Here is a 56,820-nt window from a genome sequence, read left to right as displayed (position 1 = left end):
ACCTGGGTTGCCCATGCCAGGCAAAACCCGGCGATCGCTTCTTGCTCAACTGAGCAGATGGGATTAGGCCGGGGTGATCGCGGACGACGGCTCTTTGGCTTCGTCAAGAGCAGCGTTACCTGAACTGGCTGGAACTTGACGTGGCCAAGGCGCTCACCTGGACGCCGAGGTTGCCGACCCTTTAGCCGCAATGGCTGCCGCCGCCTGGTGGACGACCGCCGTGATTTCGGGCGGGAGGTCACGGTGCCAGTCAAGGTAGTAGCTGGGGGTGTAAGGGTCGTATTCCCAGAGCTGCTCAGGTTTCAACGCCATCACGGGAATGTTGGCGACCGTCCAGCCCCAATCGACCAGCTCGCTCTAAGTGCCCCCCGCGGCAGGTCTCCTAAGTGTTCACTTCATCAAACAGGCTTCGTCCCCCCCGAAGCCATATCAATCCGGCAGGGATTAACCATCAGGACTGATGCCTACCGTTTTGCACCTTCGCTTGCGACTCTCCCGCTTTGCATTTTTCATTTTGCACCTTGCACTTTGCATTTTGCACTTTGCATTTTGCATTTCCCCCTCTGCATTTTCCGTTTTGGTAGAGAGTTTCCACGCGGTTGTTTGGCACCGTGAACGCAAATCGTTTTCCCCACCGCCGCGGGGGGGACGGTGCGATTGCGTTCAGCCTGCGTTCCATTCGCCACTCCAATTCCGCCAGTGGAGCATGGAGCAGCTCGTTATTACGGCGGGGGCTCCTGCCGTTGGGTTGCATTACGGGGGCACGGTTGGCAGGCTTTGCCCGGCGGTGTGAAAAGGGGCTTGCCAAGCGGCGAGGGGGAGGCATAGTTAAAGGGTTGTTGCGCCGGAGGGCGCCCGTGGACGACATACGTGGGGTCGTAGCTCAGTTGGTAGAGCGTCTCGTTCGCAATGAGAAGGTCAGGGGTTCGACTCCCCTCGGCTCCACCAGTCCCCAGGGCCGCCCGCCTGATTATGGAAGTTGTCAATCTCCACGCCCAGCCGGTATTCATCACCAAAGACGGCTCTGAGATTCGTGAGGCGCTCTCGCCGCGGAATTCATCGCTGCAAAACCAAAGCCTGGCGGAGGCGTGTTTGCCGGTGGGCGGCGCGACGGTGGAGCATTACCACGCCCGGACGGAGGAGATCTATTTGATTCTGGAGGGCGAGGGCCGGATGCGCATCGAGGGGGAGGAGCGGCGGGTGCAGGCCGGGGATGCAATTGCCATTCCGCCGGGGCGGCGGCACAAGTTGTGGAATACCGGCCGGGAGCGGCTGCGGTTGTTGTGTTGTTGCGCGCCCGCGTATGAGCACGCGGACACCTTTTTGACGGAGAGCTGAAGCCCATGCGTCCCCGCACGATTCGCTTGTTTATCAAACCATATTGTCCGTGGTGTCATCAGGCGGAGGCCTGGCTGAAGGCGCGGGGACTGCCGTACGAGGCGCTGGATGTGATTGGGCATCCCGAATACCGCGCCCAGATGTATGCGCTCAGCGGGCAGACGCTGGCGCCGGTGATTGAAGTGGATGGCCGGGTGCTGGCCGATTTTGACACCGGGCAACTGGAGCAGTGGTGGCGGCAGCAGGGATGGGATTAAGATTGGGCCTGCTTTCCGTCGGCCTCGCGTTCAGGCTCGCGGGTGATGCCGAAGACCCGCTCGAATTCATCGGAAAACCGCCGGATTTCCTGGCTGATTTGCGCGGGCCGCTCCTGCAGGTAACCGGCCACCCGGCCCGCGGACTCCGGCTTGATTTGCAAGATTTCGCCCGCGGCGGCAAACAACGCCAGATGATTGTTGATGCTGTGCCGCATGGCTGAAAGCTTCTGATTCAAATCCGCAATTTGTTCCGGAGTCAGTGTGACCGGATGTTGGGGTAGACCCATGGCCCTATGATGCTTCAGCCGGGCGGCTCCCGCAAGTGCAGACATGCGCATGAAGGCAAACCTGGCGGGGGCAGGCATCAGTTTGGCATCGCGCCGGGCGCGGGGCGGTTGCCGGAGGGGCAGCGAAGCCTTCCCAGGGGGCCGGTTGTCCGGCGGGGTGGAGGATTGGCCGGACTCACGCCGGAAGGGCCTGCTGCAGCCAGGCGGCCCATTCTTCGTGCCACGCGGCGGGTGCGGCCCCCGCGGCGCGGAGGGCGCGCAGGCTCAGGGCATCGTGCCGTTTGGCCAGACGCCGGCCTTGCGCGTCGGTCATGAGGGGGACATGGAAGAAGGCGGGCGGTGGCCAACCCAGCGCCCGGTACAAGAGGAGCTGGCGGGCGGTGGAGAGGAGGAGGTCGGCGCCGCGCACGACCTCGGTGATGCGCATGGCATGATCGTCTGCCACGACGGCAAGCTGGTAAGATGGCAGATCATCATGCCGCCACACGACAAAGTCCCCAAAATCGCGGCCGGCCACAAAGCTTTGCGGCCCGGCGGCGCCGTCCACAAAATCCAGGCGCTCGCCGTCCGGGACCCGGAAACGCCAGTTGACGCGGCGGCCCCGGGCGTCGCGGTGCCGGAGCTGGGCGGGGCGGGCGAGGAGGATCGGCTCGGGGCGGTTTTCCGGCCGGCAGGTGCCGGGGTACACGGGTTCTTCCTCGCCGGCATGGGGGGCGCCCAGGGCCTGCAGGACCTCCTTGCGCGAGCAGGTGCAGGGGTAGATCAGGCCGGTGGCGCGCAATTGTTCAAACACGGCGACGTAGGCGGTTTGGCGGCGGCTCTGGTCATAGGGCGCATGCGGCCCGCCGCAGTCGGGTCCTTCCTGCCAGTCCAGGCCCAGCCAGCGCAAGTCCTCGAGCATGGCGGTGACAAACGGGGGGCGGCAGCGATCGCGGTCCAAATCTTCGTTGCGCAAGACAAGGATCCCGCCGCGCTGGCGGGCGCGCCACCAGGCCACCCAAAAGGTGCGCGCATGGCCCAGGTGCAGGTAACCGGTGGGCGAGGGTGCCAGTCGTCCGCGATAAGGAAGCCCGCCGCTCATGCTGGCGTTGTGTTAGCGGTCTGGCCAGCCTTGGGTGGGGCGGCGAGCCGCCGGAATGCATGCCGCCAAGGATCAATGCGGCACACCGCGCTGCAGGGACAGTAATCACAAGCCGAGGTGTCTTTGATGACGCAGGGGTCCACCCGCATGTCCCCCTTCAAAATGCGGGAGCCAAAGTTGCGCAGGTGCTGCAGGTTTTGCTCCAACAAGGCCTGGAAAGCCAATGAGTCCATGACAGCCTTGCCGGAGGGGCCACCGTTTTTAAATTGGAAACGCACCGGCCCGGAGCATTGGCCGTTCTGCTCAGGCTTGGCGTTGAGGAGCCGCCAGTGAGCTGCATCGAAGCGGCCGTGGTGCGGAAAAGCCGGGCCCTCGGCCATCTTTTCTTTCAGGGCCTTGGCCCGATTGCTGGCGGGTTTCGGGCTGGCCAGCATGCTGACGTAAAAGGCGCCCAACGGTTGCAGCGCGTTCACGCCCGCCGCGCCGGCCATTTCGGGCATGAGATGCACCACGTTCAAGTAGGCGAGGAGCTGCAAATCGAGCCCGTGATGCAGCCGCAAATCTTCCATCTGTTTTTCGCGTGATTTGTAATCCAGCACCACTGCCAGAGGCGGCGAGCCATCGGACGGCTTATAAATATCCACGCGGTCAATGCGCCCCATCAAGCGCAGGGTTTTGTTGCCCTCGAGGGGCAGCTCCCAGGCGGGCAGAGCCGCCTTGTCTGAGGCGTCCTCGGGCATGCCGAAGGCCAGCTCCACCCGGAAGGGATTCAACTGATAAACGCTCATCCACCTGACCGCCTGGGCCACGTAGGCCTCCAGGCGCTCCACCAGGGAATCCCGCAGAAATTGATGGCGCACACCGGCCTGCATGAGGCCATAATTAAACTGATCCGCCACCTCCTGCGCCACCTTTCGCAGCAACTCCCCGGCTTCCGCGGGCGACAAATCGCGCCATTGTTTTTCCGCCTGACAAACGGCGTGGTGGAAATGGGCCAGGACTTCATGGAGGAAGGAGCCGCGCTGCATGTCGTCCATGGCAAACAGGGGCCGCTCGCCGGCCCGGAGGATGCGCTCCACGAAATAGCGGAAGGGGCAGGCGGCATAAGTTTCCAGCGCGCTGATGCTGGTGGTCAGCGTGTGGCCGAAAAGCTGCTCGAGCATGGCGGGGCCGAGCCATTCATCCGGGGCATAATGTTTGAGCTGTTCCAGCGGCGCCGGGATGATGTCCCGATGAGCCTCCGGCCAGTCCCGCCCGGCCAGGAGGGCGGGCAGCAATTCGGAGGCATGCAGACTGTGCCGGGGTTCCACCTCGCCGGTGAAGCGCTCTTCCTGGACTTGGGGAAACATCTGTTGAAGGCGCAGATAAAAGAGCGAGGGATTCAGCGGCTGGCCCTCGGCGCCGGCCTGGGCGCGGGTGACCACCAGACGGGACGCCGCCCGCGTGCAGGCGATGTAGGCCAGATACCGCTCGGCGCCCTGCCGGCCCAGGAGGCTCAGCCCCAGGGGCAGCTTCCCTTGCTGCTCCAGTTGGGTGCGCTCCTCCTCGGTGAGCAGGAGGGGCGGCTCCGGCGGCGCGGGAAAGAGGCCCTCATTGAGGCCCAGCAATATCAACGTTTTGATCTCCGGCTGGCGGGAGCGGTCCACCGCCCCCACCAACACCTGGTCCATGGCGGGCGGGATGATGCCCACGCTGAGCTGGCTGAGGCCGGATTCAAGGATGGGCAGCCATTCCGCCACCGGCAGCCGATGATCCCCCAAGGCCAGCTCCACGGTTTCCAGCCATTGCTCCACCATCTGCCAGACGGTGGCATGTGCGGCGGGAGGCAGGGCTGCCGGCCCGGGGGTGGTTTGTTCCGCCCATCGTTGCAGGGTTTCCGCCACTCCCAGCTCCTCGTAGAGCTGCCGCAGGCCGCGGGCGAGGTCGCCCCCCGTGACGCCGCCCGGATGGCGGCGAAGGGTCTCGCGCAGTTGGCGGAAGGGCGGCACCAGCCTGGCGCGCCAGGATTCATAATTGGCCGCCTCGGAAGGCTCATTCTGCCACGAGTTCAGCCAGCGTTCGCCGTCCAACCCCAACTCCAGGACGAGATTTTCCAGGGCGTCGAGTTGCTCGGGGGCGATGGGCGTCAAACCGGATTTGAGCGCGCCCAGCCAGTCGGCGTTTTTCCAGCCGAAGGCCACGACGCGGAGGGCATAACGGGTCAGCTCGGCCAGGGGGTGATGGGCCATCGGCTCGCGTTGATCCAGGAAAAAGGGGATTTCGTAGCGGCGGAAGATGCGCTTCAGGTACGCCGCATGCGAATCCAGCCGGCGGGTGAGCACGGCCAGCTCCCGGAAGCGGCCGCCGCGCCTGACGTGTTGCAGGATTTCGCGCGCGGCACAGATCACCTCGGCCTCCGGGTTGGCGCAGGCCACCAGGCGCAGGGCCGGGGTGGCCTCGGGAAAGGCCGGCGGCAGGGAGTCGGCCCAGTGGCGCTCGAGATGCGCCAGCGCCGGGGAGGCGGCAAAGCGGGTGAGGCCGGAGGCGCGGCCCAAGGTGGCGTAACTGGGGTGCGCGTTGACCAGCGCGCTCAGGGCCTCGGCGCAGCGTCGCACGGTGCGCATCACCACCGCCTGCGGATGCAGCGGCGGCAGGTCTTCTTCCGCCAGTTTGTCGGCACAAAAGGCCAGCGTCATCTGCGCGCAATGGGGCGCCAGCGCCGCCAAAAAATCCACCTCCTGCGGCGTGAGGTCCGCAAAGCCGTCCATCCACAAACCGGCGATGTGCAGGGGCGGCTGCTGGCGGTGCGCTTGGCGCAGCCTTGCGGCGGCCAGCGGCAGGAGTCCTTCGGCTTCCACCAGGGCGTGGTCCTGCAGCCATTGTTGGAAGGCCCGGAACAGGCGGGCGGTGTCGTTCAATTTGTCCGCCAGGGCCGGGCTTTGAGCCAGGGCTTGGGCGGCCTTTGCCAGACACTCCGGCGTCACCTGCTGTTGTTGCAGCTCGCGCAGCCAGCGGCTGAGTTCGGGCGCGAAACCGGCCCGGCGGACGCTGGATTTGAAAATCTTCAAGTCATCCTCGTGTTGTTGCAGCAAGGCCCGCAGCACCATCACCCGGCCTTCCTCGCTCAACATGCGGGGGCGGGCGCCGCCCAAAACCGCCAGCAAATAGTCGGCCAGGCGGGCAAAAGAGAGTATGGAAAGCCGGGTGTAGCCCGGGAGGGTTCCATCGGCGAGCAGGAGCCGTTCCAGTTGGAAGGTGGCCTGGCGCGGCGCCAGCAAAATCAGGGGCGGGCCAAGCGGGCGGCGGAGCAGCTCCTCCCGGATTTCCTTGACGCATTGCCAGGTTTTGCCGCTGCCTGCCGGGCCGAGGAGGAAACGGATGTTCATGGGAGCAGGGGGGCGGGGCCTCAGGCCGCCTCGGGTTCCAGGGTGGTGGAGGCCAGGGCCTGGCCGTCGCGGTTGTAGTGCGTGACGGTCAGGCGGCCGGAAGGGCCTTCGATGTCCACCACGCCAATAAACTGCTGGTCATTGAACGGCCCGGCCTCCGGCGCGCCCGGGGCGCGGGAGTTCCATTCCACGCGGGGCCCAAAGGTGTTGTCCAACTGCCCCGGCCCGTAGGTGCCGGCGTGCAGGGGGCCGCTGACAAATTCCCAAAACGGCTCGAAGTCTTTGAACACGGCGCGATCGGGATGGTAATGGTGGGTGATGGCGTGGTGCACATCGGCGGTGAGCCACACCACGTTGCGGAGGCGCTGCGCCTTGATGAAGGACAACAATTCGGCAAACTCCAGCTCCCGCCCCAGCGGGGGGCCGTTGCCGTTGGAGCAGTTTTCAAACGTGCCGCGCGTGTCGGGAATCAACATGCCGATGGGCATGTCATTGGCGATGATTTTCCACGTGGCGCGGCTGGCCTGCAGGGCGCGCTTGAGCCATTCCAGTTGGGCCTCGCCCAGGAAGGCGGTCTCCGGCCCGCGTTCAGTCTGGCGGTTGGGGCCGTTGGGGCCGCGGTAGGTGCGGCAGTCGAGGAGGAAAACATCGCACAAGGGGCCGCGGGGGATGTGCCGGTAAATCCGCAACTGCGGATCCGGCCGCAGGGGCACATATTCCCAAAACGCCCGCTGGGCGCGGCGGAAGAGCCGGTCCACATCCTTCTCGGTGTAGCGTTTATCATCAAGCACCTGGCCGGGATACCAGTTGTTGCGCACTTCATGATCATCCCACTGTCCCAGCGTGGCCACGGCGGCGTGAAAGGCGCGGTAGTGACGGTCCAGGAGATTGTAGCGGTAGTTGCCGCGGAATTCGTCCAGTGTTTCAGCCACCTTTTCCTTGCCCTCGGCCACGAGATTGCGCCAGACGCCCCCGCCGGGCAGCTTGCGTTGCGGCTCCAGGGGGTTGTCCGCGTAAATCCAGTCGCCGCTGTGGATGAACACGTCCGGGCGCAGATGCAACAGCGTGCGGTAGGCGAGAAAGCCGCCGCGCGTTTCATCAATGCCGTAGCCCTGGCCGCAGGTGTCGCCCGACCACGCCAGCCGGACCGAGCGCCGATCCTGCGGAGCGGTGACCAGCGTGCCGCGCAACGGCTCGCTGGCTGCCCCCTCCGGCGTGACGAACTGCACCTGGTAAAAAATCCGCTGGCCGGGCGGCAGGCCGGTCAGCAGGGTCTTGGCGGTGAAATCGGAATAGGCGAGCGCCAGCGGCCCCACCACCTTGCGGCTTTGGGCGAGGGATTCCACCGTGCTCCATTCCACGTACATGCGCGCGGGGCGGTCGGTGCGGCTCCAGATCACAGCGGTGTCGGCGGTCACATCGCCGCTGGCGATGCCGTGGGTGAGGACGGGGCGCCCCGGGGTGAGCACCGCCGGCCCGGCGGCGGCCCGCAAAAATCCCGGCCCCGCCAGCGCCAAGGCGCCGGTTTGCAGGACACGCGCAACAAACACGCGGCGGGAGGGGGGACCAGGCGGGCGGGCGGTGCTTTGCATGCGGCTAACTTGCGTTGGCCGGGCGGGAGCGTCAAGGGGCAATCAGTTGTCCGTCGCGGGTGACGCGCGCTTTTTGTCCGCGCCATTCGATGGTGTTGCCGGTGAAGGCCAGCAGCCACACGGCGGCCTGCATGAAGTCTTTGACCACGACCAGAAAATCGTAGAACAAATGCCCGCGCTGCCGGGTGAGCCGGTGTTGCAGCCACAGACTGGCGGCGGCGCGCACGGCAATCAGCAAACACCCCGCCCCCGTCCAGGGCAGACTCCAGCCGGCGAGCATCATCAGCGCGGGCCACAGCGTGCCGTTGCTCAAGAGGCTGAAAAAATAGGGCACGGGCTGGCAGGCGCGGATGGTGCGCGCCCAGCGCAGTTGATGCCGGAAGACCTGCGCCCATCCCTGCGGCGCCTCCCAGCAGCCCACCACCACCGGGCACAGCTCGATGCGCCAGCCGCGCCCGGCCACGCGGCGGCCGAGGTGGTAATCATCGGCCAGCAAATCTTTGAGCGCCTCAAAGCCCCCGGCCTCCTGCAAGGCGCGGCGGCGGACGGCCATGACGGCGCCCAGGGCAAACTGCATCGGGCGCAGCGAGTTGGCCTGCAACACCTGGCTCCAGAAGTCCCCATTCACCGCCACCGCCTCGCAGCGCATGGCCAGCGTGGTGGGATTGGCCAGCGCATAAAAACAGGTCACCAGCCCCGTTTCACGCATGTGAAAAGGCGCCACCACGTTGGCCAGAAAATCCCGCGGCACGCGCACATCGGCATCACTGATGATCCACAACTCATGCCGCGCGGCGGGGGCCAGTTGCAGAAGCGTGGATACTTTGGCGTTGGCGCCCCGGGATTCCGGGCAGATCATGAGCTGGGCGTCGCTCCGGGGATGGGCGGCCAGCAGCTCGCGCACCACGGCCACCACCGGATCCAGTTCGGACGCCACCCCAAACAACACCTGCACCGGGCCGCCGTAATCCTGGGTGAGCCAGCTCTCCAGACAGGCGCGCGTCTCGGCATCGCAACCTTTGAGCGGCTTGAACAGCGTGACCGCCGGGGCAAAGCCGGGCCGGGCAATGCGCTGATGCAGGGGAAACCGCCAGGCGGCGATCCATTGCCAGAGCAGCAGCCCCAGGCTCACGCCCGCCAGACCGGCAAATATCCACACCGCCAGCGTCATGCCCGTTTGACCTTTCCGCGCACCATGCGCTTCCGTCCCCCCACCGGAGCCGAGGCCGCCCGTCGCCCGGTCAAGCCTTGGCCTTGCGCGAGCGGCCCTGGCCGGCCAGGGCGTAGGCGGTCTCCGGCAGGGAAGGCCCCGCCTGCTTGCTAACGCCGCGCTCCGGGTTGGCCGCCAGGTGCTCGCAAATCTTGAACAGCGTTTCGATGTGCTCCTCCGCCTGCAAGTCGCGGGCCAGCGCGGCCAGTTTCTGCGGCCGGCCCGGCCGGCGCGCCAGGTGTTGCAGCACCTTTTCCTGCAGGGCCAGCACCTGCCCGGCCGCCTTTTTGCCGGCCTCCACCCCGGGTTGATGATAGGCGTTGAGATTGACCAGCGAGGCGTACAGGCCCACCGCCCGCTCAAACAAGGCAATCAGCACGCCCACGGTGAACGGCGAGACCTCCCGCAGCGTCAAGGTGATGGACTCGCGCCCGTTTTCCCACAACGCCTGGCGCGTGCCCAACAAAAAGCCCTGGAGAAAATCGCCCGTGGTGGCGGAGCCTTCCACGGCGATGCTCGCGCCCTGGCGGTCGCGCAGCACCTCAATGAACGTCACAAAAAAGTTGTTGAGGCCGTCGCGCAACTGCTGCACGTAGGCGTGCTGGTCGGTGGAGCCTTTGTTGCCGTACACCGTCAGCCCCTGGCAGACGAGCCGGCCCTGGCGATCCAGCTCCTTGCCCAGCGATTCCATGACGAGCTGCTGCAGATACTTGGAGAACAGCTCCAGGCGGTCCTTGTACGGCAGCACCACCATGTCGCGCGCCCCGCGCCCCTGGCCGGCATAGTACCACATGGCCGCCAGTTGCGCGGCGGGATTGCGGGACGTGTTGGGCTCGCGGGTCACTTCATCGCAGGCCTGCGCCCCGGCCAGCAGGGCGTCAATGTCCAGCCCCTGCAACGCCGCCGGCAGCAGCCCCACCGCCGAGGTGACACTGGTGCGGCCGCCCACCCAGTCCCACATGGGGAAGATGCGCAGCCATTTTTCCTCCTGGGCCAGCTTCTCCAACTGGCTGTTCAGGCCGCGCGCCGTGATGGCCACCGCATGTGCGCCAAAGCACAGCCCGGCCCGGGCATAGGCGGCGGCGGCCTCCACCATGCCGTTGCGGGTTTCCTTGGTGCCGCCGGATTTGGAGATCACCAGGCACAACGTCTGCCCCAGCTCCATGAGCAGCGGCGCCAGCACGCGGTCCATGCCGTCGGGATCGGTGTTGTCGAAGAAGTACAGATTCAGCTTGTCGGTCAGCGGATGCCCCAGCGCATGGGCGAGGAACTGCGGCCCCAGGGCCGAGCCGCCAATGCCGATGACCAGCAGATTTTTGAAGGGCCCGCGCGCACCGGCCACCCGGCCCTCGTGCACGTCGCGGGCAAAGGCCTTGATGTCGGCGATGGTCTGGGTGATTTCCCGCGCCAGCGCGCGGTGTTTTTTGGGGATTAGATGCGGGGCGCGCAGCCAGTAATGGCCCACCATGCGCTGCTCATCCGCATTGGCCAGGGCGCCCTGCTCGAGGGCCTGCATTTCCTGATAGGCCCGCTGCAGGGCGGGCTCCAGTTTCACCAGGAAATCCGGCGAAAACGCCATGCGGCTCAGGTCCACCGCCAGGCCCAGCTCCGGGTATTCCGTGTAATACTGCTGAAAACGCTGCCACAAACTTGCTTGTTTCCCATTCATAACCACCCCCCAGCCTGCCAGAAAAAAAGGCCCGCGAAAACAAAATATCTGCGCGACTCCGCCCGCCCGCCGGCGGGAAAAAACCCGCTGCGGCGGGGGCGCATCGCGTGGAGCGGCAGCCGGTGGGGCATAATCTGCCCGGCTTTTGCCCCCCGTTTTCTTTCGCGCTTGCCGGGACGTAATCTATTTTGTTAATCTGTTAAAGTTACTATGGCTGCCATAGGCCGATTCCAGAAGGGCGATGAGATTTTCTTCGCCAAAGTGGTGGATGGCGAACTGTTCCGCCTCCGCGGAGACGTTTTTGGCTCGCCGTCCTTTGACAAGAAGCCCATGCCCCAGAAGGGCGTGCGCACGCTGGTGCCGGTGGTGCCTTCCAAGATCATCGCGGTGGGCCTGAACTATGCCGATCACGCCCGGGAGTCCGGCAAGCCCTTGCCCAAGGAGCCGTTGTTCTGGTTCAAAGCGCCCACCTCCCTGCTGCCTGATGGCGGCAAAATTGAAATCCCCTTTCCGCACCATCGCACCGATTACGAGGCCGAGCTGGCCATCATCATCGGCCGCCGCGTGCGCAACGTCACCCCGGCCGCCGCGGCCCGCTACATCTTCGGCTACACCGCGGCGCAGGACATCAGCGATCGCACCATCCAAAACTCCGAAAGCCAGTGGTGCCGGTGCAAGTCCTTCGACACCTTCACCCCGCTGGGGCCGTTCATCGAAACCAAAATTGATCCGCATGATTTGAACATCCAATTGTTTCAGAACGGCCAGTTGCGGCAGAACTCCAACACCAGCCAGCTCATCTTCAACTGCTTTCACCTGGTCAGCTTCATCTCCACCAACATGACCCTCCTGCCGGGAGACGTGATTTTAACCGGCACCCCGGCGGGCGTCGGCCCCATCGCCTCCGGCGACCGCCTGGAGGTGCGCATCCAGGGCCTGGCGCCGCTGGTCAACTCGGTCAAATGAGCGGCGGCAGCGTGCCCTCCTCACGCCGCCCCGGCCCCGCGCCCGGGCGGTACCGCCGCCCCGCCCTCCTGGTTTCACGGAACATGATGCACTAGATTGCTTATGCGTTGGACTCAAACCTTCATCCCCACCCTCAAAGAAAGCCCGGCGGAAGCCGAAATCCCCTCCCATAAACTGCTGTTGCGCGCCGGCCTGGCCCGCAAACTGGCCGGCGGCCTGTACACCTTCCTGCCGCTGGGTCTGCGCGCCCTGCGCAAGGTCGAGCAGATCGTGCGCGAGGAAATGGACCGCGCCGGCGCCCTTGAGGTGCTCATGCCCGCCCTGCAGCCGCCCGACATCTGGAAACAAAGCGGGCGCTATGAAACCGCCCGCGAAGTGCTTTACAAGGTCAAAGATCGCGCCGACAAGGAATGGCTGCTCGGCCCCACCCATGAAGAGGTCATCACCTCGCTGGCCGCCGCGGAAATCCAGTCCCACCGCCAGTTGCCCAAAAATTTCTACCAGATTCAGGTCAAGTTCCGCGATGAAATCCGCCCGCGCTTCGGCCTGATGCGCGCGCGCGAGTTCATCATGAAGGACGCCTACAGCTTTGATGTGAGCGACGAGGCGGCGCAGCTCAGCTATCAGAAAATGTACCAGGCCTACGCCCGCATCTTTGCCCGCTGCGGCCTGCAGGCCTATCCCGTGGAGGCCGACACCGGCGTGATCGGCGGCAAGTTCAGCCATGAGTTCATGGTGCCGGCCGAGACCGGCGAGAACGAGGTGGTCTATTGCGAAACCGGCGCCTACGCCGCCAACATCGAAAAAGCCACCAGCCGCGGCCCGCTCACGCCCACCCCCGCGGTGTCCACCGGGGCGGCCCCGGAGAAATTCCCCACGCCGGGCGTGGTGACCATCGAGGCGCTGAGCCAGCCGCCCTACGGGGTGGCCGCCGAGCGCCAGATCAAAACCCTCGTGTATCTGGTGGCCAGCCAGATTGTCCTAATCCTGTTGCGGGGTGATGACCAGCTCAATGAGGCCAAGTTCACCGGGGTGGTGGGCACCAACGAATTCCGGCCCGCCACCCCCGAGGAGGTCTTTGCCGCCCTGGGGGCGCATCCCGGCAGCCTCGGCGGCGTGGGCGTCAGCCGGTTCCCCATCTACGCCGACCTGGCGCTGCGCGGCGCCAAAGGGATGACCACCGGCGCCAATGAAGACGGCTTCCACCTGCGCCATGTGGACCTCGAGCGGGACATCCCGGTCAAACACTGGGCCGATTTGCGCACCGTCAAGGCCGGCGAACTCTGCACCCTCTCCGGCCAGCCGCTCAAAATCCGCCGCGCCATCGAGGTGGGCCACGTCTTCAAGCTGGGCACCAAGTACAGCGAGCGCCTGGGCGCGTGTTACCTCGACGACGCCGGCCAGCGTCATCCCTGCATCATGGGCTGTTACGGCATCGGGGTCACGCGCACCCTGCAGGCCGTCATCGAGCAATGCTACGACGCCGACGGCATCCGCTGGCCTGTCTCCGTGGCGCCCTACCAGGTGTTGATCACCCCGCTGGCCGTGGCGCCGGACAGCCCCGTCATGCAAACCGCGGAAAAAATCTATGCCGCCCTCGCCGCCCGCGGCGTCGAAGTGCTGCTGGATGACCGCGACGAACGTCCCGGCGTGAAATTCAAAGATGCCGATCTCATCGGCATCCCCCTGCGCCTGAGCGTGGGCGAACGCTCGCTGGCCAAAGGGGAAATCGAGTTGAAACCGCGCGGCGGCGCCGTGCAGGCCCTGAAGGTGGAAGCCGCGGTGGAAGCCGTGTGCGCGCAGCTTCAGGCGGCCCAGGCCGCCCTCCAACAGGCCGCCGAAAAAGCCAGCGCCGGCTGAAGCGCCGAAGCGGCATGGCGGGGACAGCGGGCCGGACGAGGACCTGCCCCGCCACCCGCTCAAACCCGTAAATGATTCCGGCTGGCCAAGGCTCAGCAAAGCAGCCGGGCAGGCGAGTTGGTTAAAAAAAGCAGCGGCTCGTTCGCCCTACTGCCCATCTCCATGAGGCATGGATTTCGGGTACTCAGGGCACGCAGACGGCCTGGCGATGTTTCGCGGCCAAGATCGATTTCTTTCGGCCAACCGCTGCATCTTCTGCCCCACGGAGCGTGGCCATTTTGTTGAAGTGGGGGAGGGCTTGAAGGGATGACCAACGATGTGATTACTGCAAAAAAATGCTTGACGTGTCAACATAATAATATTTTTATCGTATACCGATCGGTAATCCGCATAGATCAGCAACCATGTTCGTTGCCAAAATAGGCCGATGAAGTTCATCAACGGAAAGGAGCATGCTATGAAAAAGTCTCTTCTTTTTGTGGCATGGATTTCTTTAGTAGGGGCCGCCGTCCCTTTTGGGTGGGGCGCAATTATCAACGGCAGTTTCGAATTAGGCCCTCCGATCGTGGGTGATGCAGTTTTCGTGGGCGGAGGGAGCACTGACATCAACGGTTGGATAGTGACGGGGCACTCGGTCGAGGTGTTGGGGCCCCCGTGGGACGCCTTTGACGGAAACCGATGCTTGGATTTGAGTGGTTATGATGCGGGAGGAGTCCAGCAAACTTTTTCCACCATTCCCGGAATGACTTATGCCGTGACCTTCAATCTGGCCGGCAATCCGGAGGGCCCACCCCAGTACAAACAAGTGCGCGTGTCCGTGGACTCCTTCCAGCATGATTATGAGGTGAACAGTGCGGGCCAAACGCGTTATAACTTGGACTGGATCCCCATCAGCTTCCAGTTTGTTGCCTCAGGCTCCAGCGCAACCCTGTGGTTCAAAAGCCAGCAAAACGATGCTTATGGACCCCTGCTTGATAATGTGGCCGTATTGCCTGTGCCTGAGCCGGACGGAGAGTTGTTGCTGGCGACCAGTCTATGCCTTCTGGCAGCAGTCTATAGTGTCAGACCGTCCCACCTGTTTGGGCAATAGTACGCGGAAACCCTGCTTAAGCCCATCCCCGCGGCGGCAGCCGGCGGGAGAAAAGGAGATGACCGCTTTTTCCTGGGGCTGCTTCCCATCAATTAACATCAGCGGGCAGCATGGAACTGGACGCCTTGCAAGGGCAAGCGCGAGGGCAGATTACCGGCCGCGGTGGGCGGAGGGATTGTGGCAGAAACAAGATGGCGGAGAGGGAGGGATTCGAACCCTCGGTACGGCTTTTGACCGTACAACGGTTTAGCAAACCGCCACCTTCGGCCACTCGGTCACCTCTCCACCGTTGGCGCCCGTGAAAGCGCAGGGCCGGAAAGGCCTTGCCCACGGGCACGCGAGAAGACTGGCACAGCTTGCGGCTGCGTCAAGCCTCAATTCAGTCGCGGTATTGAAATGGGTTGGGCGGCGTGTGCAACGAGCGGGGCCGGGGGTGGGCGGTTTTCCAGAAAAACACCACCAGGCCGGCGGCGAGCAGCAGATTGGCGCCCTGGCTGAGGCCATGCCAGAGGCGGAAGCTGCGGGCGGCCAGCTCCACCTGCTCCGGTTTGGCGCGGGGATCGTAACGGGCGGCATGCAATTTCTTGAGGATGGGATGCACCCCCCAGGCGCCGGCCAGGCACAACGCCAGCAGTCCCATGGCCAGCAGGTTGCGCGCCTGACGCCATGGCAGGCCCTGGTAGGCGGACTCGGCCAGGGCCTGCACCACGGCAATGGCGCCGCACACCTGCAGCCACACAAAATAGCGTTCCATCATATAAATGGCCGCCAGGCCGGCGCGGGCCCGGCTGAAGGGGGCGTTCACGCCCCCAAAAAGGTTGAGCATGGTGTCCTGAAAGAAAGCCGGGGCCACTGCGATGGTAAAAAACAGCACAGCGCCCAACCAGGCGGCCGCATTGAGCAGCCCCAACAATCTCAAAATGCCCAGCACAAGCGGGGAGTGTACGCCGTTTCCGCCCGCGGCTCAACCTTTACTGGTTTTTGCATTGCACGGGGGCGGCCCTTGGTTTATCTCACCCGCCATGCGGTTGCACTTTTGGAAGATGAACGGGGCGGGCAATGATTTCGTGCTGGCCGACAACCGGCGGCAGGAAATTCAGTTGACGCCCCAGCACGTCGCGCGCCTGTGCCATCGGCAGCGGGGGATTGGCGCCGACGGGGTGATTTTGCTGACGCCCTGCGCCTCCGGCCGCGCGGATTGGGCGTGGCAGTTTTGGAACAGTGACGGCAGCGTGGCGGAGATGTGCGGCAATGGCGCCCGCTGTTTCGCGCGATTTGTGCAACGCCTGACCGGCGCGCAGGGCACGCTCACGTTTGAAACGCTGGCGGGGATCATCACGGCCCGTTTCCGGGGCGAGCAGGTCACCATCGGCCTGACGTCGCCGCAGGGGCTGCAACTGCATCAGGCGCTGGACACGCCGGGGGGCCGGGTGGTGTGTCACTCGGTCAACACCGGCGTGCCGCATGCGGTGATCTTTGTGCCGGATGCGGATCAGGCGCGGGTGAGTGAGCTGGGGCGGCAAATCCGTTATCACCCCGCCTATGCGCCCCGGGGCACCAATGTCAATTTCGTGCAGACCCTTGGCCCGGGGCGCATCCGCGTGCGCACGTACGAGCGCGGCGTCGAGGGCGAGACCCTGGCCTGCGGCACGGGCGTCACGGCCTCGGCCCTGATTGCGGCGCGGCTGCATCATTTCCCCCCGCCCATCCAGGTGCGCGTGCAGGGCGGGGATGTGCTGGAGGTGGATTTTCGCGAGGAAAACGGCCAGTTCACCGACGTGACCCTGACCGGCCCGGCCGACTTTGTCTTTGAGGGCACAATAGAGCTTTAATCCGGCGGAGCGCCGGGGTATAGTGACTGAACGGACACATTATGTCGCTGCTCAAGCAATCTTATTACGGCACGTACACCGCGTTGGTAACCCCCTTCCGGAACGGCAAGGTGGACGAAGCCGCTTTTGCGCAACTCATCCGCCTGCAAATCAAGGCGGGGGGGGAGGGCATCGTGCCGGTGGGCACCACGGGGGAGTCGCCCACCCTGGATTATGAGGAGCATCTGAAGGTCATTGAGCTGGCCGTGCAGCACGCCCGCGGCAAGGTGAAGGTGGTGGCCGGCACGGGGGCCAATTCCACCAAGGAGGCCGTGTACCTGACCTGCGAGGCGGAAAAACGGGGCGCCGACGCTTCGTTGCAGGTGGCGCCCTATTACAACAAGCCCACGCAGGAGGGGTTGTACCAGCATTTCCGCAAAGTGGCCGAAGCCACCCGCCTGCCCATCATCCTGTACAGCATCCCCGGGCGTTGCGGGGTGGAAATCGGGGTGGAGACCGTCGCCCGTCTGGCCCAGGATTGCTCCAACATCATGGGCATCAAGGAGGCCGGCGGCAATGCGGACCGCGTCAGCCAGTTGCGCTCCGTGGTGCCCAAAGAATTCGTGATCCTGAGCGGGGACGATTCCCTCACGCTGCCCTTCATGGCGGTGGGGGCGGCGGGGGTGGTCAGTGTGGCCTCCAATCTCATCCCCAAACAGGTGGCGCAAATGGTGCGGGCCTTTCTCAACGGGGATTTGCTCAAAGCCCAGCTCCTCCACCAGCGCTATTATCCCTTGTTCAAGGATTTGTTCATCGAAACCAACCCGGTGCCGGTGAAAACGGCGCTGGCCATGCTGGGGCTGATCCAGGAGGAGGTGCGCCTGCCGCTGGTGGGCCTGAGCGCCAAAAACCGCGAAGTCCTCCGGCAAACCCTGGTGAAATGCGGCCTGCTGGCCCGGTAACCCCTCGTGCACTCCCCATGTTGAAAATCATCATCAACGGCGCCCGCGGGCGCATGGGCCAGGCCCTGCAGACGTGTGCCAGCCGCCTGCCGGAGCTGCAGGTGATTGCCGCCATTGATTTGGGCGATGATTTGGCGGCGGTGGTGGCGCAGGGGGACGTGGTCATCGAATTCAGCGCCCATCACGTGACCCCCGGCGTGGCCGCGCTCTGCGCGCAGCATCGCAAACCGCTGGTCATCGGCACCACCGGGCACACGGCCGAAGAACGCCAGGCCATCCGCCAGCACGCCCAAGTCATTCCGATGGTGTGGACGGCCAACTTTTCCACCGGCGTCAACACCCTGTTCTGGCTGACGCGCAAGGCGGCCGAAATCCTGGGGCCGGGCTATGATCTGGAAATCGTGGAGATGCACCACCGCCACAAAAAGGACGCCCCCAGCGGCACGGCCCGGGCGCTGGGCGAGATTTTGGCCCAGGTGCGGCAGCTTCAATATGAGGACGCCGTGCGCCACGGCCGGGCGGGGCTGGTGGGCGAGCGCGCCCCCGCGGAAATTGGCATGCACGCCGTGCGGGGCGGGGATGTGGTGGGGGATCATACCGTGATCTTTGCCACGCCGGGCGAGCGGCTGGAGCTGACCCACAAGGCCAGCAGCCGGGAAACCTTTGCCCAGGGCGCGTTGCGGGCGGCCCAGTGGCTCATCGGGCGCCCGCCGGGCGTGTATGACATGCAGGATGTGCTGGGGCTGAAGTAGCCCCGCCGCGCCGGGGTGTTCTCGCCATGTCTGCCGTTTCTCCCCCGTTGCCGCCCGGGCCGGAGCCGCCCCTGCGGGTGGTGGTGGCCCTGGGATCCAATCTGGGCGATTCCGAAGCCATCCTGCGCGCCGCCGCGCGCGAGTTGCAGGCCCTGGCCGCCGGCGGCTTCAAATTGTCCTCCTTTTACCGCACGGAGCCGGTGGATTGTCCGCCCGGTTCGCCCCCCTTTCTCAATGCTGTGGCCGTGTTTGAGCCGCTGCCGGGCGAAACCCCGGAAACCTTGCTGCCCAAACTGCAGGCGCTGGAGCGCCGCTTTGGCCGGCAGCCCAAAAAAATGCACAATGAACCCCGCCCGCTGGATTTGGATTTGATTGCCTTTGGCGGGGAAAAACGCCATACGCCGCAGTTGACGCTGCCCCACCCGCGCGCCCGGCAGCGGGCCTTTGTGCTGGAGCCTCTGCGGGAGATTGCGCCGGACTTTGTGTGGCCGGAGTGAGGCGCGACGGGCCGGGGGGGACGGCGAAACTATTTGGTTTTTCGGGGTTAACAGGTTAAATAAGCGGCGATGAGCATACGGCAGGCGCACATCCAACGGGTCACCCAGGAGACGCGCATCGAAGCGCGGCTGGTGGTGGACGGCACGGGGCGGGCGGATATTCGCACGGGGATACCCTTTTTTGACCACATGCTGACCCTGTTTGCGCGGCATGCGGTGGTGGATTTGAAGCTGCGTTGCCGGGGGGATCTGGCGGTGGACGCCCATCACACCGTGGAGGATTGCGGGCTGGTGCTGGGGCAGGCCTTTGTGCAGGCGCTCGGCGACAAGCAGGGCATCCGCCGGTACGGCACCGGGTTTGACCCGCGCAATCCCCTCTGGGGGGAGGCGTATGTGCCCATGGACGAGTGCCTGGCCCGGTGCGTGATTGATTTCAGCGGGCGGCCGTATCTGGTGTTTCGAGGGGTGAAGAATCTGGATTACAAGCAGGTCACCCGCCCCGAGCGGGAGCAGGACATGGCCTGTGCTTTCCGGTTTGGGCTGGCGCGGGAGTTTTTCCAGGCCTTTGCCAATGAGGGCCGGTGCAACCTGCACCTCGAGTTGCTGTATGGGCAGGAGCCGCATCACATTGTCGAGGCCCTGTTCAAGGCGTTTGCCCGGGCAGTGGATGCCGCCTGCCAGCGGGATCCGCGCATTGCGGGGCAAATCCCCTCGACGAAAGGCCGGTTATAAGGGAAGATGCCGCCCCAGCCGTCCCATGACCCGGAAAACGTTGGCAATTTTGCGCCCGGCGGCTGAATAGAGCGGCCGCGGCGGACGTCCAATTCATGAACAAGCGCACGGACTACAAGTTGCTCGACGACAACGCTTTAGTGAAGCGCGCCAAGAAGGGCGATCGCGAGGCGTTTGAGGAGCTGGTGGTCCGGCATGGGGAGAAGGTATATGCGCGGGCGTACAGCATGGTGCGCAATGAGGACGAGGCGCTGGATCTTTCTCAGGAAGCCTGGGTGCGGGGCTGGCAGCGGCTGGGGCAGTTTCAGGGGGACTCCAGTTTTGCGACGTGGATCACGCGGATTGTGATCAATCAATGCCTGGACCACCTGCGCAAACAAAAACGGCACCGCACCGAGAGCATTGAAGAATTGGATGAAGAAATCGGGGGCGTGGAGCGTCAAATCCCCGTGGTGACGCCCAATCCCACCGAGGGGTTGGAGCGGGCGGAACTGCGGGCCAGAATTGACCGGGCTTTGGCCCAGCTTTCCCCCGCCCACCGGGCAGTGCTGGTGTTGCATGAATTTGAAGAATTGGAATACAAAGAAATCGCCAAGCGGGTTGGCTGCTCGATTGGCACGGTAATGTCCCGCCTGTTCTACGCCCGGCGCAAGCTGGCGGCGCTGCTGGCGGGGCAAAAACTGGATGAGCTGCGATGAAAGACTACAACGCCCAACTCAAGGTGCAGGCCTACCTGGACGGCGAGCTTCCCGATACGGAGGCCCGTCAGGTGGAGGCCTGGCTGGCGCAGGACGCCGAGTTGCGGGGTCTCCTGAGCGAGCTGCGATGCACCCGGGATGCCCTGCGGGACAATGAACCGGAGGTCAAGCTGCCCGTGCCGCATGAGTTGTATTGGAGCGGCATCGCCCGGGCCATTGAACAGGCGGAGGCGGCGCAGCCGCGGCCGGTGGAAAGCCCGGCCCAGCGCTGGCTGGCCTGGCTGCAGCGTTATCTGGCGCCTGCGGCCGCGGTGGCGGCGGTGGCCCTGCTGGCCATCGGCGTGGGCCGGTTTCTGGCGGACAACCCGGCCCGGCATTACGTCGAGATCATCAATTACTCCACCGACATCCACGTCTCCTCTTTCCGCAGTCCCTCGGAGAAAATGTTTGTGGTGTGGTTAAGCCGCAATGCCCCTCCCGCCGCAGTGGCAGCGCCGGCGGTGGAGGAAAGCGACTGGGAGGAATTTTACCAATGAAAATGGCGGTACAGCTTATGGGGTGGGGCGCCTGGTGCCGCGGGTTGCTGGTGCTGGCTTTGCTGGGCAGCCTGTTGACGGTTCAGGCGGCGGAGCTGAAGCTGGAAATTGTCCTGATCTGGGGCTCCAACGAGGAGAAATCCCCCGATCCCACGCACAAGCCGCTGACCGGCGAAATGGCCAAGCGGTTGAGCAAGGTCTTCAAGTGGAAGCATTACTTTGAGGTCAACAAAATCAACGAAACCATCCCCAACCGCGGGACCAAAAAAATTCGCGTCAGCCCCAAATGCGACATTGAAATCACGGAGCTGGAGGGATCCTCGGTGGAGGTCAAACTTTACGGCGAAGGCAAGTTGATCAACAAATCCGTCAAGCAACTGGCCAAGGGCGAATATTTTGTGCTGGCGGGAGAGGACAAGAACGAGACGGCGTGGTTCATCATGATCACGCTGTTGGAGGAAAAACGCTGAGCCTGGGGCGGGGGGCCGCAGTTTCCCCGGGGCACGCCTGGCGGGCCAGCCGCCGGCCGTCACGTTTTTATTTTGATACCCTGCCGGCTTTGCCCCATAAATGAGCCATGGCCGGGCCAGCAACAACCTTCCGCAAAACGGGCATGACCACGCGCATCCCGGCGGGTTACCGCGCGGTGCCGGTGGATGAAGGAAGCGAGCAGGCGGTGGTGCGGTTGTGCGTGCTGACCTTGGCGCAACCCGCGCCGGGGCAGGAGCCCTTCGTCCTGCTCCGGGCGACGCTGGAGGCGCATTTTTACCTGGGTTGTCTGGTGGACCGCGCGGGCCGCTGGCTGGAATGGGTGGAGATTGCGGTGCAACACCATGAGGGCCTCTCCAACACCCCCACGGCCTTCCGGGAGATTCTCAATAATCACATCCTGGACGCCCGCTGGGCGCAGCGCTGCCAGGGACTGCGGGAGCTGCAACCGGATGAGGTGGTGGTGTGCGGGTATGAGCTGGAGCCGCCGCCGGCCTGGTATTACGACCCCGCCCAGGGGCGGATGGTCCCCTTGGGCAACGCCCAGGGCCCCTGGCAGCTTTGCCGGGATGACGCCGCGCTGGTGCAGGCGGGACTGCCGCCTTACAGCTCATCCCTGGCACGCTATCTACGGCAGCCGGAGGCGGCGGCCAACGGCTTCCTGCCGGCCACCAAAAACTCGGTGATCAATGAAAATACCGTGGAGCTGGCGGATGCCCTGCCTCCGGGGGCGCATCTGGTGCCGTTCAACCCGGCCTGCGGCTTGATGGAGGTGCGGCGGTTTCATCCCCTCGGCTATGAAGATTATGTGGACGTGTTGTCCGGCCACTCCTGGCGCGGCATCCGGCGGCAGGGGCAGTTGGTGGAGGTGAATGAATCCTGGCCGGCGCTGGCGGAACTGGCGGGGGCGCAACCGGCGGTGTTTCTGGCGGCCACGACGCTGGAGCAACGGCTGGCGGAGGTGTTTTACTTGAAGCTGCATCTTTTCTGCCAGGCGGTGCGCTGGGTGTGGCAGATCACGCGCCGCACGCAGTTGCCGCTGCTCAACCTGGGCGGCGAGAGTTTCCGGGTGCGTTTTGAATCACCCCACGGCGCGCTGCCGCTGGGCTGGTGTGCGCGCTGCAACCTGCTCCTGCCGGGCCAGGCGGTCGCCTTGCGCGCGCGCGACGCCGGCCAGCGGTTTTTCATGCGTCTGGGCGGGCCGGCGCAGAGCATCTACCTGCCGGCCAAGGTGGGCCAGATGGCCTCCGGCCTGGGCGAGGTGCGGCTGCGCGGGGTGGTGAAGGAGCAGGATAAAACGGTGGTGCGCGGCACCTTGGTGCTCCGGCAGCCGGTGAATGTTTCGGCCTCGGACATCCTCTGGCTGCGGCTCACCGTGGCGGGGGGATCCTTTGACTTTTTTGGGCATGTCTATCCCGAGGAGGCGCTGAGCCGGCTGGATTTGCCGTTCCGCACCTGGCCCCTGGCGTTGGAGGAGGAGGACGAGGAGCAGTTGCAGACGGCGGTGGGCCAGTTCAACCTGCCCCCCGCGCCGTTTGAGGTCATTCCCATGCTCAGCTCGGCGGTGGACATGCACAGTCTGGCCGTGCTGGCCGTGCGCACGTTTTTGACGCCCCGCGAGGTGGGATTCCAGGAGGCGGTGGATGACGTGTTGAGCCTGGCCCGCGCCGTGGCCATGCGCCATCAGGCCGGCCTGCCGGTCATGGCCAGGATTCAGTCCCTGCTGGCGGAAAGCAGCGTCTGGCTCAAGGCCTTCGGCCCGCACAATCTGGTCGCGGATTCCCTGACGCCGGACCAGGCGTTTGCGGCGGTGCCCCCCAATTTATGGTGGGAGCTGGTGGCGCTGATGGTGGAGATGCTGCCAGCCATGGGGCCGGACAGCTTGTGCCAGGATTATGGGGGCGTGCCGCCGGAGGGATTGGAAACCATTTACGAGGCCGTCCTCCGCCGGCTGGAGCCGTTGCTGCTGGCCGCCCGGGCGCGCGTCCTGCCGGGCGCGGCCGCAGCCCCGGGGGTGGCCGCATGAACTCAAGTGTTGTGACTCCTTTTCCCGTGTCCCTGCCGCCGCCGGCGGAGCCGGTGACCGTCTTGAGCCGTGAACTGTTGCAGGCGGCGGTGGCGGCCTCGCGCCAAAGCCCGCGGCGGCGCATGATTTTGCCCCTGCACAAGGATCACGGCGCGCCGTTGCAGCGCATGTTCAACGTGGTCCAGCCCCGCAGCTACCTGCGCCCGCACCGGCACGCCTCGCCGCCCAAGGCGGAAACGTTGCTGGTGTGGCAGGGGGCGATAGCCTTTTTTGAATTTGCGGCCGGGGGCGAGCCGCAGCGGTGCGAGATCCTGCGGGCGGGCGGCCCGCGTTTCGGGGTGGATATTGAGCCGGGGGTGATCCACACCTTTGTGGCCCTGGAGCCGGACACCATCCTGTTGGAGGCCAAGGCCGGCCCTTACGAACGGATCAGCGACAAGGACTTTGCCCCCTGGGCGCCGGCCGAGGGCGCGCCCGAGGTGGCGGCTTTTCTGGACGGCCTCTATCAGCGGGCGCAGGCGGCCGAGGCGGCCCGTTGAAGCCGGGCCCGCGGATGCGGGCTTGACCGGCGGCGGCGCAAAGAGGATAAAGACAGCAGCCAAAGTTCCCTGGAACGGACGCGCAAACCAGCTTTATGACGTCAACCTCATCTCAGACAACCAAGTGCACCCGGCGCGGTTTTTTGTCCAGCCTTGGCGCGCTGGCGGCGCCGTTGATCCTGCCCGGCTCGGTGCTGGGGCTTAACGGGGCCGTGGCGCCCAGCAACCGCATCGTCTTTGGCGGCATCGGCATGGGCAACCGGGCCATGTTCATTCTGCCCAACTTCCTGAACTTTCCCGATGTGCAGTTTGTGGCCGTATCCGACGCCCGCGCGGACCGGCGCAAGCTGGCCAAGACGCACATTGACCAGTTTTACGGCAACCAGGACTGCGCGGACCTGCCGGACTTCCGGGATTTGCTGGCGCGGCGGGACATTGACGCGGTGCTCATTGCCACCGGCAACCGCTGGCATGCCACGGCCTCGATGTTTGCCGCGCGGGCGGGCAAGGACATCTACTGCGAAAAACCCATCAGCCTCACCATCCGCGAAGGGCGCGAGCTGGTGACCATGTGCCGGCAGTATGGGACCATCTACCAGGCCGGCACGCAGCGGCGCTCCACCGAGTCGTATCAGTTTGCCCGCGAAATGGTGCGCCAGGGACGCATTGGCCGGGTGCACACGGTGGAGATGCAGGTGTGGACGGGGGGCACCGTGCCGCACGAGGAACCCAAGCCGGTGCCGCCGGGGTGGGACTATGATATGTGGCTGGGGCCGGTGCAGTGGCGGCCGTTTGTCCCGGGACGGGTGCATGGGTGGGCCTATTTCTGGGATACCGGCGAGGGCATGCACACCGACATGGGCACGCACTACACCGACCAGATGCAATGGGTGCTGGGCACCGATGACACCGGGCCGGTGGAGGTGGAGGCCACGGACCTGGTGTGGCCGGATCCCAAAAAGTTCATGAGCGAAACCGCCATTTCGGGGACGTTCAAGTTCAAGTACGCCAACGGCGTGCAGGGGATTTTGTACCAGCGCGGAGCGTTCAAGGACCGCTACATCCGCTACATCGGCGACGAGGGCTGGATTCAGGTGGACGACGAAACGGACGTGGTCACCGCGCATCCCGCCTCCATTCTGGAGGCCAAGACCTCCGGCTGGGTGAGCTGGGCCAACGCCGGGGCGCATGTGCGGAATTTTCTCGATTGCATCAAGAGCCGGCAGCAGCCGCTCTGCCATCCGGAGGTGGCGCACCGGGCGCAGACCATCTGCGAGGCCACAACCATCAGCGCGCGCCTGGGCCGGAAGCTGCGCTGGGACCCGGTGAAAGAGGTGTTCGATGACGAGGCCGCCAACCGCATGTTGTACCGGCAGCCGCGCGCCCCGTGGCGGGTGTGACGGGCGGGAACGAAATCCAACAATTTTAACACCAGCAGGTTTGGACGATTCACGATTTATGTGCGTTTCAGGGACAACTCCAGGAGGTCCGCGCGCGGCCGGCCAGGCGCTGCGCTGGGCCATCATTCCCCTCATGGGTCTCACGCTGGCGGCGGCGCCGGCGCCGGTGGCGGATTTGGATCGGGCCGTCGGCGAGGCCATGCAATATCAATCCGGCCGCAGCGCCGAGCCGTTGCGGCAGATTGAGGCCGCCGTGCGCGAGGCGGTGGCCAACCGCGCGCGCCGCGCGGCGGTGGAGCAGGCCCTGGTGCGCCTGCTGTCACCGCAGGCAACGTTTGAAGCGCGGCGCTTTGCCTGCACCCAACTGGCCATTCTGGGCGGTGATTCCGCCCTCGGCGCGCTGGGGGAAATGCTCCAACAACCGGAGACCGCCGGCATCGCCTGTCTGGCGCTGGCGTCCAACCCTTCGGCCAAAGTCACCGACCTGCTCCTCAAGGCGCTGGACACCGCCCCGCCCGAAGCCCGCGAGCAGATCGTGGTGACCCTGGGCGACCGCCGGGCGCCCGCGGCGGTGAAAGCCTTGCTGCCCCTGACCCGCGACACCTCGCCCGCCCTGCGCACGGCGGCCATGGTGGCGCTGGGCAAAATTGCCTCGCCGCCCGCGCTGGAAGCGCTGGCCGGGCTGCGGCGCAGCCCGGATGCGGGCACGGCGCGCGCCGCGGTGCAGGCCTCCCTGGCCGCCGCCGATGCCGTGGCGCGAGCGCGCAATGCCCGCGCGGCCGCCGCCATTTATGAGGAATTGCTGGATTCGGCCCAGCCGGTGTATGTGCGGCGGGCGGCCTTGGAGGGGTTGTTGCGCCTGGATGCCGACGGCGGCCAGCAGCGCGCCCTGGCGGTGTTGCGCGGCCCTGATTCTGCGTTGAAACCCTCCGCCCTCTACCATGTGCGCCACATCCCCGGCCGCGGGGTCTCCGCCGTGTTTGCCGCCGAGCTGCCCCGCCTGGCCACGGCCGAGCAGGTGTTGCTGCTGGACTCCCTGGCGGCGCGCAAGGATGCCGACGCCCTGCAGGCGCTCAAAGACGCCACCCAGGCGCCGGCGGCGGCGGTGCGGCAGGCGGCGGTGAAGGCGCTGGCGCAGGTCGGCGATGCCTCCGCGGTGCCGGTTTTGGTCAAGGCGCTGGTGTCCTACACCACGGCGGCGGAGCAGCAGACGGTGGAAATGGCCCTGGCCAGCCTCCCCGGCGGCGCGGCCGTGGATGAGGCCCTGGTGCAGGCGCTGCAAACCAGTCCCCCGGCGGCCCTGCCGGGGCTGATGAACGCCGCCGGCCGCCGTGGCGTCAAGGCCGCCGTGCCCGTGCTGCTGAAGGCCGCCTCCAGCGAGAATCTGGCCCTGGCCCGCGCCGCTTTCCGCGCGCTGGGCCGCCTGGCCACACCGGCGGATTTGCCGGCGCTGGTGGACGGCTTGACCCAGGTCCGCGCCGCGGCGGCCCGCGAGGACGCCGAGAGCACGGTGATCAAGATTTTGGAGCGCGAGCCGGATGCCGCCCGGCGGGTGGCGGTGGTGCGGGAGGCCCTGCAGCGCGCCCCGGCGGACGTGACGAGCCGGGTTTCGCTGCTGCGGCTGCTGCCGGCCTGCGGTGGCCGCGAAGCCCTGGCGCTCTTGCAGGCCGAGCGCCGCCAGGAGCAGCCGGCGCTGCGGGATGCCGCCCTGCGCGCCCTGGCCGAATGGCCCGAGGCCGCGGCGGTGGACGTGCTGCTCGCCGAAGCACAGCAGGCCGCGCAAAACACCGAGCGCGTGCTGGCCCTGCGCGGCGTGGCGCGGTTGTTGAGCCAGGGCGGCAGCCCGCCGGCCCAGGCGGCGGCCCAATTCGAAAAGGCCATGGCGCTGGCGCGGACTGACGCCGAAAAGAAACTCATCATCAGCGCCATGTCCGGTCTGCAACATGAAATGGCCTTGCGCCTGCTCGAGCCGCTGCTGGACAACCCGGCCGTGCGCAATGAAGCCGAGCAGGCCGCCCTGCGCCTGGCGCCCCGCCTGGCTGGCGCCTGGCCCGAAGCCGCCCGCCGCCTGCTCAACAAATTGGCGGCCTCTCCCGCCGCCGGGCCGGCGGCCCGGGGGCTGTTGGAAACGCTGGACCAGGCGGGAGGCTTCCTGCTGGGCTGGCAGGTGGCCGGCCCGTTCACCGCCGAAGGCAAGGACGGTCAGGCCCTGTTTGACACCGTGTTTCCGCCGGAGCAAAACCCCGTGCCTGCGGGAGTGGCCTGGCAACTGGCGCCGGTGGGCACGCTGAAAGAGCGGCCCTGGCAGGTGAATCTGGCCGGTCTTTTTGCGGGTGACCATCGCGTGGCCTACGCGCGGGTGTGGGTGCACAGTGACACCGCCCAGCCGGCACGGTTGGAACTGGGGGCGGACGACGGCCTGAAAGTCTGGTTCAACGGCCGGGTGGTGCTCGCCGCCAATCGCGGCGGCGATGTGCAACCGGGCGAATTCAAGGCGGAAGTTGCCCTGCAACCCGGGTGGAATCAGATTCTCCTGAAAGTCACGCAGTGGACCTCGGGCTGGGGCTTTTGTGCGCGGCTGGTGAAGCCGGATGGCACGCCCCTGGCGCCGGGACGTCTCTCCCCTTACCCTCCCGAAACGCCATGAGTGCGAGCGCCTATCCTCCCACCTCCCTGCGCGCCTTTTTGAACTACGCGCCGGTGCCGCTGCAGTTTGGCACCAGCGGCCGCCGGGGCCGGGTGGTGGATCTGACGCAGCTCGAAGTGTATTTGAATGTGTTTGCCGAGCTGCGCTATCTGCAAAACCTGCCCGCCGCCGAGGGCGGCATCCAGCGCGGGGACCAGTTTTATTTTGCCTATGATTTGCGGCCCAGCTCCACCCGCTTTGTGCCGGAGCTGGGGGGCCGCGGGGAAATCGCGCAGGCGGTGGTGCAGGCGGCGGAGGATGCGGGCATGACCCCCCTGAACCTGGGGGCCATCCCCACGCCCGCCCTGGCGGCCCACGCCCTGCATCATCACAAGGGCTGCATCATGGTCACCGGCAGCCACATCCCCTTTGACCGCAACGGCTACAAAACCTATTCCAGCCGGGGCGAGCTTCGGAAAAGTGATGAGGCGCCCATTCTGCAGCGCGTGGCGCATGAGCGGGAGCGCCTCTACACGCAGGTGTTTCATGAATCGCTGTTTGATGAAAACGGCATGTTCAAGCGCGGACACCGGGACTTGCCGCTGGAAAGCCCCGCCGGCCGCCGGGCCTACGCGCGCCGGTATGTCAATTTTTTCTCCGGCAGCAACCTCCAGGGCATGCGGCTGCTGGTCTATCAACATTCCGCCGTGGGCCGGGATTTGCTGGTGGAGGTCCTGCAGGCGCTGGGCGCCACCGTGGTGCCCGCCGGGCGCAGCGAGGAGTTTGTGGCGGTGGACACGGAAAATGTGCATCCCGGTCTGTTGCAGCAACTGCAAACCCTCCTGGATGAGGCCACCGTGCAGCACGGGCGCTTTGAGGCGGTGCTGTCCACCGATGGCGACAGTGACCGGCCACTGCTGCTGGGCGTGACGCCTGAAGGGCGGGTGCGCTTTTTTGGCGGGGACCTGCTGGGCATGGTCACCGCGGAGTATCTCCAGGCCGATGCCGTGGTGGTGCCGATCACCTGCAACGATGCGGTGGACCGCGGCCCGTTGCGGGAGTGCGTGCAACCCAGAACGCGCATCGGCTCGCCCCACGTCATCGCCGGTTTGCACCAGGCGCTGGCCCGGGGCAGGACGCGGGTGTGCGGCTGGGAGGCCAACGGCGGTTTCCTGACCGCCTCCGATCTGCGCCGGGGCCCGCAGGTGCTCACCGCGCTGCCCACGCGCGATGCCTTCCTGCCCTTGTTGTGTTGTCTGTTTGCCGCGCGGGAGCAGGGGATGTCGCTGTGTGAATTGTTTGCCCGCCTGCCGGCGCGTTACAGCCAGGCGGGACTGTTGCCCGAGGTGCCGCGGGCCGCCAGCCTGGCGGCGCTGCAGCCGCTGCAACCGGAGGACCCGCAGGTGGTGGAGGCGGACTGGAGCGACGGGCACCTGGTCACGCGCGATGCCGCTGGCGGGCGGTTGCCCGCTTCGCCCGGCCTGCAGGCCCACCTGGAACAGGCCCGCGCCCGGCTGGCCGGCATTTTCGCGCCGGAAGCCGGTTTTGGGGCGCTGGTGAAGATCAATTACCTGGACGGCTTGCGGCTCCATTTCGCCAATGGCGATGTGGCCCACGTGCGCCCCTCCGGCAACGCCGATGAGCTGCGCATCTACGCCGTGGCCGACACTCCGGAGCGCGCCGCGGCGATCGTGCGGGAGGGCGTGGCCGAGCCGGCCGGTTTTCTGCGGCGGCTGGTGGGGGGATGATTCAGGGGAAGCTGTGCACCACCAGGCCGGTGCGCTGCCGGATGGTCTGGGCGATGGCCTCCAGTTCGGCGGCGGTGAGGGCGGCGGCAAACGGCTCCGGCGTGGGGCGGGCCACGGTGTAGGCGTGGACCTCCTTGAGCTGCGCCCCCTGCCGCACCAGCTCGTTCAACCGCTCGCAATACGCCTCCAGCTCGGCCGGCGGCATCACCTGCCCGTGCACGCGCAGGAAAAGACTCTGAATCACGATGGGCCGCACGCGCGCCGTTTCGCCCAGGTTTTTGAGAATGCGCGCGAAGGCCACCGGCGAGCGGTTGATTAGCCGGTAATAGGCCTCGGTGCCGGCGTCGAGCTTGCCCCAGACTTCGCCCTGGTGCTGATCCATCAATGCCAGGCCGCGGCGCACGTCCGCCTTGTCGAGGCCGGCGGCATCGGTGATGAGCACGATCTTGGTGCGGGTGAGGCCCTCGGCCAGTTTCACCTCCACCACCGCCTGCACGCACTCCGAGAAATTGGGGATCATCGTTGGCTCGCCGTCACCGCTGAAGGCGATGTCCTTGATGTCCTGCGTGAGTTCGGGCGCCTCGGCAAACTTGCCCAGACCCGCCAGCTCGCCGCGTTTGACCCGGCCGATCAGGTCGCGCAATTCCGCGCGCATCCGGGGCACGTCCAGCACGGTGGTGCGCGGCGGGGTGCGGCGATCCACCTCGCAGTAAATGCAATCGAAATTGCAGCGCTTGTCCGGATTCAGATTGACGCCCAGGGAAAGCCCGCGCGAACGCCGGGAAATGACGGGATAGACGTAGAGATATTCCGCAAAGGCGCGATTGTGATCGCGCACGACCCGAAGCTGCGACAGGTTGGGCGCGTTTGCGTTCATGTGCCGGGCGCGGCGGTCTGCATGCCCATGATGCAATAGCCGCAATCCACGTAAATGACCTGGCCGGTGATGGCCGCCGCGCCGTCGCTGGCCAGAAACAGGCCGGTGGCGCCCAGCTCCTCCAGCGTCACATTGCGGCGCAGCGGGGCGTTGGCCTCGTAATGTTTCAGCATGTCGGTGAACCCGCCAATGCCGCGGGCGGCCAGGGTGTTGACCGGTCCGGCGCTGATGCAGTTGACCCGGATTTTCTGCGGGCCGAGGTCATACGCCAGGTAGCGCGTGCAGGCCTCCAGGGCGGCCTTGGCCACGCCCATGACGTTGTAGTGGGGCACCACCTTTTCCGCCCCGTAATAACTCAGCGCCACAATGCTCCCCCCCTCTTGCATCAGGGGCGCCGCGGCCCGCGCCAGCGCCACCAGCGAGTAGGCGCTCACCTCGTGGGCGATGCGGAAGGCCTCGCGCGAGGTGTTTACAAACTGCCCTTCGAGCGCGTCCTTGGGCGCATAGGCAATGGAGTGCAGCAGCAAATCCAGGCGGCCCCACTGTTTTTCCACGGCGGCAAACACCTGCTGGATTTCCTCATCGCGGGTCACATCGCACGGCAGCACCAGCGTCTCCGCGCCCAGCGAGCCGGCCAGCTCGGTCACGTTGTCCTTGAGCCGCTCCCCCTGATAGGTGAACGCCAGCCGCGCGCCGGCGCGATGCCACGCCTGGGCAATGGCCCAGGCGATGGAGCGTTTGTTGGCCACACCAAAGACGATCCCGGTTTTTCCCGATAATGATTCCATGTTCTAATAATCGTGATAATGCGGGGCAGCATACGCCAAGGGCCGCCGCTTGACCAGCGCGCTCCGGGCGCCTCCCCGGCCCCAACATACCGGCTTCCGCCATTCCCGCAAGCCCCGGTTCAGGCGGCGGGCTGGCGGCAGCGCTCGACAAAACGGCGGATGACGGCCATTTCCGCCTCCCCGGCGATGGTGTGGGCCTTGGCAAACTCATGCCATTCCACCTGCAGGCCCGCCGCCTTCATCTGCAGGGCCTGGGCCCGGGCCGCGGCAAAGGGCAGGAGCGGATCCAGCGTGCCGTGGGTGATCAAAAATCGCTGGGTGTGCGCCACGGGCGATTTTTCCCGCAGCAGGGCCTCCGGGTCGGGCAGAAAACCGCTGATGCCCACGCAGCCGGCCAGGCGATGGGGATATTTGACGCCGGTGACCCACGTCATGAGGCAGCCCTGGCTGAAGCCAAACAGGTACGTCTGGGCGGTGGGATAACCCGCCGCGCGTTGGGCGTCCAGCAGCCCGGCCAGCAGCCGGTAACTGCGACGCACGCCCGGCATGGGGTCCCCGGGAAAATCAAACCAGGAATAGCCGGTGAAATAGGGATCGGGCGCGTTGACCAGCAGGTAGTTCAACCAGGGCAGGCCCATTTCCTCGGGCAGCCAGCGGTAGCCTTCCAGGCTGTCGCCCAGCCCGTGCAGCACCACCATCAGCCAGCGCGAGTCGCGCTCGGCGGCGGGGACCCAATCGGTTGCCAGCGTCATGGCCCCGCGTTACACCATGCGCGGCGGCGGATGTCACGCGCAAAATCACCGGCCGGGCCGGCCAAAGGCCGGCGTTGCGTGTTGCCGGTTCAGCGCCTAGACTGGAGGCGTGAAAGCGGTGGGCACAGTTTATCTGGTGGGCGCAGGCCCCGGCGACGCCGGCCTGCTGACCCTGCGTGGCGCGGAGCTGCTGGGACGCGCGGAGGTGGTGGTTTATGATGCGCTGGTGAATCCGGAGCTGCTGCGGCTGGCCCCGCCCACGGCGGAGATCATCTATGGCGGCAAGCGGGCCAAGGCGCACGCCATCCCGCAGGACCAGCTCAACGCCCTGCTGGTGCAAAAAGCCCGCGAAGGCAAAACCGTCGTGCGCCTCAAGGGCGGCGACCCCTACCTTTTCGGCCGGGGCGGCGAGGAGGCCGAAGAGCTGGCGGCCGCCGGGATTCCCTTTGAAGTGGTCCCGGGCATTTCCTCCATCTACGCCGCGCCCAATTATGCCGGCATTCCGCTGACGCACCGGAGCTGCTGCTCGTCCTTCACCGTGTTCACCGGCCATGAGGATCCCACCAAGGGGGAGACGGCCCTGGATTACGCGCAACTGGCGCGCACGCCGGGCACCAAGGTCATTTTGATGGGCGTGGAGCGCATCAAGGAAATTGCGGGGGAGCTGATGCGGCATGGCCTGGACGGCGCCACGCCGGTGGGCATGGTGCGGTGGGGCACCACCGGGCGGCAGGAGTCCCTGGTGGGCACGCTGGCCACCATCGGCGAGCTGGCCGCCCAGCGGGGTTTCACCGCCCCGGCGGTCACGGTGATCGGGGAGGTGGTGAATCTGCGCGAGCGGTTGAACTGGTTTGAGCACCGGCCCCTGTTTGGCCAGCGGGTGGTGGTGACCCGCACCCGCGAGCAGGCCAGCCAGCTCTCGCGGCAACTGCTGGAATTGGGGGCCGATGTGCTGGAAATCCCCACCATCAAGATCGCGCCCCTGACGGATCGCCGCCAGCTCGAGGACTTGAAGGACGCCCTGGAGGGCATCGGTTGCTACGACTGGCTCGTCTTCACCAGCCCCAACGGGGTCACCGCCTTTTTTGATTATTTCTTCAAGGCCTTCGGCGACGTGCGCGCCCTGGGCAACGTGCGCCTGGCCGCCATCGGGCCGGCCACGGCGGCCAAACTGCAGGAACTCCATTTGCGCGTGGATGCCATGCCGCGCCAGTATCTGGCGGCCCAGGTGGCCAGCGCCATCCGCGAGCATGGCAGCGTGGAAAATCTCAAAATCCTCCTCCTCCGCGCCGAGACCGCCAACCCGGAGCTGCCCCGCCTGCTCACCGAAATGGGCGCGATTGTGGATGATGTGGCCTGCTACCGCACGGTGGCGGAAACGGAGGATGTCACCGGCGCCGCCGAGCGGTTCAAGGAGGAGGGGGCCGACTGGATCACCTTCACCAGCAGCTCCACCGTCGAGCATTTTCATGCGCGCTTTGATCTGCCGGCGCGCCTGGCGCAATTCCCCCGCCTCAAAACCGCCAGCATCGGGCCGGAGACTTCCAAGGCCCTGCAGCGGCTGAACGTCACCCCCACCATCGAGGCCCGGGAACATACCATTGAGGGCCTGGTGCAGGCCCTGCGCCGCTGGCGCCCAGCCCGTTGAAAAGGGGCGGGACGACGGCAAAAGTTAAAACTTTGGCAAAATCCGGCAAGTCAACCGCCCGCCGGGGGCCTAGGTTTTAATATCATGCCTCGCTGGCAAAGAGGGCGGTTGATCCCGCCGGTGTGGGTTTGGCGCCATTCCTGGTGGCTGGCCCTGTTGTGGCTCATCGGCCTGCTGGCCAGCGGCCTGACCGCCGCGCCGCGGCCCAACAAGGATTGTCTGGATTGTCACGAAGACAAGGAGCTTTCCAAGACCAATGCCCAGGGCCGCGCCATCTCCTTGTACGTGGATGCGGCGGTGCTGGCCCGCTCGGTGCACCGCACCAACTGGTGCGTGTCGTGCCACGGGGACATCACCGACAAACACCCTGATGACGGCGTGGCCGCCAAGCCCGCCCGCTGCGACACCTGCCACGCCGCCCAGACGGCCAGTTACGGCGCCAGCGTGCACGGGCTGGCCCTGCAACAGGGCAAGGACGCCGCCCCCACCTGCGCCGATTGCCACGGCCGGCATGACATTCTGCGCCCCACCGTGATTGATTCCCCCCTGCACTGGTCACGCCTCGGCCAGACCTGCGGCGAATGCCATCCCGAGGCCGCGGCGGAGGTCAAAGACAGTGTCCACGGGCAGGCCGTGGCGCGGGGCGTGCGCGAAGCCGCCACCTGCACCGACTGCCACAGCGAGCACCGCATCGAAACCCTCAAAGGCAGCGCCGGGCTGAAAGTCTCCGGCGATGTTTGCGGCAAGTGCCACGCCTCCGAGCGCATCAACGCCAAATTCCGCCTGCCGGCCAACCGGGTGAAAACCTTTTACGAGAGTTATCACGGGCTGGCGGTACAGGGCGGGTACGCGCGGGCCGCCAACTGTTCAAGCTGCCACGGCTACCACCGCATTCTGCCCTCCACCGATCCCCGCTCCACCATCCATCCCCTGCATCTGCCGGAAACCTGCGGCAAATGTCATCCCGGCGCCACGGCCAAATTTGCCGAGGGCAAAATCCACGTGGACGCGGGTGAAACTTCGGACCTGGCGGCCCGCATCAATTTCTGGGTGCGCCGCATTTATCTGGCGCTGATTTTCGGGATCGTGGGGGCCATGCTGCTGCACAATGCGCTGTTGTGGTGGCGTCATCTCCTGCACTGGCGCCAGCACGCCGGCCCCTTGGTTGAGCGCATGGACCGCCATCAACGCTGGCAGCACGGCCTGCTGCTCCTGAGCTTCATCGTGCTGGCCGTCAGCGGGTTTGCCCTCAAGTTTCCCGAGTCCCGCCTGGCCTGGTTGTTTGGGGCGGACGAGGAGATCCGGCGCTGGGTGCATCGCGTGGCCGGGGTGGTGCTCCTGGGGGTGGGGGTGTGGCATCTGGTTTATCTGGCCGCCACCCCCAAAGGCCGCCAGCTCTGGCGCGATCTGCTCTGGCGGGGCGGCGACTGGCGCGCCTGCTTGGCCGCCCTGCGCCATGCGCTAACCGGCCGCGGGGCCGGCCCCAAGGCCGGCCGCTTCAGTTACGTGGAAAAAATCGAATATTGGGCCGTCATTTGGGGGACGATCATCATGGGGGTGACCGGCCTGGCGATCTGGTTCAAAGTGGAAACGACCCATTGGGTGCCGCGCTGGGTGATTGAAGTGGCCACCACCATCCATTATTACGAGGCCATTCTGGCCTGCCTGGCCATCGTGGTCTGGCATTTTTATCACGTGATTTTTGATCCGGAGGTCTATCCCATGAATCTCGCCTGGTGGGATGGCCGGGTGCCCCGGCGCTGGCTGGAGAAACATCATCCCGACGATCCCGCCGTGCGCCCGGCGGGGGAGAACGAAAAGACGCCGCCGCCCAAAGGCGCGCCTTCCCCCAACGCCTGACCGGCGCAGCGTGGCGGGTATTCGGTGCGGGGGTTCATTTCTGCTGGCAAAGCGGGCGGGGTCTGGCAGACTGGGGCGGTGGAGGCGGGCCTGGCATCGCCCAAGATGACCCCGGCCCGCCGAGCAATCACACAACCTTATGAGCACGGATTTATTTTCACTAAAGGGCGAAGTGGCGGTGGCGATTGGCGCCGGCGGCGTGCTGGCGGGAGCCATCGCCGAGGGTTTTGCCCTGGCCGGGGCCAGGGTGGCGGTGCTGGATTTGCGGCTGGAGGCCGCGCAGGCGTGCGCGCAGCGCATTCAACAAAAGGGCGGCGTGGCCCAGGCCTTTGCCGCCAACGCCATGGAGAAGGAAAGCCTGGAGCAGGCCCGGCAGGCCCTCGAGGCGGCGCTCGGCCCGGCCACCATCCTGCTCAATGCCGCCGGGGGCAATGATCCCAAGGTGACAGTGACGCCGGACAATCCGTTTGAAAACATCCCGATTGAAAACTGGCGGCGCAATTTCGATTTGAACCTGGTGGCGGGCGCGCTCTTTCCCTGCCAAGTCTTTGGGCCGGGCATGGTGGCGCGGCGCAAGGGCAGCATCATCAACATCGCCTCGGTCTCGGCGCATATTCCCCTCTCCCGCGTGGTTTCCTACTCCGCCTCCAAGGCGGCGGTGTTGAATCTGACGCGGTTTCTGGCGCGCGAATGGGCGCCCTATGGGGTGCGGGTGAATTCCATCACGCCCGGGTTCTTCCCGGCGGATCAAAACCGGCGGCTGCTGTTCAACGAGGACAACACGCCCACCGAGCGCACCCGGCAGATTTGGAGCCACACGCCGATGAATCGCTTTGGTGAAGCCCACGAGCTGGTGGGGGCGGCCATCTTCCTGGCCAGTCCGGCGGCCAGCTCCTTTGTCACCGGCGCCGATCTCCGGGTGGACGGCGGCTTCCTGGCGCAGACGATCTGACGGGAGGGCTTGCGGACCACCCCGCCGCCACGTAAGGTTGAACGGCGGCAGGGCTGATCCACGCCCCGCTGGCAGCGCGGCACAACGGCAGGCGTTCACGCGGGCAGGGACCATGGCGACCGAGGCAACCATCGCGGCAGGCTCAGGCACCCGGACACGAATCCGGGTGGATGGCAAGTTTTTCCGCGCCGGAGAGGAGAAGTTCTACCTCAAGGGCGTGACTTATGGGCCGTTTGCGCCGGGACCCGACGGCAGCCATTTCCCCAGCCAGGTGCAGGCGGCGCGGGACTTTGAGCTGATCCGGACCCTGGGGGCCAACACCCTCCGCGTGTACCATCCGCCGCCGCGCTGGCTGGCGGATCTGGCGCAGGAGTTCGGGCTGCGCCTGCTGGTGGACATTCCCTGGAGCCATCATCTCTGTTTCCTGGATTCGCCCCAGCGCCTGCAGGAGGCCCGCGATGCCGTGCGCCAGACGGTGGCCGGCCTGGCGGGGCATCCGGCCATTCTGGCCTACAGTGTGGCCAATGAAATCCCGCCGGACATTGTGCGCTGGCTGGGGCAGCGGCGGGTGGCGGCGTTTTTGGAGGAGCTGGTGGACGTGGCCAAGGCGGCCGATCCCGGCTGCCTGTGCACCTTCACCAATTTCCCGCCCACGGAGTACCTGCGGCCGCGCAACCTGGATTTCCTTTGTTTCAATGTCTATCTGCATCAGCGCCGGGCGTTGGACAATTACCTGGCGCGGCTGCAGATGATGGCCGATCAAAAGCCGCTGGTGCTGGGCGAGTTTGGCGTGGACTCGCTGCGGGAAGGCGAGGAGCAAAAATGCGAAATGCTCACCTGGCAGATTGAAACAGCCTTCCGCAACGGCCTGGCCGGCGCGGTGGTGTTCAGTTTCACCGATGACTGGTGGCGGGCCGGGCAGCCGGTGGAGGATTGGGCGATGGGGTTGACCACCCGCGACCGCCAGCCCAAGCCTTCGTTTGCCGCGGTGCAGGCGGCCTTTCGCCAGGCGCCGTATTACCCCCTGCCGCAAACCCCCAAGGTCTCCGTGGTCGTGGCCAGTTACAACGGGGCGCGCACCCTCAAGGCCTGTCTGGATTCGCTCCAAACGCTGCACTATCCCAACTACGAAGTCATCCTGGTGGACGACGGCTCCACCGACACCACGCCCCATTTGGCGGCGCAATATCCCTCGGTGCTTTACATCCGGCAGAGCAATCAGGGCCTCAGCGCCGCCCGCAACACCGGCATTGCCGCCGCCACGGGGGAAATCGTGGCGTTCACCGACTCGGACTGCCGGGCGGATGAAGACTGGCTATATTATCTGGTGGGCGATTTGTTGCGCGGCCAGTACGCCGGCATCGGCGGCCACAACTTCCTGCCGCCGGAGGACTCGCTGGTGGCGGCGGCGGTCATGGTGTCGCCGGGCGGGCCGGCGCACGTGATGTTGACGGACCGGATTGCCGAGCATATCCCGGGCTGCAACATGGCCTTCTGGAAATGGGCGCTGGACGCGGTGGGGTGGTTTGATCCGGTGTTTCGCAAGGCGGGCGATGATGTGGACATCTGCTGGCGCCTGCAGCAGCAGGGGCTGTGGATCGGCTTCAGCCCGGCGGGCTTTGTGTGGCATTACCGGCGCTCCACCGTGGAGGCCTACTTGCGCCAGCAACAGGGTTACGGCGAGGCCGAGGCGCTGCTCATCCGCAAGCATCCGGAGTACTTCAACGCCCTGGGCGGAAGCCTCTGGGCCGGCCGCATCTACACGGCGGCCAAGCTGGGCGTGCTGGCCAAGCGCGAAATCGTGTATCACGGCATCTTTGGCACCGGCCAGTTTCAAACGCTGTACACGCCCCGGCCGGCGTTCACCCTGATGCTCATGACCAGTTTCGAGTACCACCTGGTGGTGACGCTGCCGCTGCTGCTGCTCTCAGTGCCTTTTGGTTTCCTGCTGCCCGTCGCCGCCACTTCCCTGCTGGCCACGCTGGGCATCTGCGTGGCCGCGGCGTGGCAGGCGGAGCTGCCGCCCAACCGGCAGGTGTGGTGGAGCCGCCCGCTGGTGGCCCTGTTGTATCTGCTGCAGCCGCTGGTGCGGGGCTGGGCGCGCTACCGGCAGCGGCTCACCTACCGTCCCACCCCCGTCAACGCCCTGGAAAAACTCGATTCCATGGCCTTGCGCGACAGCGGCGAGCCGCTGGATCTGGCGGCCTACTGGGCCGAGCGCTGGGTGGACCGCGTGGAGTTCCTCAAAGGCATTTTGCGCCGCCTGGAGGACGAAGGCTGGCAGCACAAGCCCGACAACGGCTGGAGCGAGTATGACGTGGAAATTTACGGCAGCCGCTGGAGCCGCGTCCAGCTCACCACCGTGGCCGAGCTGTTCCCCGGCGGGCGGCAACTCTTCCGCTGCCGCCTGCGCAGCATGTGGTCCCTGCCGGCGCGGGTGGCCTTTGGGGCGGCGGCCGCCTTTGAGATTCTGGTCATTGGATTCACCCGCCCCTATTTCCCCTGGATCTGGCTGTTGTTGCTCACCCTGCCCGCGCTGGGCTGGTTTTTTGCCCAGGAGCAGCGCAACCTCCAATGTCTGGTCCATGCCTTTTTGGATGAAGTGGCCCGGCAGTTTGGCATGATCAAGTTAAAGGCCACCACCGGCCAGCCGCTCCATCCGCCGGCCGCGCCCGCCGCCCCCGCCAACTCCCCTCCGGCCCCATGAAACAATACCTGGATTTGCTCCGACTGGTCCTGGAAAAGGGCAAATTCCGCCCCGACCGCACAGGTGTGGGCACCTACGCCGTGTTCGGCGCGCAGGCCCGCTTTGATTTGCGCGAGGGTTTTCCCCTGCTGACCACCAAAAAGCTCCACATCAAATCCATCATCTACGAGCTGCTGTGGTTTCTGCGGGGCGACACCAATGTGCGCTGGCTGCAGGAGCGGGGCGTGACGATCTGGGATGAATGGGCCGCGCCCGATGGCAGCCTGGGGCGTATTTACGGCGCCCAGTGGTGCGACTGGCGCCGCCCCGACGGCACCTCGGTGAATCAAATTGACCAGGTCATTGAAGAAATCCGCACCCGCCCCCACAGCCGCCGCCTCATCGTCTCGGCCTGGAATCCCGGCGAGCTGGACCAGATGGCCCTGCCGCCCTGCCACGCCCTGTTTCAATTCTTTGTGATGGACGGCGAACTAAGCTGCCAGATGTACCAGCGCAGCGCCGATCTCTTTCTGGGGGTGCCCTTTAACATCGCCTCCTACTCCCTCCTGACGCTCATGGTGGCGCAGGTCACCGGCCTGAAGCCGGGCGAGTTCATCCACACCTTCGGCGATCTGCACCTTTACGCCAATCACCTGGAGCAGGCCAAACTGCAGCTCACCCGCGAGCCCCGGCCCCTGCCGCGCATGCGCCTGAATCCCGCAGTCAAAAACATCCACGACTTCAAATACGAGGATTTCACCCTGGAGGGCTACGATCCGCATCCGCCCATCAAGGCGCCGATTGCCGTCTAAGGCGCCTTTACGGGAGGGGCGTGGCGCGAAACACCACGCGATACACCCGATGCGGATCAGCCTGCCGCGGGTTGGGGATTAAAATAAAATCATCCGCGATCTCCGGCTGCAAATCCGCGCCCTCCTCCACGCGCACATCCCGCACCCGCACCGGCAGAAACGCCACAATCGGCCGCCCGCCGCGCTGCGAGCCGTTGGTGTTGACGGGCGCAAACGAGCGCTCGCCGCGGTTCAACTTGAGCGTCAGCGTCCACCGGTCCTTCTTCACCTCCAGCGTCTGCTCGTAGGCCCGCGGCCCCTCCGCCATGCGCGCCACCCAGGCCGGGTCCCCGTAAAACGCCACCACGTCCCGGTCAAAAAACAACCCCCGCGCATCATTGGCGCTCAGCCCGGCCGCCTTGGCCTGCTCGGTCACCACCACGGGCGGGCTGTTGCTCCCGGCGGTGTCGGGGTCGAAGCGCTCGGTGCCGGGGAAATAGGTTTTCAAGCGGTGAATCAGCGCGTGCTGGTTGGCAAAAAAGGCCTCCGTGAACGTGTAACGCCCGGGCTGCTCCACAAAATAATCCAGACAGCCCCAGCCGGCATAGCCGTACCAGGTGGGCACGGTGTACCCGATCATTTGCATCACCCCGGCGCTGTTCATCCACGCCAGCGCCATGGCCTCGCGCGAATCAATATGCCCCATCAGACAGTTCCCAATCGGCAGATACACTTTGGGATTGGGTGAGTGGATGGGATGCTTTTGTTTCCGGGTATCCTCGCCGTACAACTGCCCCTGGGCGCACTTGAAAAAGCCGTTCTGATACCGGAAGCCGATCATCCAATCCCGCTCGGTGGCGTGGCCGGAGGTGACAAACAAATCAGGCTGGTACTCGTTGAGGCTTTTCACCAGCGCCTCGGTGGTGTCATCCGGCCCCTGCAACACCCGCACGGGGCCGCCCTTGTCCTTGCGCACATGCTTGTTCTTCACCAGCTCGTCGTACCAGAAACCTTCCTCGCATTGCTCCAGGGCAATCTCCGTGCCCGAGGCCACCTTGCGCACCGTCAGCGGCTTGCGATATTGGGCAATGCGGAGCGCGTTGGTGGCATCATAGCCCGTCAATATGCCCCAGAAGCCATCGGTGTAGGGATCCTCGTCCAACTGCCGCATCATCCGATGCACCTGCCCCACCAGCTTGCGCGTGGCCTCCTCCGGCCGCGCCACAAAACAGACATACCGCGAGTAGGGGCCGGCCCGCAATTTGAGCAGCGCCTCCGTCACCTCCCGTTCATAGGTGACGACACTGGCCTGGTGTTTGGCCTTGAGCGCCTCCACCACTTTTTTCCAGCCGGCGTCAGCCTGGGTGGATTGGGAAACCACGATGGTGTAGTGGGCCTTGGGGGTCGCGGGCCAGGCCGGGTGGGCCAGCAGGGCCAGGACCAGCGCCACCCCAATGCGGCAGGTAAGTGAAGATTTCATGCCCCTTAGACTAGCCCCGCCGCAACCATAATCAACCTCGGAATGCCCCCCGGCCTGCCGGCAGCAGGCTTTCCGGCGCCCTCCAGCCCCGCCGGCGGCAGTCAAATGTTCGCGTAAAGTCACCAAACTGTAACCTATCTGCCAACTCCCGCCGCCAAACTGCCTGCTGCGATGGCGGCAAAAGGGCATTTGTTGCTCCATCAGGCGGTGGTCGCTCCGGCCGACGAGTGGAATCATCCCCCGGCGCCCTGGGTGGTGCTGCGTTTGGAGCAAGGGCTGGCCTACTGGATCTCCCCCGCAGCTCCACTGGAACTGGCGCAGGGGGATGCCCTGGTGGTGAGCAACCGCACACCCGGGGTGCTCCGGGCCAGCCAAATCAATGAAGTGACCGTGGTCTATTACACGGTCAACCCCGATTTATTGGGCGGCTTGCTGACCCTCGCCGAGCGCCATCTGATTCAAGCCCGCCAAAACCAGGCGGCGGGGCTGCCGCTGCATCTGCCGGCCCGCCACAGCCTGGCGGTGGAATTGGGGCGCATCTGCGATACCGCCGCCAGCGTCACCCCGCTGGTTCAGCGTTGCCGCCTGCTGCACCTCTTTGCCGCCGCCTTGCAGCCGCATCTGGGCCCCCTGCCCGCCCTTGCCGCCAATGGCCAGGCGGAAAAACGCTTCCATGAGCTTATGGCCAGCCTCTCCGAACCGGAGCTGCTGCGTTACACCCCACGCGAGCTGGCCGCGCGTTGTGGCTGCAGCCCCCGCCATTTTGCCCGCCTCTTTCATGCGCATTTTGGCTGCTCGGTGCGGGAGAAACTGACCGAGCTGCGCCTCCGCAAAGCCCGGGAATTGCTGCTCCTCAGCCAGTCCACGGTGGCGGGAGTGGCGGTGGCCACGGGCTTCCGGCATCTGGGCCTTTTCAACGCCGTCTTCAAAAAGCACTTTGGCGAAACGCCCCGCCGCTGGCGCGAACAACACCGCCAGCAGGAGGGCGCTGTGTAAGCCCCCGCACCCGGCCCCTGTCCAGGCTCACGGCGCGCCCCCCCACCCCCTTTGACTTGGGGCGGGGTTTGGGGGTACTGTATAGCAGCGTACATCCATGACCGCTCCCTTTCACCAGGCCGAACCGGCCTTGCCGGACGAGCAGGAGCAAACCCTGGGCGGGCGGCTGGACCGCCTGACGGCCCCCGGCCGCCTGTATCTGAAGGAGGGGGACGTGGTGCGCTGCCTCGCCTGCGGCCATCGCTGCCGCATCCCCGCCGGACGCCGCGGCATTTGCAAGGTGCGCTTCAACCGGGGGGGCGAGCTGCGGGTGCCCTTTGGTTATGTGGCCGGCGTGGCGTGTGATCCCATTGAAAAAAAACCGTTCTTCCACGTCCTGCCCGGGGCTGATGCCCTCACCTTCGGCATGTTGGGCTGTGATCTCCACTGCAGCTACTGCCAAAACTGGCTCACCAGCCAGGCCCTGCGCGATCCGGCCGCCGGCGCGCCGGTGCAGGAGGTGACGCCCGCGCAGCTCGTCCACGCCGCCCGCCGCGAAGGCGCCCAGGTGGTGGTGTCCAGTTACAACGAGCCGCTCATCACCGCCGAATGGGCCGCCGCGGTGTTTGCCGCCGCCCGCCAGGCCGGCCTGCTCTGCGCCTTTGTCTCCAACGGCAACGCCACGCCGGAGGTGCTGGATTTCCTGCAACCCCATCTGGCGGCCTATAAGGTGGACCTCAAAGGCTTCAATGACCGCGCCTATCGCTCGCTGGGCTGCCCCTTGAAAAGTGTCCTCACGACACTTGAACAGTTGTGCCAGCGCGGCCTGTGGCTCGAGGTGGTCACGCTCCTGGTGCCGGGCTTCAATGATTCACCGCAGGAACTGCGCGAGCTGACGCGCTTCCTGGCCGGCCTCAGCCGCGACATCCCCTGGCATGTCACCGCCTTCCACCCCGATTACAAGATGACGGACCGACGCCGCACCGCCGCGGCGGATTTGCTCCGCGCCGCGGAAATCGGCGCCGAGGCCGGCCTGCGCTACGTGTACGCCGGCAACCTGCCCGGCCGCACCGGCGAATGGGAAAACACCCGCTGCCCGCATTGCAAGGCCACCGTCATCGCCCGCTGCGGCTTCACCGTCCTCGCCAACCGCCTCACCGCCGAGGGCGCCTGTCCCGAATGCCAGACCCGCCTCCCCGGCCTGTGGCGCGCCAACGGCGGGGCCGCCGCCCCTCAGCCCGGGGGCTGGCGCGTGCCACGCCCCATCCACCTGTCCGGCTCATGAAAAATCACCCCGCTTTCGACCCCCACGCCGTGCGCGAGCCCGCGGTGGCCGGCATGTTTTATCCCGCCCAACCCCGGGCCTTGGCCCAGGAGGTGCAACAACATGTGGACGCCGGCCTCGGCGACCCGACCCCGCCCCCCAAAGCCATCATCGCGCCCCATGCCGGCTACCTCTACTCCGGCCCCATCGCCGGCTCCGCCTTCAAACCCTGGCGCCCCCTGCGTGGCCAGGTCCAGCGCGTCATCCTCATCGGCCCTTCCCATCACTGTTACTTCCAGGGCCTCGCCCTCAGCCCCCACGGCCAATGGGACACCCCGGCCGGCCGTTTCATCGTGGACGCCGAAGCCATCGAGCAACTGGCCCGCCTGCCCGGCGTCCATTTCTCCGCCGACGCCCATCGCGAGGAACACGCCCTGGAAGTTGAACTGGCCTTTGTCCACGCCACCCTCGGCCCCGTGAAAATCGTGCCCATCCTCACCGGGGAAGTGGACGATGACACCGTGGCCGAAGCGCTGGCCACCGTCTGGGGCGGGCCTGAAACCCGCCTTGTCGTCAGCAGCGACCTCAGCCACTACTACGATTACCGCACCGCCCAAAAACTCGACCGCGCCACCGCCGAGGCCATCGAAGACCTGGCCCCCGGCCAGATTCATCCCACCCAGGCCTGCGGCCGCCTGGCCATTCAAGGGCTGCTCCAGGTGGCGGACGACCAACACCTCCACCCCCTCACCCTCGACCTGCGCAACTCCGGCGACACCGCCGGCCGCAAAGACCGCGTGGTCGGCTACGGCGCCTTTGCCTTCTGCCCCCCGCCTCCCCCTGATGCACCCCGCCCCTGACGCCTCGCCCAACGACCGGGAGCCACTCCCGCCCGCGCCGGAAAACTGCGGCCCCCCTTCCGTGCGCCTGCCCACACTCACCCCGGCCGAGCAACGCCTGCTGCTCACCGTGGCCAAGGCCTCCATCGAATCCGGCCTTCGGCACGGCCGCCCCCTCGCCGTCGAACCCCGCGCCTATCCCCCGCCCTTGCGCGAACCGTGGGCCGTCTTTGTCACCTTGCACCATGAAAACCATCTGCGCGGCTGCATCGGCACCCTCGAACCCTCCCATCCCCTGGTCGCCGCCACCGCCCGCTTTGCCTGGCATGCCGCCTTTCACGACACCCGCTTTGCCCCGCTCGAAGAAAAAGAACTGCCCGGCCTCCACCTCCACCTCTCCATCCTCAGCCCCCCCGTGCCGTTGCCCTGCCAGGCCGAAGCCGAACTGCTCGCCCAGCTCGAACCGGGCGTGGACGGCCTCCTCATCGAAGACGGCTTTGCCCATGCCACCTTCCTCCCCTCCGTTTGGGAAACCCTCCCTGACAAACACGACTTCCTCCGCCAGCTCAAACGCAAAGCCGGCCTGAGCCCCGACCACTGGAGCAACACCTTCCGCGCCAGCCGCTACCGCGCCCTCAGCTTCGGCGCCGACGCCGCCGGGCTGGACACCCGCACCCTCCCCACCGCCCCCGCCTGAGCCTGCCCTCCCGGCCACGCCCCGCGCCGGATTCCGGCAGCCGCCGCCCTGCCCCCGCTTCCCGCTCCCCAAAACATCCCCCCTGAATAAACCCTTGTCAACCCCCGCCACTTGCCTTATACATAACCCTTGACCACGCGGGTGTGGTTCAATGGTAGAACGCGGGCTTCCCAAGCCTGAGACGAGGGTTCGATTCCCTTCACCCGCTCCAATTCCTTCTTCTTCATTTCCAATAACTTACGCGAGTTTCAATGCGGGTGATAAAAGCCTGCTGACAACTTGCTGACAAATCCCGGCCAGATTGCCGGGCAAGACAGCCGGAAGACCGCCGCGAAATCGGTTCTGTCCGGCATGGAAAATACAAACGTCAGCAACGAAGAAAAGTTTACAAAACTAGAGATCACGCCGAAGCCCTCGGTCAGGGTTTACCACACCCCGAACTCTGGGCGCGACTACTACACCGTCAGCTACTATGACGAGGAAGGACGACGCCAGCGCCCGATGTTCCCCGACCGGCAAACAGCAGAAGCCGAAGCCGAGAAGCTGGCCAAGAAGTTCGAGAAACGCGAGCTGCCCGGCCTGATGGTGAATGGTCGGGAGCGCCTGATCTATGAACGGGCCTTGGAGGCGGCGCGGCCCACTGGCCTCGATCTCGACATCCTCGTCATGGACGCGGTAACAGCCCGCACGACATTGAAAGGCGTTTCCCTGGCAGAAGCCGCAAGGTCTTATGTTGAGCATTCGGCCAACGTGATCTCCAAGCTCGTGGCGGAGGTTGTCGAGGAACTGGTCAATGACCGCATTAAGAATGGTCGTTCCGCCCCTTACATCCGGGACTTACGGAATCGACTGGGAAATTCGCCGAGGCTTTCAAATGTCCGATAGCCTCCTTGAGAACCAGAGACATCGAAGCCTACCTCGACGCCACTGGCGCACACGGCCACTACCGGAAGAACATCCGGGACGCCATTGGCACTCTATTCAACTTCGCCCGAAAGCGCGGCTATGTCCCCAAAGACCATGATGGCGTGGCAGCCATCAGCAAACCAAACTTGATCCCGCGAGAAGTCCGGGTCTTCACGCCGGAGGAGTTTGAGAAGCTGCTGACCTCCGTGCCAGCGCGACTGGTTCCGCTGTTGGCAATCGGTGGGTTCACGGCCATCCGCACCGCCGAGATCGAGCGCCTCGACTGGAGCCGCATCAACCTTTGGGAGGGCTACATTGAAATCCTCGCACGCACGGCCAAGAAGAAAGTGCGGCGGTTGCCTCCCATCTCCCCGAACCTGAAGCAGTGGTTGAAGCCGTTCCAAAAAGAAACCGGTCCAGTCTCCCCATTCGCACGCTTGGGAAACCAGTGGAACAAATTCGCGGATCGCGTCGGTGTCGAATGGTCCAAGAATGTGCTTGGGGACAGCGGCATCAGCTACCGCGTCGCCTACACCGGCGACATAAATCTCGTTGCTCTGGAAAGTGGGAACTCCGTGGACATCATCAAGAGCAACTACCTGAAATGCGTGACCAAGGCGATGGCGAAGAAGTGGTTCGCCATCCGCCCTCCGAAAAACTGGAATCCGATCATCGAGGAGCAACCGGAGGAGGCAATCAACAGCTAAGTGCCCAAGTGGACGACTACACCGGACTCCAACCCCGCCCCTGGCGTGGTTTTTCATTCCCAGGATCGGTGCTTTAGCAAGCAACGCAAACTTGTTTACGAAAAACTTGTTTAGAAAAAGAAGGTGACGCCATTCCCAAACGTCCCACGGCAATCTCGTTCGTTCTTACATGTCTGAGCACGTTCAGAACGGCAACGATAAGCTGGATTGGTGAAAAGATGATGTGGCGAGCTTCTGTGGTGTCGGGACGCGGACGGTGGAGAACTGGATGCTGCGCGAGGGATTGCCGGACTACAAGATCGGCAATGTCGTGCGCTTCAAGCCACAGGATGTAATAGACTTTCTGGAGGGCAAACGCCGCGTCGTGAGAGGTTGAGCCTCACGGGACGATCCCCCTGAGATCGACCATGACGCCCATCAGAGCAATGGCGTGCAACTTCGCAACGACCACCACCACATGCCGCTCCCTTCGGCGCTGACCGGGCAGGAGGGATGCAGCTCCACCGCCGAACTCGACGAGGCATGGCACTCCCTAGGCACCCGTTGCCGTTCCCCGGTGTAGGCCAGATCGTCCGCGCTGTATTTCAGGCACTCCGGCCCACGGCGGCACATCTCGCAGCCACGGACGCGGGCGCGTTGGACTCCCTATCCGCCGTGGTGCGTGGGCGAAATTGTTTACAAAACTCTCATTCGAGGAGGTCTTTCCGCGTGCATCTCCCTCTGTCATGCACGGTCGATGTGCCGTGCCGGGTCACACCGGGTCGCAACTCGTCGGCATTTGCGGAGCCTCACCCTTGACCAACTCGCAACCGACGCCAGCCCGCCCTTGAGCCTGTTCGTGGCCCGGAGGCAGTGAGGCACAATTCGGTGCTCATCCCCTGACATCCAGGCCCTCGCGCCGGTCGGGACGCGCCGGGCGCACCAGGAACTTCGACGTTGAGTGGTTCAGTCAAACGCTTTGATCCGGGTTGCGGTTTGGCAGCCACACCCCTGTCGCGCACGACAGGTTTTGTTTACAAAAACTTCCCGCCGTCACAGCCGCAGTATCGCTCGCCGTGCCGTTCTTCTCCGTAGTTAGTGAGGCTCATGGGCATCGTGTCCGTGGGCCTGACGGAGAGAAGAAACATGCGTGCGGATCATCAGTTTTCGCGCTTCGGTGCGTGCCACAAGCTCAGGCATGGGCGATGGGGAGCACGCACCCCTTTCTCCGGCACCGCCGAAGCGCGGCCAATCCCCGGCAGGTTCCAAATGTCCCAGACCTCCCTGGGACGGGAACCCCGCCTCGATAATAGAGTAAGGAAGGGTATCAGTGCGTGCATCCCCCTCTCACCGACCTATGCGACCTGAACCGCTGTGACCTCGACGAAATGCGTCAGCACCGGCACCTGTTCCCCCGTCCGCTCAAGTCATGGGCGGAGGTAACGGAGAGCAGGATCGAGCGTTACCCTCAGCGATTCGACAGGGCAGACCAGCACTACGCGGAGAACGCGAACATCCTGCTGTTGTCACCGTTTTCGGGGAAAGGGTCATACTTCTTCTGGTGCGGGTTTGCACGGCATCGGTGCCGGTATTGGCGTGTGTGTCCGTATTGCGCCCATATCACCCGAATGGACATCCTGGGGAAGTTCCTGCCAGCGTTCTTCCGGCACCGGTGGTGGTTCGAGACGATCAGTTTCCACGGTCACCACCAGCTCGGCGACGGGGTTTCCGATGTCCTGTCCCACTACTGGCAGGCGTGCCGCCACGCCCTCAGACAGATGGTCGAAATGGGTGTCTTCGATGCGGTTATCTATTTGGAGGAGTTCGAGGTAATTTCATACTTTCCCGCCCCGCAGGCCCAAGCACACGCTCACGCCGTGGTTGTCGCTGACAACTTTAACCAAGGACACATCCAGGAGATCATCGGACTCGTGCGGCAGAGCCTCATAGACCAGCGTCAGCAGGCGTGGCAGGCCCTTGGGCCGGACAGCATGGCGGAGAGACCACTCCTGGAACCATCCACGCGCACGTTCGGCATCAAAACCGAGGCCGACTTCGCTCGCATCTTGGACTACCAGACGAAGCCCATCGACTTCTCAAAGCGGTATTTCACCGAGTGGGACAAGTTCTGCAAAGACGACCGTGAGCAGGTTGCAGGGCTGTTCAACGGGTGTGTGGATCAGCTCATCGCTGGGTATCGGGTTTTTACCCACAAGCGATTCCAACACGACTATTTCGGTAGTGCCCACCACGCCCGGAAGGACTTTATCGGGGTGCCCAAAAAGGAGCGCCAAACCGAGCGCCATCGGCGTATGATCCTGAACAAGCTGGAGGAGTTCCTGGACGAGCGATTGTTCACGGTCATCGGCGAAGACCTCGGCAGCCCCTTGGAGCTAGAGTCTGGAGATGGTGAGCGCCACAGCAACGACGTATCTTCCGGGCGCATATTGCCGTGTTGAGCCGGAACAGGAGCTACCACCAGTCCGACCATAATCAAGAGCGCCCTTCCTTTGCGCGTAATTGCCCCTGGACGAGCCGAACGCAGCAGACGGAGGCTGAGTCCCACCTGAATGCCTGCGATTGACCAGGGCGCCGCTATGGCCCCGCTGCTCTCTGGTAGAAAAACCCACCGGCGTATTCGAGAACAGAACCCTTGACGCGCTTCGCGGACACGGTGAACCGAGGCACGCAGCGTTACGGCTCATGTCAAGTTCATCGGCATGGACTTGCGGTGGTGGCAGCGTATCGGTGCGTAGTCGCGTTCCCAAACGCCCTCCCGGCGCGAGGACGTGGACAACGATCAGACTCGCGGCTCCGGCAGATCGGCGGGATCGAGAAGCGGTGCTGGGGTTTGTGGCTGCTCTCTTTTGGGTTCGATCTGAACGAAGTTCCTGGAGACGCGCCGTAGTGCTTTGTTCCGAATCATCCGGCCAATCCTCCGAAACGCGGCGAGCTTGGCCCGCTCGCGGTCGCGTCTGCTTAGAGCGGGCGTCCACGCTCCAACCCGATTGACGACATCAACTATTCTGGTCGGATAGTCGCCCTCAAAGTTCAAAATTTCAAGTATCAGCTCCCGCAGTTCGTCATCGGCAGGCGGCTGCGGGACACGTTCAACATTGAACCCGCCGTGATCTCCCTGGCGCTGAGCGCCACAGGCAACGGCGGCGGGGTGAATGGCTGTGTCCGCCTGACATACGCAACTGTTGGTTCAATGAGGATCTTAGATGTCGCGGCCAACAACCGGGCCACGATCTACCTACGCGCCCGGCAAGGCGATGTCCGAGCTGGGCTTGCGGAGGAAACCCAGCACCCGGCCAGCCGCAGCCAAAACCTCCCACTGTGCCGCTCGCTGCGGGTTCAATTTGGTGGCCATCATCGCCTCGGCGACGGATACGGTTTGGGGCGAGAAAGAGACCGGTTCGCCAGTTCGTTTACGGATGGTCACGGTCTTCGGCCCCAGCAGCCGACTCAGGGCGGGGTCGCGGTCAAGTGCCCTTTGGACAGGGTTCAGCTCCGTGACGGTTGGTGTCGTTCGTCTTCTTCGCCAGATCATAGTTTCGGTCCACATAGAACCAAAATTGTAAACGCGGTGTCGGTTTCGCGGAGCACTGCCCTTTCCATCGACACCCACCGCCCTCGCGTTCGCCTGCGGTTAAGCCGTTCAGCGCGAGCAGAAAAACCTCCGATCCGTGATTGACCATGCCTTCTGGAATCGCTATAAATCGTCGGCGGATGCGCTTGCCGCCGATACATTGTAACAGATGAAGGCGATGACCAAAACCGAAGCAGCTTTGAAGCTCGTAGAGCAGATCGGGGTCGTGCGGCCCAAAGACCTCGCTGGGCACGGGATTGCCCCGGTTTACCTGCGCCGCCTTCTCGATCAAGGTCGGCTCGTCCAGTCGGCACGGGGTGTTTACCGGCTCCCCAATCGCAAACCCAGCGTTCACCACGACCTGGCCACGGTTTCCAAGTTGATCCCGAACGGCATCATCTGCCTGATCTCGGCGCTGAATTTTCATGGGTTGCTGCCCGAAGCGCCCGACCTCGTCTGGGTAGCAGTTGACAGGAAAGCCCGGCGACCGACCATCGAAGGTCTGCCGCTTCGTGTAGTCCGATTCCCGGATGTTTCACTCAAAACAGGTTTGGATCGGCATGTGATCGAGGGCGTCAGCGTTCCGATCACCAACCCCGTCAAAACGGTCGTCGATTGCGTTAAGTATCGCAGCAAGATCGGCCTGGACGTGGCCCTGGATGCGCTGCGCGAATGCTTGCGGCGGCGGAAATGCCCAGTCGATGACATTCTGAAATACGCCAAAGTGTGCCGAGTCGAGAGCGTCATCCGGCGCTACCTGGAGGCCCTTGCATGACCGAGTTGCCCATCGGAAAACAAATCAGCCTGCCGGGTCACTTCGATGTTCCGGTGATCCTGGAGGCGGCGCGTCCTCTGGGCAAAGGATTCGAGTGCCGCGTGCGGCTACCTGATGGTTCCCTGGACGAGGCCGTCATCACCGCCGAGGAAGCCGCTGCGCTGGCCGGGGCAGCCGCGCCGGTCGAGGCCAAGGCGGCGACCGTCAATGCCGAGCAGTTGCGCCTGCTGGTCGAATCCGCCCGCATCCGGCTCGCCTACGCCCACGACAAACATTTCGCCGTCAGCCTGTCCGGCATCCGCACGCTACCGCACCAGATCGAAGCTGTTTACATTAAAATGCTGCCGCAGCCCCGGCTGCGGTTCCTGCTCGCAGATGATCCCGGCGCGGGCAAGACGATCATGGCCGGGCTGCTCATCAAGGAGATGAAGCTCCGGGAGGCCATTGAGCGCATCCTCATCCTGTGTCCGTCGCCGCTGACCATCCAGTGGCAGGACGAAATGCTCCGGTGGTTCGGTGAGTCGTTCGACATCATCTTCTCCGCCGTTGACCAGCAGCAGCTCACCAATCCGTGGCAACGGTCGTCGCAGGTGGTCGCCTCGCTGGACTACGCCAAACAAGACGAAGTTCGGGAGCGGGTCTGGCAGCAGCACTGGGATTTGGTCATCATTGATGAGGCGCACAAGTGCTCGGCCTACACGAAGCGGTCGTCCTCGCGGGGTGACGAAGCCGAAAAAACCAAACGCTACCAGCTCGCGGAGAAGCTGACCGCCGAGGCCGACCACGTTGTGCTCCTGACCGCCACGCCGCACCACGGCGACGATGATCGCTTCGCCCACTTCGTCCGGCTGCTTGATCCCGATCTGTTCCCGGAACCCCACCGGCTTGCGGACAAGGCCGGTGAAATCCGCCGCGACATCCTTCGACTGGGGCCGGACTGCCCGTGGGCATTGCGGCGGTTAAAAGAAGACCTGAAAGACCTCGACGGCCGCCGCCTGTTCCCCGACCGCCACGCGCACACGATTACGTTCCGGTTGAACCGCGACGAATACGACCTCTACAAAGCGGTTACCGCCTACATCAACGACTTCCTGCCCCAAGCCACGGGCAAGAAGAAGCAGAGCGTGGCGCTCGCCCGGACAGTGCTCCAACGGCGGCTGGCCAGCTCGACGATGGCGATCTACGAGTCCATCCGCCGCCGCCTCCAGAAGCAGCAGGAGTTACTCGAAGAACTCGAAAACCTGCCCCCGGCTCAACGCGCCAAGCGCCTGGCCCAGCTCCAGGGGCGTTTGACAGACGCCGAGCAGGACGAAGACGACCTGGACGATGCCGAGCGCGATCTCCTCGTGGACGAGTTTACATCCGCCGTGGAACTCGACCAGCTACGGAGCGAGATCGCCGCCCTACAGGAACTCCTGTCCCGTGCCCGGCGCGTGAAAGAGCTGGCGGCGGACTCCAAGCTGACCGCCCTCCACGAGTGCCTGAAACGAGCGGAGTTCGGCGAGCTGGCCGATGGCCGGGGCAAGCTGCTGATCTTCACCGAGCACCGGGACACACTGAACCACCTGTGCGAGCATTTGAAAAAGTGGGGCTACACCACCTGTGAAATCCACGGCGGCATGAACCCCCACGAGCGTAAACGCGCCCAGGAAGACTTCCGCACGTCGCGCCAGGTCTGCGTCGCAACCGAGGCCGCTGGCGAAGGCATCAACTTGCAGTTCTGCCGGCTGATGGTGAACTACGACCTGCCCTGGAATCCGACGCGGTTGGAGCAGCGCCTGGGCCGCATCCATCGCATCGGCCAGGAGCGCGATGTCCACGCTTTCAACTTCGTGGCCTCGGAGTCCGAGGAAGGCCAGCCGGTGATCGAGGGTCGCATTCTGCAACGCCTGCTGGAGAAAATGGAGCAGATGCGAGCAGTGCTGGCCGACCGCATCTTCGATGTGGTAGGCGAAGTTCTGTCGCTCAATGATGTCAACCTGCCGGAAATCCTGCGCGAAGCGGCTCACGATCCGCGCCGACTGGAGGAATACCTGGACCAGATCGAGAAGGTCGATCCGCAGAAACTGCTCCAATACGAGAAGGCCACGGGCATCGCCCTGGCTCGCGCCAACGTGGATTTCTCCGGCTTCCAGAAGGCCAACGTCGAGGCCGAGGAGCGCCGGTTGATGCCGCGCTACGTCGAGGATCAATTCGTGAAGTCCTGCAAGGAAGTCGGCCTCAAAATCGAGCCACGGGCTGATGGCCTCTGGCGGATCGAGCACGTCCTGGCCGATCTCCGCTCCGACCGCCTGGCAGCCGTTCGACGGTTGGGGAAGCCCGATACCACCTACCGGAAGATCACGTTCCACAAGGATCATCTCGACCTCGACCAGCATGTGGATGCCGTCCTGCTCGGCCCCGGCCATCCGCTCTACGCGGTCGTGGACGAAAAACTAAACGAAAAGCTGGCTGGCCTTGCAGGCGGGACCGCGGTCTATGTGGACGCCACGGCCCCGGTGCCCTACTGCCTGCACTTTTTCGAGATCACGGTTCGCGGCCAGAACACCAAGGGCGACAGTCTCAATCTTTACGGCGAAGTCGTGGCCGTCCGGGAGGACTTCACGGGTGAAGCAGCCGACCGGTTCGCAGTTGTGCCTGCCGACTGCCTTCTCGACCTGCCAGCCCACCCTAAACCCCCTGTGACCGTCACGCCCGTGGATCCCGGCGCGGCGATGGATTTCATCAAGAGCACCTATCAGAGCGAGCGCCGCCAGCTCTGTCAGGAGGAGCGCCTCCATTTTGTCCAGGTCTGCCGGGACTACCTGCAAAAGTCCTTCGATGCCCGCATCCGTGCCGCCCAGGATCGAGTGATGACTCTACGCCAGCGGGAGCAGTTGGGATCAACGGAGGTCGCCATCGCCCGGCAACGCGCCGAGAACGACCTGGCCGACTTGAAGCGCACCCGCCAGGAGCGCATGGCCGGTCTGGAACGGCTGGCCATTGCTCGCACCGGCCCCGTGCGCCACATCGCAACCGCCCTGGTGGTTCCCGCGACCGAGACGGGGGCACCGGCAGATTTCACGGACGAACTGGAGCCGGAGCTGAACCGCAAAAGTGAGCTGGCTGCTGAGGACGTGGTGGTCGCCTTCGAGCAATCACGCGGCTGGGAATGCGAGCGGGTCGGGCACCTGAAGATCGGCTTTGACATCCGCAGCCACGGTCCCGCCGATCCGCAGACCGGCTACCGTGATCCGGTCAAGGGCATCCGCAGGATCGAGGTCAAGGGACGCCGGAAGGGCGCGACGATCCGCCTCACGGTCAACGAGTGGTATCGGGCGTTGCAGCTCGGCGATAGCTACTGGCTCTACGTGGTCTGGAACCCGCTGAACAATCCCGACCCGACCCCGCTCTGCATCCAGAACCCGGCGAAACATCTCGACCACGCGAAAAAGGAGGTCGTGGCGGCGCGGTATTTCGACATCCCCGCCGACGCCATCGAGCAAGCGGCAAAGAAATGCAACTGACCGACCACCTATGCCCATAACCCCAGCACAAAGACAAGCGGCAGACCAAAAGCAGTGGACGGCGGCTCAGGACACGGCCCCGCAGGTGCGGTTGGTTGCGGGGCCGGGCACGGGGAAGACAGGCACCATCGAAAAGCGAGTTGCGAACCTCTTGAACCACGGCGTCGCCCCCGAAACTGTTTTTGTGATCTCCTTCACAAGAGCGACCTGTGCCGAACTCAGACTGCGGATCGTGAAGTTTTGCTCGACCCAGCCCTGCGCGGCTCTGGCGGAGAAAGTGAGGGTGTCCACGATGCATTCCCTGGCTCTGTCAATCCTTCGGCGGGCCAACCTACTCAACAGCTACCCCGGCAATCCCATGCTGTTGGACGAATGGGAACAGAGAATCGTTTACGATCAGGAGTTGGCATTTGTGCTCGGTTGTTCGCCAAGCAGGGCTGGCGAAATCCGGCTGGCCCATGACGCGCAATGGCAAACACTCAATCCGCAGTCTATTGCGCAGGCAAAGATCACTCCTGCGGAAATCCAAGGCTTCATCAGCTTCCACGCTTCGCGGACGAATCTCTATAGCTGCGTGCTCCCAGGTGAAGTCATTTTCAAATGCGTGGATGCGCTTAGGCAAGGCTCACTCCAAGTGACCTCGTTGCCCACGATCAGCCATTTGATCGTTGACGAATACCAAGACCTGAACTCCTGCGACCAGGAGTTCATCCGGCTACTTTGCCAGGGGCAAACAGTCCTTTTCATCGCTGGTGATGACGACCAGAGCATTTACTCCTTCCGCCACGCCAACCCCGATGGGATCGTGACGTTCGATAGCACGTATCCAAACTCCAAGACCCATGTGCTCACGGATTGTTTTCGCTGCACCCCTGCGATTCTCTCTGCGGCGGATCGGCTCATTCAGCGCAACCCGGCCAGAATCGCAAAAACGATGGTGCCCCTCTACGCGAACGCTTCACCACCTGTGCAAGGTCGTGTTCACGTGTGGCAACTCCCGTCACCCCAGCAGGAGGCGCAGTTCATCGCGCTGAGCTGCCGCGAGCTCATCAATGCGGGTATGGCGAACCGCGAGGATGAAATCCTGGTGCTGATCTGCAACCGCAAGCTCCAACTCGACCTCATCACCAAGGCGCTCAGGGACAACAAAGTGCCCTTTGAACCTCCCAAGGCGCTGAGCTTTGTTGACGAACACGAGGCTATCAGAGCCGTCTATTCCGTCCTCCGAATCCTCCGTGACCAAAAGTCCGGGGAGGAGGACTACCCCGCCTACCGCGACCTGCTGGGTCTATTGTCGGGGGTTGGCCAGAAGACCGCGAAGGACATCGGCGATGCGTGCATCACCAATAATCAAAACTTCCGCGAAATGTTCTATCTGGCCGCGCCTCCAGCTTGGCTTGCGAGCCGTGGGGCAACTGCCGTCAATCGTGTTATCCAGGTGTGCTCAGCCATCAGTGGGTGGGCAATGGACGATTCGGTCTCGGCCCACGCCAAGGACATCGAGGCGATCCTGGCAGCCCAGGTATTCAGCTCTGGAGCAAAAGCCACAACGCATGTGGGGGTGTGGACAACCCTGGCAGGAGGTCTTCCGGGTGACATGACGCTCGATGAACTGTGTCTGTTTCTCGGAGCCGGTAACGAATCAGAGCAGGAAGCCATCTTGAAGGCGGTTGCCGAGCGCGTGGCAGGCAGTAGTCCGACTCCCACTCCAACGCCCACGCCAAAGAAAGTCCGCATTCTAACGATGCACGGTGCGAAGGGGCTGAGCGGGAGCGTGGTCTTTATTCCAGCCGCTGAGCAAGGAATCATTCCAAATTTCAAGGCCCTTAAAGCCACCGGGCTGCTGATCGAGCAGCGTCGGCTCTTTTACGTGTCGGCAACGCGCACGAAGGCGTGCTGCATCATCACGCACAACGGCACCCGGACGGGATTTCAGGCTCAGGCCGTCGCCAATAAGCCCGTTCTCAGGTTGGGCCGCTCTCAATTCTTAAATGAAATGTCTGTGCCAACGGTTAAGAGGTCTGGCCCCCTCACGGCCTCCGAGGCTCAGTCAATCGTAGCCGAGATCAATAATCTATGACCGACGACAAACGACTAATTGAGGACTACCTGCCCATCGAGGCCATCAGCGAGGAAGCCTCGCGGGAAAAATCTGTCCGCAAGGGGCACATCTCCACGCTCCACCTCTGGTGGGCGCGGCGACCCCTGGTTGCGT

47 protein-coding genes and 3 tRNA genes are annotated in these 56,820 nt (G+C 64.8%); 36 read left to right on the top strand and 14 right to left on the bottom strand.

The genetic code is table 11. The features are described from left to right. Positions 1 to 153 precede the first annotated feature (153 nt). On the bottom strand, positions 154 to 312 hold the full coding sequence (locus tag N3J91_00250) for a hypothetical protein (GenBank protein ID MCX8154875.1): 159 nt from the start codon (positions 310 to 312) through the stop codon (positions 154 to 156). 560 nt (positions 313 to 872) lie between these two features. Here N3J91_00250 and N3J91_00245 point away from each other — a divergent pair. The 3 genes from N3J91_00245 (at position 873) to N3J91_00235 (ending at position 1,595) form a co-directional block, all read left to right on the top strand. Further along, positions 873 to 948, top strand: a tRNA-Ala gene (locus tag N3J91_00245). 24 nt (positions 949 to 972) lie between these two features. Then, entirely contained in the window at positions 973 to 1,338 is a 366-nt protein-coding gene (locus N3J91_00240) for a cupin domain-containing protein (GenBank protein MCX8154874.1), read from the top strand. A gap of 5 nt (positions 1,339 to 1,343) precedes the next feature. Beyond that, positions 1,344 to 1,595 (top strand): glutaredoxin family protein, encoded by a 252-nt coding sequence (locus N3J91_00235; GenBank protein MCX8154873.1) that lies wholly within the window; start codon positions 1,344 to 1,346, stop codon positions 1,593 to 1,595. On the opposite strand, the gene N3J91_00230 is transcribed toward N3J91_00235, so the two are convergent. From N3J91_00230 to N3J91_00205, 6 genes are all read right to left on the bottom strand, one after another. Beyond that, positions 1,592 to 1,882, bottom strand: a complete 291-nt coding sequence (locus N3J91_00230; protein MCX8154872.1) for a hypothetical protein — start codon at positions 1,880 to 1,882, stop codon at positions 1,592 to 1,594. The genes N3J91_00235 and N3J91_00230 overlap by 4 nt on opposite strands. Positions 1,883 to 2,057: 175 nt before the next feature. Next, positions 2,058 to 2,963: a tRNA glutamyl-Q(34) synthetase GluQRS gene (gene gluQRS, locus N3J91_00225; protein MCX8154871.1), complete on the bottom strand. Its 906-nt coding sequence runs from the start codon at positions 2,961 to 2,963 to the stop codon at positions 2,058 to 2,060. Then, positions 2,960 to 6,328 (bottom strand): PD-(D/E)XK nuclease family protein, encoded by a 3,369-nt coding sequence (locus N3J91_00220; protein MCX8154870.1) that lies wholly within the window; start codon positions 6,326 to 6,328, stop codon positions 2,960 to 2,962. Before N3J91_00220 ends, gluQRS begins: the two co-directional genes overlap by 4 nt. A gap of 20 nt (positions 6,329 to 6,348) precedes the next feature. Then, positions 6,349 to 7,920, bottom strand: a complete 1,572-nt coding sequence (locus N3J91_00215; protein ID MCX8154869.1) for an alkaline phosphatase D family protein — start codon at positions 7,918 to 7,920, stop codon at positions 6,349 to 6,351. A 31-nt stretch (positions 7,921 to 7,951) separates the two neighbouring features. Then, on the bottom strand, positions 7,952 to 9,091 hold the full coding sequence (locus tag N3J91_00210) for a glycosyltransferase (GenBank protein ID MCX8154868.1): 1,140 nt from the start codon (positions 9,089 to 9,091) through the stop codon (positions 7,952 to 7,954). Positions 9,092 to 9,161: 70 nt separating this feature from the next. After that, positions 9,162 to 10,799: a glucose-6-phosphate isomerase gene (locus N3J91_00205; protein ID MCX8154867.1), complete on the bottom strand. Its 1,638-nt coding sequence runs from the start codon at positions 10,797 to 10,799 to the stop codon at positions 9,162 to 9,164. A 210-nt stretch (positions 10,800 to 11,009) separates the two neighbouring features. On the opposite strand from N3J91_00205, the gene N3J91_00200 reads away from it, so the two are divergent. The 3 genes from N3J91_00200 (at position 11,010) to N3J91_00190 (ending at position 14,715) form a co-directional block, all read left to right on the top strand. Then, positions 11,010 to 11,765: a fumarylacetoacetate hydrolase family protein gene (locus tag N3J91_00200; protein ID MCX8154866.1), complete on the top strand. Its 756-nt coding sequence runs from the start codon at positions 11,010 to 11,012 to the stop codon at positions 11,763 to 11,765. A 102-nt stretch (positions 11,766 to 11,867) separates the two neighbouring features. After that, on the top strand, positions 11,868 to 13,625 hold the full coding sequence (locus N3J91_00195; protein MCX8154865.1) for a proline--tRNA ligase: 1,758 nt from the start codon (positions 11,868 to 11,870) through the stop codon (positions 13,623 to 13,625). A 427-nt stretch (positions 13,626 to 14,052) separates the two neighbouring features. Continuing rightward, positions 14,053 to 14,715, top strand: coding sequence for a choice-of-anchor C family protein (locus N3J91_00190; GenBank protein MCX8154864.1), 663 nt, complete (start codon positions 14,053 to 14,055; stop codon positions 14,713 to 14,715). A 192-nt stretch (positions 14,716 to 14,907) separates the two neighbouring features. On the opposite strand, the gene N3J91_00185 is transcribed toward N3J91_00190, so the two are convergent. Both N3J91_00185 and N3J91_00180 read right to left on the bottom strand, forming a co-directional pair. Next, a tRNA-Ser gene (locus tag N3J91_00185) sits at positions 14,908 to 15,000 on the bottom strand. Positions 15,001 to 15,094: 94 nt separating this feature from the next. Continuing rightward, complete coding sequence (locus N3J91_00180; protein ID MCX8154863.1) at positions 15,095 to 15,646, bottom strand: DUF4149 domain-containing protein; 552 nt, start codon at positions 15,644 to 15,646, stop codon at positions 15,095 to 15,097. A gap of 91 nt (positions 15,647 to 15,737) precedes the next feature. On the opposite strand from N3J91_00180, the gene dapF reads away from it, so the two are divergent. The 13 genes from dapF to N3J91_00115 all read left to right on the top strand — a co-directional run bounded on the left by dapF (position 15,738) and on the right by N3J91_00115 (position 29,531). Continuing rightward, entirely contained in the window at positions 15,738 to 16,547 is an 810-nt protein-coding gene (gene dapF, locus N3J91_00175) for a diaminopimelate epimerase (GenBank protein ID MCX8154862.1), read from the top strand. A 41-nt stretch (positions 16,548 to 16,588) separates the two neighbouring features. Then, the gene (dapA, locus tag N3J91_00170; protein ID MCX8154861.1) at positions 16,589 to 17,488 is read left to right on the top strand and encodes a 4-hydroxy-tetrahydrodipicolinate synthase; all 900 of its coding nucleotides are present in this window, start codon (positions 16,589 to 16,591) and stop codon (positions 17,486 to 17,488) included. A gap of 17 nt (positions 17,489 to 17,505) precedes the next feature. Then, positions 17,506 to 18,240, top strand: a complete 735-nt coding sequence (dapB, locus tag N3J91_00165; GenBank protein MCX8154860.1) for a 4-hydroxy-tetrahydrodipicolinate reductase — start codon at positions 17,506 to 17,508, stop codon at positions 18,238 to 18,240. A gap of 26 nt (positions 18,241 to 18,266) precedes the next feature. After that, the gene (folK, locus tag N3J91_00160) at positions 18,267 to 18,737 is read left to right on the top strand and encodes a 2-amino-4-hydroxy-6-hydroxymethyldihydropteridine diphosphokinase (GenBank protein MCX8154859.1); all 471 of its coding nucleotides are present in this window, start codon (positions 18,267 to 18,269) and stop codon (positions 18,735 to 18,737) included. A gap of 75 nt (positions 18,738 to 18,812) precedes the next feature. After that, positions 18,813 to 19,469, top strand: a complete 657-nt coding sequence (gene hisB / locus N3J91_00155; protein ID MCX8154858.1) for an imidazoleglycerol-phosphate dehydratase HisB — start codon at positions 18,813 to 18,815, stop codon at positions 19,467 to 19,469. Between the two features lie 95 nt (positions 19,470 to 19,564). Continuing rightward, positions 19,565 to 20,167: a sigma-70 family RNA polymerase sigma factor gene (locus tag N3J91_00150; GenBank protein ID MCX8154857.1), complete on the top strand. Its 603-nt coding sequence runs from the start codon at positions 19,565 to 19,567 to the stop codon at positions 20,165 to 20,167. After that, a complete protein-coding gene (locus N3J91_00145; protein MCX8154856.1) occupies positions 20,164 to 20,703 on the top strand; it encodes a hypothetical protein in 540 nt (179 codons plus the stop codon). Before N3J91_00150 ends, N3J91_00145 begins: the two co-directional genes overlap by 4 nt. After that, the gene (locus tag N3J91_00140) at positions 20,700 to 21,173 is read left to right on the top strand and encodes a hypothetical protein (GenBank protein ID MCX8154855.1); all 474 of its coding nucleotides are present in this window, start codon (positions 20,700 to 20,702) and stop codon (positions 21,171 to 21,173) included. The genes N3J91_00145 and N3J91_00140 overlap by 4 nt, the downstream gene beginning before the upstream one ends. Before the next feature lie 143 nt (positions 21,174 to 21,316). Beyond that, complete coding sequence (locus N3J91_00135) at positions 21,317 to 23,218, top strand: hypothetical protein (GenBank protein MCX8154854.1); 1,902 nt, start codon at positions 21,317 to 21,319, stop codon at positions 23,216 to 23,218. Further along, positions 23,215 to 23,757 carry a WbuC family cupin fold metalloprotein gene (locus N3J91_00130; GenBank protein MCX8154853.1) on the top strand — a complete coding sequence of 181 codons (543 nt, stop codon included), beginning with the start codon at positions 23,215 to 23,217 and terminating at the stop codon, positions 23,755 to 23,757. Before N3J91_00135 ends, N3J91_00130 begins: the two co-directional genes overlap by 4 nt. 95 nt (positions 23,758 to 23,852) lie before the next feature. Continuing rightward, entirely contained in the window at positions 23,853 to 25,157 is a 1,305-nt protein-coding gene (locus N3J91_00125) for a Gfo/Idh/MocA family oxidoreductase (protein MCX8154852.1), read from the top strand. 133 nt (positions 25,158 to 25,290) lie between these two features. Further along, the gene (locus N3J91_00120) at positions 25,291 to 27,804 is read left to right on the top strand and encodes a HEAT repeat domain-containing protein (GenBank protein ID MCX8154851.1); all 2,514 of its coding nucleotides are present in this window, start codon (positions 25,291 to 25,293) and stop codon (positions 27,802 to 27,804) included. Beyond that, positions 27,801 to 29,531, top strand: coding sequence for a phosphomannomutase (locus N3J91_00115; GenBank protein ID MCX8154850.1), 1,731 nt, complete (start codon positions 27,801 to 27,803; stop codon positions 29,529 to 29,531). Before N3J91_00120 ends, N3J91_00115 begins: the two co-directional genes overlap by 4 nt. A gap of 1 nt (position 29,532) precedes the next feature. Here the strand turns inward: N3J91_00115 and N3J91_00110 are convergent, their stop codons facing one another. From N3J91_00110 to N3J91_00100, 3 genes are all read right to left on the bottom strand, one after another. Then, positions 29,533 to 30,408, bottom strand: a complete 876-nt coding sequence (locus N3J91_00110; GenBank protein ID MCX8154849.1) for a radical SAM protein — start codon at positions 30,406 to 30,408, stop codon at positions 29,533 to 29,535. Continuing rightward, complete coding sequence (locus N3J91_00105; protein MCX8154848.1) at positions 30,405 to 31,196, bottom strand: enoyl-ACP reductase; 792 nt, start codon at positions 31,194 to 31,196, stop codon at positions 30,405 to 30,407. The genes N3J91_00110 and N3J91_00105 overlap by 4 nt, the downstream gene beginning before the upstream one ends. Before the next feature lie 119 nt (positions 31,197 to 31,315). Next, positions 31,316 to 31,948 carry an alpha/beta hydrolase gene (locus tag N3J91_00100; GenBank protein MCX8154847.1) on the bottom strand — a complete coding sequence of 211 codons (633 nt, stop codon included), beginning with the start codon at positions 31,946 to 31,948 and terminating at the stop codon, positions 31,316 to 31,318. Positions 31,949 to 32,057: 109 nt separating this feature from the next. On the opposite strand from N3J91_00100, the gene cobA reads away from it, so the two are divergent. From cobA to N3J91_00075, 5 genes are all read left to right on the top strand, one after another. Beyond that, positions 32,058 to 33,596, top strand: a complete 1,539-nt coding sequence (gene cobA, locus N3J91_00095; GenBank protein MCX8154846.1) for a uroporphyrinogen-III C-methyltransferase — start codon at positions 32,058 to 32,060, stop codon at positions 33,594 to 33,596. Positions 33,597 to 33,680: 84 nt separating this feature from the next. After that, positions 33,681 to 35,456, top strand: coding sequence for a cytochrome b/b6 domain-containing protein (locus tag N3J91_00090; protein ID MCX8154845.1), 1,776 nt, complete (start codon positions 33,681 to 33,683; stop codon positions 35,454 to 35,456). 139 nt (positions 35,457 to 35,595) lie between these two features. Continuing rightward, a complete protein-coding gene (locus N3J91_00085; GenBank protein ID MCX8154844.1) occupies positions 35,596 to 36,408 on the top strand; it encodes an SDR family oxidoreductase in 813 nt (270 codons plus the stop codon). Between the two features lie 112 nt (positions 36,409 to 36,520). Continuing rightward, complete coding sequence (locus N3J91_00080) at positions 36,521 to 39,115, top strand: glycosyltransferase (protein MCX8154843.1); 2,595 nt, start codon at positions 36,521 to 36,523, stop codon at positions 39,113 to 39,115. Then, a complete protein-coding gene (locus tag N3J91_00075) occupies positions 39,112 to 39,906 on the top strand; it encodes a thymidylate synthase (GenBank protein MCX8154842.1) in 795 nt (264 codons plus the stop codon). Before N3J91_00080 ends, N3J91_00075 begins: the two co-directional genes overlap by 4 nt. A 7-nt stretch (positions 39,907 to 39,913) precedes the next feature. Here the strand turns inward: N3J91_00075 and N3J91_00070 are convergent, their stop codons facing one another. Beyond that, complete coding sequence (locus N3J91_00070; GenBank protein ID MCX8154841.1) at positions 39,914 to 41,365, bottom strand: hypothetical protein; 1,452 nt, start codon at positions 41,363 to 41,365, stop codon at positions 39,914 to 39,916. 171 nt (positions 41,366 to 41,536) lie between these two features. On the opposite strand from N3J91_00070, the gene N3J91_00065 reads away from it, so the two are divergent. The 8 genes from N3J91_00065 to N3J91_00030 all read left to right on the top strand — a co-directional run bounded on the left by N3J91_00065 (position 41,537) and on the right by N3J91_00030 (position 49,191). Then, the gene (locus tag N3J91_00065; GenBank protein ID MCX8154840.1) at positions 41,537 to 42,361 is read left to right on the top strand and encodes a helix-turn-helix transcriptional regulator; all 825 of its coding nucleotides are present in this window, start codon (positions 41,537 to 41,539) and stop codon (positions 42,359 to 42,361) included. Between the two features lie 97 nt (positions 42,362 to 42,458). Next, positions 42,459 to 43,625: an AmmeMemoRadiSam system radical SAM enzyme gene (gene amrS, locus N3J91_00060; protein ID MCX8154839.1), complete on the top strand. Its 1,167-nt coding sequence runs from the start codon at positions 42,459 to 42,461 to the stop codon at positions 43,623 to 43,625. After that, positions 43,622 to 44,464: an AmmeMemoRadiSam system protein B gene (gene amrB, locus N3J91_00055; protein ID MCX8154838.1), complete on the top strand. Its 843-nt coding sequence runs from the start codon at positions 43,622 to 43,624 to the stop codon at positions 44,462 to 44,464. Before amrS ends, amrB begins: the two co-directional genes overlap by 4 nt. A 61-nt stretch (positions 44,465 to 44,525) precedes the next feature. Next, positions 44,526 to 45,140, top strand: coding sequence for an AmmeMemoRadiSam system protein A (amrA, locus tag N3J91_00050; protein MCX8154837.1), 615 nt, complete (start codon positions 44,526 to 44,528; stop codon positions 45,138 to 45,140). Positions 45,141 to 45,277: 137 nt separating this feature from the next. Then, positions 45,278 to 45,351 (top strand) — tRNA-Gly (locus tag N3J91_00045). A gap of 68 nt (positions 45,352 to 45,419) precedes the next feature. Further along, positions 45,420 to 46,025, top strand: coding sequence for a hypothetical protein (locus tag N3J91_00040; protein ID MCX8154836.1), 606 nt, complete (start codon positions 45,420 to 45,422; stop codon positions 46,023 to 46,025). A gap of 5 nt (positions 46,026 to 46,030) precedes the next feature. Continuing rightward, on the top strand, positions 46,031 to 46,753 hold the full coding sequence (locus N3J91_00035) for a hypothetical protein (GenBank protein ID MCX8154835.1): 723 nt from the start codon (positions 46,031 to 46,033) through the stop codon (positions 46,751 to 46,753). Between the two features lie 1,607 nt (positions 46,754 to 48,360). Then, positions 48,361 to 49,191 carry a hypothetical protein gene (locus tag N3J91_00030; protein MCX8154834.1) on the top strand — a complete coding sequence of 277 codons (831 nt, stop codon included), beginning with the start codon at positions 48,361 to 48,363 and terminating at the stop codon, positions 49,189 to 49,191. 797 nt (positions 49,192 to 49,988) lie between these two features. Here the strand turns inward: N3J91_00030 and N3J91_00025 are convergent. Further along, the gene (locus N3J91_00025; GenBank protein MCX8154833.1) at positions 49,989 to 50,300 is read right to left on the bottom strand and encodes a hypothetical protein; all 312 of its coding nucleotides are present in this window, start codon (positions 50,298 to 50,300) and stop codon (positions 49,989 to 49,991) included. 193 nt (positions 50,301 to 50,493) lie between these two features. Here N3J91_00025 and N3J91_00020 point away from each other — a divergent pair, with 193 nt between their 5' ends. The 4 genes from N3J91_00020 to N3J91_00005 form a co-directional block, all read left to right on the top strand. Next, on the top strand, positions 50,494 to 51,099 hold the full coding sequence (locus N3J91_00020; GenBank protein ID MCX8154832.1) for a type IV toxin-antitoxin system AbiEi family antitoxin domain-containing protein: 606 nt from the start codon (positions 50,494 to 50,496) through the stop codon (positions 51,097 to 51,099). Then, entirely contained in the window at positions 51,096 to 54,605 is a 3,510-nt protein-coding gene (locus N3J91_00015) for a helicase-related protein (protein ID MCX8154831.1), read from the top strand. Before N3J91_00020 ends, N3J91_00015 begins: the two co-directional genes overlap by 4 nt. 10 nt (positions 54,606 to 54,615) lie before the next feature. Beyond that, positions 54,616 to 56,685 carry an ATP-dependent helicase gene (locus N3J91_00010; GenBank protein MCX8154830.1) on the top strand — a complete coding sequence of 690 codons (2,070 nt, stop codon included), beginning with the start codon at positions 54,616 to 54,618 and terminating at the stop codon, positions 56,683 to 56,685. Beyond that, on the top strand, positions 56,682 to 56,820 hold a 139-nt coding region (locus N3J91_00005), incomplete at its 3' end, for a DUF1156 domain-containing protein (protein MCX8154829.1). The genes N3J91_00010 and N3J91_00005, both read left to right, overlap by 4 nt.

It is taken from the genome of Verrucomicrobiia bacterium (assembly GCA_026414565.1).
Taxonomy (GTDB): Bacteria; Verrucomicrobiota; Verrucomicrobiia; order Limisphaerales; family Fontisphaeraceae; genus Fontisphaera.
This window is presented reverse-complemented; position numbering and strand designations above follow the sequence as displayed.

Coding starts and splice junctions, on each gene's coding strand:
- N3J91_00250 (MCX8154875.1), bottom strand. CDS start 312: ATGGCGTTGAAACCTGAGCAGCTCTGGGAATACGACCCTTACACCCCC.
- N3J91_00240 (MCX8154874.1), top strand. CDS start 973: ATGGAAGTTGTCAATCTCCACGCCCAGCCGGTATTCATCACCAAAGAC.
- N3J91_00235 (MCX8154873.1), top strand. CDS start 1,344: ATGCGTCCCCGCACGATTCGCTTGTTTATCAAACCATATTGTCCGTGG.
- N3J91_00230 (MCX8154872.1), bottom strand. CDS start 1,882: ATGGGTCTACCCCAACATCCGGTCACACTGACTCCGGAACAAATTGCG.
- gluQRS (MCX8154871.1), bottom strand. CDS start 2,963: ATGAGCGGCGGGCTTCCTTATCGCGGACGACTGGCACCCTCGCCCACC.
- N3J91_00220 (MCX8154870.1), bottom strand. CDS start 6,328: ATGAACATCCGTTTCCTCCTCGGCCCGGCAGGCAGCGGCAAAACCTGG.
- N3J91_00215 (MCX8154869.1), bottom strand. CDS start 7,920: ATGCAAAGCACCGCCCGCCCGCCTGGTCCCCCCTCCCGCCGCGTGTTT.
- N3J91_00210 (MCX8154868.1), bottom strand. CDS start 9,091: ATGACGCTGGCGGTGTGGATATTTGCCGGTCTGGCGGGCGTGAGCCTG.
- N3J91_00205 (MCX8154867.1), bottom strand. CDS start 10,799: ATGAATGGGAAACAAGCAAGTTTGTGGCAGCGTTTTCAGCAGTATTAC.
- N3J91_00200 (MCX8154866.1), top strand. CDS start 11,010: ATGGCTGCCATAGGCCGATTCCAGAAGGGCGATGAGATTTTCTTCGCC.
- N3J91_00195 (MCX8154865.1), top strand. CDS start 11,868: ATGCGTTGGACTCAAACCTTCATCCCCACCCTCAAAGAAAGCCCGGCG.
- N3J91_00190 (MCX8154864.1), top strand. CDS start 14,053: ATGAAGTTCATCAACGGAAAGGAGCATGCTATGAAAAAGTCTCTTCTT.
- dapF (MCX8154862.1), top strand. CDS start 15,738: ATGCGGTTGCACTTTTGGAAGATGAACGGGGCGGGCAATGATTTCGTG.
- dapA (MCX8154861.1), top strand. CDS start 16,589: ATGTCGCTGCTCAAGCAATCTTATTACGGCACGTACACCGCGTTGGTA.
- dapB (MCX8154860.1), top strand. CDS start 17,506: ATGTTGAAAATCATCATCAACGGCGCCCGCGGGCGCATGGGCCAGGCC.
- folK (MCX8154859.1), top strand. CDS start 18,267: ATGTCTGCCGTTTCTCCCCCGTTGCCGCCCGGGCCGGAGCCGCCCCTG.
- N3J91_00150 (MCX8154857.1), top strand. CDS start 19,565: ATGAACAAGCGCACGGACTACAAGTTGCTCGACGACAACGCTTTAGTG.
- N3J91_00145 (MCX8154856.1), top strand. CDS start 20,164: ATGAAAGACTACAACGCCCAACTCAAGGTGCAGGCCTACCTGGACGGC.
- N3J91_00140 (MCX8154855.1), top strand. CDS start 20,700: ATGAAAATGGCGGTACAGCTTATGGGGTGGGGCGCCTGGTGCCGCGGG.
- N3J91_00135 (MCX8154854.1), top strand. CDS start 21,317: ATGACCACGCGCATCCCGGCGGGTTACCGCGCGGTGCCGGTGGATGAA.
- N3J91_00130 (MCX8154853.1), top strand. CDS start 23,215: ATGAACTCAAGTGTTGTGACTCCTTTTCCCGTGTCCCTGCCGCCGCCG.
- N3J91_00125 (MCX8154852.1), top strand. CDS start 23,853: ATGACGTCAACCTCATCTCAGACAACCAAGTGCACCCGGCGCGGTTTT.
- N3J91_00120 (MCX8154851.1), top strand. CDS start 25,291: ATGGGTCTCACGCTGGCGGCGGCGCCGGCGCCGGTGGCGGATTTGGAT.
- N3J91_00115 (MCX8154850.1), top strand. CDS start 27,801: ATGAGTGCGAGCGCCTATCCTCCCACCTCCCTGCGCGCCTTTTTGAAC.
- N3J91_00110 (MCX8154849.1), bottom strand. CDS start 30,408: ATGAACGCAAACGCGCCCAACCTGTCGCAGCTTCGGGTCGTGCGCGAT.
- N3J91_00105 (MCX8154848.1), bottom strand. CDS start 31,196: ATGGAATCATTATCGGGAAAAACCGGGATCGTCTTTGGTGTGGCCAAC.
- N3J91_00100 (MCX8154847.1), bottom strand. CDS start 31,948: ATGACGCTGGCAACCGATTGGGTCCCCGCCGCCGAGCGCGACTCGCGC.
- N3J91_00090 (MCX8154845.1), top strand. CDS start 33,681: ATGCCTCGCTGGCAAAGAGGGCGGTTGATCCCGCCGGTGTGGGTTTGG.
- N3J91_00085 (MCX8154844.1), top strand. CDS start 35,596: ATGAGCACGGATTTATTTTCACTAAAGGGCGAAGTGGCGGTGGCGATT.
- N3J91_00080 (MCX8154843.1), top strand. CDS start 36,521: ATGGCGACCGAGGCAACCATCGCGGCAGGCTCAGGCACCCGGACACGA.
- N3J91_00075 (MCX8154842.1), top strand. CDS start 39,112: ATGAAACAATACCTGGATTTGCTCCGACTGGTCCTGGAAAAGGGCAAA.
- N3J91_00070 (MCX8154841.1), bottom strand. CDS start 41,365: ATGAAATCTTCACTTACCTGCCGCATTGGGGTGGCGCTGGTCCTGGCC.
- N3J91_00065 (MCX8154840.1), top strand. CDS start 41,537: ATGGCGGCAAAAGGGCATTTGTTGCTCCATCAGGCGGTGGTCGCTCCG.
- amrS (MCX8154839.1), top strand. CDS start 42,459: ATGACCGCTCCCTTTCACCAGGCCGAACCGGCCTTGCCGGACGAGCAG.
- amrB (MCX8154838.1), top strand. CDS start 43,622: ATGAAAAATCACCCCGCTTTCGACCCCCACGCCGTGCGCGAGCCCGCG.
- N3J91_00030 (MCX8154834.1), top strand. CDS start 48,361: ATGGACATCCTGGGGAAGTTCCTGCCAGCGTTCTTCCGGCACCGGTGG.
- N3J91_00025 (MCX8154833.1), bottom strand. CDS start 50,300: ATGTGGACCGAAACTATGATCTGGCGAAGAAGACGAACGACACCAACC.
- N3J91_00020 (MCX8154832.1), top strand. CDS start 50,494: ATGAAGGCGATGACCAAAACCGAAGCAGCTTTGAAGCTCGTAGAGCAG.
- N3J91_00015 (MCX8154831.1), top strand. CDS start 51,096: ATGACCGAGTTGCCCATCGGAAAACAAATCAGCCTGCCGGGTCACTTC.
- N3J91_00010 (MCX8154830.1), top strand. CDS start 54,616: ATGCCCATAACCCCAGCACAAAGACAAGCGGCAGACCAAAAGCAGTGG.